General features: G+C 44.2%; 58 protein-coding genes and 3 tRNA genes (2 of these 61 only partly in view). 15 read left to right on the top strand and 46 right to left on the bottom strand.

The window, feature by feature from the left end; genetic code table 11:
• Positions 1-847: the 3' portion of a tetratricopeptide repeat protein gene (locus ACRQ5D_RS19180; RefSeq protein WP_432326273.1), read on the top strand. It extends 614 nt beyond the left edge of the window; the window shows 847 of its 1,461 coding nt (coding positions 615-1,461); its start codon lies beyond the left edge, outside the window; it ends in the stop codon at positions 845-847.
• 483 nt (positions 848-1,330) lie between these two features.
• A complete protein-coding gene (locus ACRQ5D_RS19175) occupies positions 1,331-2,464 on the top strand; it encodes a glycoside hydrolase family 76 protein (protein WP_091171264.1) in 1,134 nt (377 codons plus the stop codon).
• A gap of 208 nt (positions 2,465-2,672) precedes the next feature.
• Here ACRQ5D_RS19175 and ACRQ5D_RS19170 read toward each other — a convergent pair whose 3' ends face one another.
• Entirely contained in the window at positions 2,673-2,879 is a 207-nt protein-coding gene (locus tag ACRQ5D_RS19170) for a hypothetical protein (protein WP_432326272.1), read from the bottom strand.
• A gap of 162 nt (positions 2,880-3,041) precedes the next feature.
• On the opposite strand from ACRQ5D_RS19170, the gene ACRQ5D_RS19165 reads away from it, so the two are divergent.
• Together ACRQ5D_RS19165 and ACRQ5D_RS19160 are read left to right on the top strand one after the other, a co-directional pair.
• Positions 3,042-3,197 carry a lmo0937 family membrane protein gene (locus ACRQ5D_RS19165; protein WP_112652139.1) on the top strand — a complete coding sequence of 52 codons (156 nt, stop codon included), beginning with the start codon at positions 3,042-3,044 and terminating at the stop codon, positions 3,195-3,197.
• 134 nt (positions 3,198-3,331) lie between these two features.
• On the top strand, positions 3,332-3,652 hold the full coding sequence (locus tag ACRQ5D_RS19160) for a hypothetical protein (protein ID WP_091171258.1): 321 nt from the start codon (positions 3,332-3,334) through the stop codon (positions 3,650-3,652).
• Here ACRQ5D_RS19160 and ACRQ5D_RS19155 read toward each other — a convergent pair whose 3' ends face one another.
• Positions 3,653-4,339, bottom strand: a complete 687-nt coding sequence (locus tag ACRQ5D_RS19155; protein WP_091171254.1) for a DUF2461 domain-containing protein — start codon at positions 4,337-4,339, stop codon at positions 3,653-3,655.
• 192 nt (positions 4,340-4,531) lie between these two features.
• Between ACRQ5D_RS19155 and ACRQ5D_RS19150 the strand changes: the two genes are divergently transcribed.
• Positions 4,532-5,323, top strand: coding sequence for an NIPSNAP family protein (locus tag ACRQ5D_RS19150; protein WP_091171251.1), 792 nt, complete (start codon positions 4,532-4,534; stop codon positions 5,321-5,323).
• A 609-nt stretch (positions 5,324-5,932) separates the two neighbouring features.
• Here the strand turns inward: ACRQ5D_RS19150 and ACRQ5D_RS19145 are convergent.
• The 3 genes from ACRQ5D_RS19145 to ACRQ5D_RS19135 all read right to left on the bottom strand — a co-directional run bounded on the left by ACRQ5D_RS19145 (position 5,933) and on the right by ACRQ5D_RS19135 (position 6,172).
• A tRNA-Cys gene (locus ACRQ5D_RS19145) sits at positions 5,933-6,006 on the bottom strand.
• A gap of 6 nt (positions 6,007-6,012) precedes the next feature.
• Positions 6,013-6,084, bottom strand: a tRNA-Ile gene (locus ACRQ5D_RS19140).
• Between the two features lie 14 nt (positions 6,085-6,098).
• Positions 6,099-6,172: transfer RNA gene (locus tag ACRQ5D_RS19135), tRNA-Pro, on the bottom strand.
• Between the two features lie 420 nt (positions 6,173-6,592).
• Here ACRQ5D_RS19135 and ACRQ5D_RS19130 point away from each other — a divergent pair.
• Both ACRQ5D_RS19130 and ACRQ5D_RS19125 read left to right on the top strand, forming a co-directional pair.
• Positions 6,593-8,164 (top strand): TROVE domain-containing protein, encoded by a 1,572-nt coding sequence (locus ACRQ5D_RS19130; RefSeq protein ID WP_091171247.1) that lies wholly within the window; start codon positions 6,593-6,595, stop codon positions 8,162-8,164.
• Positions 8,165-9,067: 903 nt separating this feature from the next.
• On the top strand, positions 9,068-10,897 hold the full coding sequence (locus ACRQ5D_RS19125; RefSeq protein ID WP_432326269.1) for a DNA polymerase beta superfamily protein: 1,830 nt from the start codon (positions 9,068-9,070) through the stop codon (positions 10,895-10,897).
• A gap of 229 nt (positions 10,898-11,126) precedes the next feature.
• Here ACRQ5D_RS19125 and ACRQ5D_RS19120 read toward each other — a convergent pair whose 3' ends face one another.
• The 6 genes from ACRQ5D_RS19120 to ACRQ5D_RS19095 form a co-directional block, all read right to left on the bottom strand.
• A complete protein-coding gene (locus ACRQ5D_RS19120; RefSeq protein ID WP_091171236.1) occupies positions 11,127-13,415 on the bottom strand; it encodes a GH92 family glycosyl hydrolase in 2,289 nt (762 codons plus the stop codon).
• A 280-nt stretch (positions 13,416-13,695) separates the two neighbouring features.
• Positions 13,696-14,079, bottom strand: a complete 384-nt coding sequence (locus ACRQ5D_RS19115; RefSeq protein WP_432326268.1) for a basic secretory protein-like protein — start codon at positions 14,077-14,079, stop codon at positions 13,696-13,698.
• Positions 14,028-14,249 (bottom strand): hypothetical protein, encoded by a 222-nt coding sequence (locus ACRQ5D_RS19110; protein WP_432326267.1) that lies wholly within the window; start codon positions 14,247-14,249, stop codon positions 14,028-14,030. Before ACRQ5D_RS19110 ends, ACRQ5D_RS19115 begins: the two co-directional genes overlap by 52 nt.
• A 341-nt stretch (positions 14,250-14,590) precedes the next feature.
• Positions 14,591-15,145, bottom strand: coding sequence for a substrate-binding domain-containing protein (locus tag ACRQ5D_RS19105; RefSeq protein ID WP_432326265.1), 555 nt, complete (start codon positions 15,143-15,145; stop codon positions 14,591-14,593).
• The gene (locus tag ACRQ5D_RS19100) at positions 15,064-15,618 is read right to left on the bottom strand and encodes a LacI family DNA-binding transcriptional regulator (protein WP_432326264.1); all 555 of its coding nucleotides are present in this window, start codon (positions 15,616-15,618) and stop codon (positions 15,064-15,066) included. The genes ACRQ5D_RS19105 and ACRQ5D_RS19100 overlap by 82 nt, the downstream gene beginning before the upstream one ends.
• Positions 15,619-16,006: 388 nt before the next feature.
• Positions 16,007-16,261, bottom strand: coding sequence for a hypothetical protein (locus ACRQ5D_RS19095; RefSeq protein WP_432326263.1), 255 nt, complete (start codon positions 16,259-16,261; stop codon positions 16,007-16,009).
• On the opposite strand from ACRQ5D_RS19095, the gene ACRQ5D_RS19090 reads away from it, so the two are divergent.
• The 4 genes from ACRQ5D_RS19090 to ACRQ5D_RS19075 all read left to right on the top strand — a co-directional run bounded on the left by ACRQ5D_RS19090 (position 16,151) and on the right by ACRQ5D_RS19075 (position 18,501).
• Complete coding sequence (locus tag ACRQ5D_RS19090) at positions 16,151-17,065, top strand: APC family permease (protein WP_432329813.1); 915 nt, start codon at positions 16,151-16,153, stop codon at positions 17,063-17,065. The two genes, ACRQ5D_RS19095 and ACRQ5D_RS19090, sit on opposite strands and share 111 nt — an antisense overlap.
• Positions 17,066-17,073: 8 nt before the next feature.
• Positions 17,074-17,343, top strand: a complete 270-nt coding sequence (locus ACRQ5D_RS19085; protein WP_431200199.1) for a hypothetical protein — start codon at positions 17,074-17,076, stop codon at positions 17,341-17,343.
• A 127-nt stretch (positions 17,344-17,470) separates the two neighbouring features.
• Entirely contained in the window at positions 17,471-18,043 is a 573-nt protein-coding gene (locus tag ACRQ5D_RS19080; protein ID WP_432326261.1) for a PLP-dependent transferase, read from the top strand.
• Positions 18,040-18,501 carry a PLP-dependent transferase gene (locus ACRQ5D_RS19075; RefSeq protein ID WP_432326259.1) on the top strand — a complete coding sequence of 154 codons (462 nt, stop codon included), beginning with the start codon at positions 18,040-18,042 and terminating at the stop codon, positions 18,499-18,501. Before ACRQ5D_RS19080 ends, ACRQ5D_RS19075 begins: the two co-directional genes overlap by 4 nt.
• A 67-nt stretch (positions 18,502-18,568) precedes the next feature.
• On the opposite strand, the gene ACRQ5D_RS19070 is transcribed toward ACRQ5D_RS19075, so the two are convergent.
• The 27 genes from ACRQ5D_RS19070 to ACRQ5D_RS18940 form a co-directional block, all read right to left on the bottom strand.
• Positions 18,569-18,745, bottom strand: a complete 177-nt coding sequence (locus ACRQ5D_RS19070) for a helix-turn-helix domain-containing protein (protein WP_431200196.1) — start codon at positions 18,743-18,745, stop codon at positions 18,569-18,571.
• The gene (locus tag ACRQ5D_RS19065; protein ID WP_432326257.1) at positions 18,727-19,656 is read right to left on the bottom strand and encodes a sigma-54 interaction domain-containing protein; all 930 of its coding nucleotides are present in this window, start codon (positions 19,654-19,656) and stop codon (positions 18,727-18,729) included. The genes ACRQ5D_RS19070 and ACRQ5D_RS19065 overlap by 19 nt, the downstream gene beginning before the upstream one ends.
• Positions 19,657-19,666: 10 nt before the next feature.
• The gene (locus tag ACRQ5D_RS19060) at positions 19,667-20,518 is read right to left on the bottom strand and encodes a response regulator (protein ID WP_432326255.1); all 852 of its coding nucleotides are present in this window, start codon (positions 20,516-20,518) and stop codon (positions 19,667-19,669) included.
• Positions 20,519-20,521: 3 nt separating this feature from the next.
• Positions 20,522-22,642, bottom strand: a complete 2,121-nt coding sequence (locus ACRQ5D_RS19055; protein WP_432326253.1) for a histidine kinase dimerization/phosphoacceptor domain -containing protein — start codon at positions 22,640-22,642, stop codon at positions 20,522-20,524.
• 480 nt (positions 22,643-23,122) lie between these two features.
• Positions 23,123-24,451 (bottom strand): ATP-binding protein, encoded by a 1,329-nt coding sequence (locus ACRQ5D_RS19050; protein ID WP_091171216.1) that lies wholly within the window; start codon positions 24,449-24,451, stop codon positions 23,123-23,125.
• A gap of 1 nt (position 24,452) precedes the next feature.
• On the bottom strand, positions 24,453-24,725 hold the full coding sequence (locus tag ACRQ5D_RS19045; protein WP_167516186.1) for an eCIS core domain-containing protein: 273 nt from the start codon (positions 24,723-24,725) through the stop codon (positions 24,453-24,455).
• 46 nt (positions 24,726-24,771) lie between these two features.
• On the bottom strand, positions 24,772-25,404 hold the full coding sequence (locus ACRQ5D_RS19040) for a hypothetical protein (protein WP_432326250.1): 633 nt from the start codon (positions 25,402-25,404) through the stop codon (positions 24,772-24,774).
• Between the two features lie 7 nt (positions 25,405-25,411).
• The gene (locus ACRQ5D_RS19035) at positions 25,412-26,395 is read right to left on the bottom strand and encodes a tetratricopeptide repeat protein (protein ID WP_091171206.1); all 984 of its coding nucleotides are present in this window, start codon (positions 26,393-26,395) and stop codon (positions 25,412-25,414) included.
• A complete protein-coding gene (locus ACRQ5D_RS19030) occupies positions 26,392-27,888 on the bottom strand; it encodes a hypothetical protein (RefSeq protein WP_432326248.1) in 1,497 nt (498 codons plus the stop codon). Before ACRQ5D_RS19030 ends, ACRQ5D_RS19035 begins: the two co-directional genes overlap by 4 nt.
• On the bottom strand, positions 27,870-28,520 hold the full coding sequence (locus tag ACRQ5D_RS19025) for a hypothetical protein (RefSeq protein ID WP_432326247.1): 651 nt from the start codon (positions 28,518-28,520) through the stop codon (positions 27,870-27,872). The genes ACRQ5D_RS19030 and ACRQ5D_RS19025 overlap by 19 nt, the downstream gene beginning before the upstream one ends.
• Positions 28,521-28,632: 112 nt before the next feature.
• Positions 28,633-29,985: a DUF4157 domain-containing protein gene (locus tag ACRQ5D_RS19020; protein WP_431200191.1), complete on the bottom strand. Its 1,353-nt coding sequence runs from the start codon at positions 29,983-29,985 to the stop codon at positions 28,633-28,635.
• The gene (locus ACRQ5D_RS19015; RefSeq protein WP_432329810.1) at positions 29,957-30,427 is read right to left on the bottom strand and encodes a contractile injection system tape measure protein; all 471 of its coding nucleotides are present in this window, start codon (positions 30,425-30,427) and stop codon (positions 29,957-29,959) included. Before ACRQ5D_RS19015 ends, ACRQ5D_RS19020 begins: the two co-directional genes overlap by 29 nt.
• 14 nt (positions 30,428-30,441) lie before the next feature.
• Positions 30,442-30,789: a hypothetical protein gene (locus ACRQ5D_RS19010; protein WP_432326245.1), complete on the bottom strand. Its 348-nt coding sequence runs from the start codon at positions 30,787-30,789 to the stop codon at positions 30,442-30,444.
• A gap of 14 nt (positions 30,790-30,803) precedes the next feature.
• Positions 30,804-31,427, bottom strand: coding sequence for a contractile injection system tape measure protein (locus ACRQ5D_RS19005; RefSeq protein ID WP_432326243.1), 624 nt, complete (start codon positions 31,425-31,427; stop codon positions 30,804-30,806).
• Positions 31,428-31,436: 9 nt separating this feature from the next.
• Positions 31,437-35,627 (bottom strand): hypothetical protein, encoded by a 4,191-nt coding sequence (locus tag ACRQ5D_RS19000; protein WP_431200190.1) that lies wholly within the window; start codon positions 35,625-35,627, stop codon positions 31,437-31,439.
• 18 nt (positions 35,628-35,645) lie between these two features.
• Positions 35,646-38,357, bottom strand: a complete 2,712-nt coding sequence (locus ACRQ5D_RS18995; RefSeq protein ID WP_091171191.1) for a hypothetical protein — start codon at positions 38,355-38,357, stop codon at positions 35,646-35,648.
• Positions 38,354-41,392, bottom strand: a complete 3,039-nt coding sequence (locus tag ACRQ5D_RS18990) for a baseplate J/gp47 family protein (RefSeq protein ID WP_432326240.1) — start codon at positions 41,390-41,392, stop codon at positions 38,354-38,356. Before ACRQ5D_RS18990 ends, ACRQ5D_RS18995 begins: the two co-directional genes overlap by 4 nt.
• A gap of 17 nt (positions 41,393-41,409) precedes the next feature.
• A complete protein-coding gene (locus ACRQ5D_RS18985; protein ID WP_432326239.1) occupies positions 41,410-41,649 on the bottom strand; it encodes a hypothetical protein in 240 nt (79 codons plus the stop codon).
• Between the two features lie 9 nt (positions 41,650-41,658).
• A complete protein-coding gene (locus ACRQ5D_RS18980; RefSeq protein ID WP_091171184.1) occupies positions 41,659-42,081 on the bottom strand; it encodes a GPW/gp25 family protein in 423 nt (140 codons plus the stop codon).
• A gap of 38 nt (positions 42,082-42,119) precedes the next feature.
• Positions 42,120-42,374 (bottom strand): PAAR domain-containing protein, encoded by a 255-nt coding sequence (locus ACRQ5D_RS18975; RefSeq protein WP_431200189.1) that lies wholly within the window; start codon positions 42,372-42,374, stop codon positions 42,120-42,122.
• A gap of 9 nt (positions 42,375-42,383) precedes the next feature.
• A complete protein-coding gene (gene vgrG / locus ACRQ5D_RS18970) occupies positions 42,384-44,135 on the bottom strand; it encodes a type VI secretion system tip protein VgrG (RefSeq protein WP_091171176.1) in 1,752 nt (583 codons plus the stop codon).
• Between the two features lie 6 nt (positions 44,136-44,141).
• Positions 44,142-44,813: a CIS tube protein gene (locus ACRQ5D_RS18965; protein ID WP_091171174.1), complete on the bottom strand. Its 672-nt coding sequence runs from the start codon at positions 44,811-44,813 to the stop codon at positions 44,142-44,144.
• Positions 44,813-44,995 (bottom strand): DUF5908 family protein, encoded by a 183-nt coding sequence (locus tag ACRQ5D_RS18960; protein WP_091171172.1) that lies wholly within the window; start codon positions 44,993-44,995, stop codon positions 44,813-44,815. Before ACRQ5D_RS18960 ends, ACRQ5D_RS18965 begins: the two co-directional genes overlap by 1 nt.
• Before the next feature lie 4 nt (positions 44,996-44,999).
• A complete protein-coding gene (locus ACRQ5D_RS18955) occupies positions 45,000-45,458 on the bottom strand; it encodes a phage tail protein (RefSeq protein WP_091171169.1) in 459 nt (152 codons plus the stop codon).
• Between the two features lie 2 nt (positions 45,459-45,460).
• Positions 45,461-45,892 (bottom strand): phage tail protein, encoded by a 432-nt coding sequence (locus ACRQ5D_RS18950; protein ID WP_090524162.1) that lies wholly within the window; start codon positions 45,890-45,892, stop codon positions 45,461-45,463.
• 124 nt (positions 45,893-46,016) lie between these two features.
• Positions 46,017-48,008 carry a phage tail sheath C-terminal domain-containing protein gene (locus ACRQ5D_RS18945; protein WP_091171165.1) on the bottom strand — a complete coding sequence of 664 codons (1,992 nt, stop codon included), beginning with the start codon at positions 48,006-48,008 and terminating at the stop codon, positions 46,017-46,019.
• 11 nt (positions 48,009-48,019) lie between these two features.
• Entirely contained in the window at positions 48,020-48,502 is a 483-nt protein-coding gene (locus ACRQ5D_RS18940) for a phage tail sheath family protein (protein WP_432326236.1), read from the bottom strand.
• Between ACRQ5D_RS18940 and ACRQ5D_RS18935 the strand changes: the two genes are divergently transcribed.
• Positions 48,501-48,629 carry a hypothetical protein gene (locus ACRQ5D_RS18935; RefSeq protein WP_432326234.1) on the top strand — a complete coding sequence of 43 codons (129 nt, stop codon included), beginning with the start codon at positions 48,501-48,503 and terminating at the stop codon, positions 48,627-48,629. The two genes, ACRQ5D_RS18940 and ACRQ5D_RS18935, sit on opposite strands and share 2 nt — an antisense overlap.
• Positions 48,630-48,738: 109 nt before the next feature.
• Here the strand turns inward: ACRQ5D_RS18935 and ACRQ5D_RS18930 are convergent, their stop codons facing one another.
• Genes ACRQ5D_RS18930 through ACRQ5D_RS18915 form a run of 4 tightly spaced genes read right to left on the bottom strand, consistent with a single transcriptional unit; the run spans position 48,739 to position 51,299 of the window.
• Positions 48,739-49,473 (bottom strand): hypothetical protein, encoded by a 735-nt coding sequence (locus tag ACRQ5D_RS18930; RefSeq protein ID WP_432326232.1) that lies wholly within the window; start codon positions 49,471-49,473, stop codon positions 48,739-48,741.
• 18 nt (positions 49,474-49,491) lie between these two features.
• Positions 49,492-50,043 (bottom strand): hypothetical protein, encoded by a 552-nt coding sequence (locus ACRQ5D_RS18925; protein WP_432326230.1) that lies wholly within the window; start codon positions 50,041-50,043, stop codon positions 49,492-49,494.
• 50 nt (positions 50,044-50,093) lie between these two features.
• Positions 50,094-50,675, bottom strand: a complete 582-nt coding sequence (locus ACRQ5D_RS18920; protein ID WP_431200187.1) for a hypothetical protein — start codon at positions 50,673-50,675, stop codon at positions 50,094-50,096.
• Positions 50,676-50,714: 39 nt separating this feature from the next.
• Positions 50,715-51,299 carry a DUF4255 domain-containing protein gene (locus ACRQ5D_RS18915; protein ID WP_090524152.1) on the bottom strand — a complete coding sequence of 195 codons (585 nt, stop codon included), beginning with the start codon at positions 51,297-51,299 and terminating at the stop codon, positions 50,715-50,717.
• A gap of 419 nt (positions 51,300-51,718) precedes the next feature.
• Here ACRQ5D_RS18915 and ACRQ5D_RS18910 point away from each other — a divergent pair, with 419 nt between their 5' ends.
• Together ACRQ5D_RS18910 and ACRQ5D_RS18905 are read left to right on the top strand one after the other, a co-directional pair.
• A complete protein-coding gene (locus ACRQ5D_RS18910) occupies positions 51,719-51,967 on the top strand; it encodes an NAD(P)H-dependent oxidoreductase (RefSeq protein WP_432326227.1) in 249 nt (82 codons plus the stop codon).
• Positions 51,967-52,314 carry an FMN-dependent NADH-azoreductase gene (locus ACRQ5D_RS18905; RefSeq protein WP_432326225.1) on the top strand — a complete coding sequence of 116 codons (348 nt, stop codon included), beginning with the start codon at positions 51,967-51,969 and terminating at the stop codon, positions 52,312-52,314. Before ACRQ5D_RS18910 ends, ACRQ5D_RS18905 begins: the two co-directional genes overlap by 1 nt.
• 48 nt (positions 52,315-52,362) lie before the next feature.
• Here ACRQ5D_RS18905 and ACRQ5D_RS18900 read toward each other — a convergent pair whose 3' ends face one another.
• Positions 52,363-53,475: a metallophosphoesterase gene (locus ACRQ5D_RS18900; protein ID WP_091171582.1), complete on the bottom strand. Its 1,113-nt coding sequence runs from the start codon at positions 53,473-53,475 to the stop codon at positions 52,363-52,365.
• A gap of 143 nt (positions 53,476-53,618) precedes the next feature.
• On the opposite strand from ACRQ5D_RS18900, the gene ACRQ5D_RS18895 reads away from it, so the two are divergent.
• Entirely contained in the window at positions 53,619-54,140 is a 522-nt protein-coding gene (locus ACRQ5D_RS18895; protein WP_091171157.1) for a protease, read from the top strand.
• 183 nt (positions 54,141-54,323) lie between these two features.
• Here ACRQ5D_RS18895 and ACRQ5D_RS18890 read toward each other — a convergent pair whose 3' ends face one another.
• The 3 genes from ACRQ5D_RS18890 to ACRQ5D_RS18880 form a co-directional block, all read right to left on the bottom strand.
• Positions 54,324-55,259 carry a sugar phosphate isomerase/epimerase family protein gene (locus ACRQ5D_RS18890; RefSeq protein ID WP_091171155.1) on the bottom strand — a complete coding sequence of 312 codons (936 nt, stop codon included), beginning with the start codon at positions 55,257-55,259 and terminating at the stop codon, positions 54,324-54,326.
• A 3-nt stretch (positions 55,260-55,262) separates the two neighbouring features.
• Positions 55,263-56,120 (bottom strand): sugar phosphate isomerase/epimerase family protein, encoded by an 858-nt coding sequence (locus ACRQ5D_RS18885; protein WP_091171152.1) that lies wholly within the window; start codon positions 56,118-56,120, stop codon positions 55,263-55,265.
• Between the two features lie 125 nt (positions 56,121-56,245).
• A protein-coding gene (locus ACRQ5D_RS18880; protein WP_431200186.1) for a PQQ-dependent sugar dehydrogenase crosses the window boundary here: on the bottom strand, positions 56,246-57,671 show its 3' end. Its footprint extends 1,466 nt past the window's final position; 1,426 of the gene's 2,892 nt are visible here — the last part of the coding sequence; its start codon lies off the right edge, out of view; it ends in the stop codon at positions 56,246-56,248.

Genomic DNA, 57,671 nt, shown 5'->3' with positions numbered 1-57,671 from the left:
AACCCTGAAAGATACGGCTACCATGCCTAACACCTTATCCATTTTAGGCGACATTAACTATAAAATGGGACATACCGCCCTGGCGCTTGATTATTACCGGGTGAGTATAAGTTATGCTGCAAAAGTAAACGATCAAAACAGCCTTGCCGACAGCTATAACAGCGTAGCACAACTCTATAAGCAAAAAGGTATGGCCGATTCAAGCATCTATTATGCAACGCTGGCCCTTAATGCCGCAAAAGCCGCCCTATATCCCGAGGGGATTTTTCACGCCAGCAACCTGCTTACCGATGTGTACCGGGGCAAAAATGAGCACCTTGAACTGCTTTATTTAAAAACCGCACTCGCCGCCAAAGACAGTATGTTCAATGCCGAAAAAATTAAGCAGATCCAAACCTTAAGTTTTAACGAAGCAGCGCGGCAGGAAGAAATTGCCGAAGAAAAGCACCGCGAAGAAGAGGCGCGGATAATTAATCTGCAAATGGTAGGCATAGCTGTTTTTATCCCGACATTTTTTTTGGTAGTGTTACTGCTGAGCAAAAGCCGTACCCACCGCAAGGTGATTGAGTTTATGAGCGTGTTATGCCTGCTGCTGGCTTTTGAATTTCTAACCCTGTTTATTCATCCTTTTGTGCAGCGCCTCAGTAACCATTTACCCGTACTTGAATTGGTAATCCTGGTATGCCTGGCCTCCGTGCTGGTACCATTCCATCATAAGCTTACACACTTCATGCATGAGCGGCTGGTACACGGGCATAAACCTCAACAGCCCCCAGTTACCGCGGCGGTACCTTCGCCAGAGAAAAAGGAAACTAAACCACCTGCCGCAAAACGTAAACCTGCGTAAGGTTAAATACAGTTTTATTTTTTAGAGCTTTTATTTACTTTTTTAGCGCAAGTCTTGCGGGCTCGGATGTGTGCTGGCTGACTTGTGATACGCAAGCCCAAGTTACCCGACTCATCAATCCCGGCCCGCAAAACTTGGGCTAAGGATATTCTCGTCCCTTCAGGGTCTCTCGCAGAGGACCCTGAGGTATCCGCCGTGCAGATCACCCAGCTTTTAAACACAAAACACAGCAATTTCAATAAATGTTTGCCTTGCCGCCGGCTTAGCAAATGGGGTGTTGAAACAAGCATGACGAAGTTTATTATGTCTTACGTAAAAACGCCCCTCACCCGGTTAAAATCACGGTTAAGAATTGGGTTAATGATTTTTTGTGGGTTAAAACGTTGGTTAGCGGTTGTTTTTTAACCTATAATTGCCTTGCCTGCGAATAACTACCTTATTCCGCTACCAGACATAAGCCTATTACTAACCAACATTTATCATATGAAAAAACCAATCCGCTTTTTGATCCTGAGCTTGTTCATTACTATCGTAAGCTGTAGCAAGGGTAAGGATATTATACCCGTTACCGCTAAACCGGGCACGGATACTACCCAAACCGATAACAGTACCGGATTTAGCAGTGCCGATGCCGACCTTGCCTATACAGCATTCAATAACGCTTTTTACGATTCAAATAATAAACTTTACTTCAGCACCACTAAAAAAGATGGCGTTGCAGCTATATGGACGCAGGCTATTTACTGGGATATGGCCATGAATGTTTATGAGCGTACCAAAGCCCCTGCACAGCTTACCCGCATTAGCGATATATACCAGGGTAATTATAATCATTACGATGGCTACAACTGGAACAACACCACCGTTTGGTTTATTTATGACGATATGATGTGGTGGGTTATTGCCCTGGCGCGCGCCAACCAGCTTACCGGCAATGCCACTTATCTTGAAAAAGCAAAATCCGGGTTCGACAGGGTTTGGAACGGCTCTTATGACCCTATAGATGGCGGCATGTTCTGGGATTTTCAGCACAGCGGAAAAAACTCATGTATCAACTTCCCTACCGTTATAGCAGCAATGAAATTGTATAATATCACTAAGGATGTTTCTTATCTCAACAAGGCCAAATCTATCTATTCATGGTCGAAAACTAATTTGGTTGACGCATCGGGCAAAGTGAACGATAACAAAATAGGCAATAACCCTCCGGGTGGCCAGGATTATACTTATAACTCGGGTACTGCAATTGGCGCAGCCATGGCCTTATACAAACAAACCAACGATGCAGCTTACCTTAACGATGCCAAACTATATGCCGATTATGTAAAAAACGATATGTGCACCAACGGTATATTACCTGCCGAAGGAGATTTTAACGAACAGGGCGTTCTGAAAGCTATCTTCGCGCAATATATAGTGCAACTGATCAACGAGGGTGCCCAAAGCCAATACCTCAGCTGGCTTCAAACCAATGTTAAAACAGGCTGGAATAATCGCGATGGCCGGAACCTTACTTATCGTAATTACGCCGTACCTACCCCAACCGGCGATATTCAATCATATGAGGCCAGCAGCATTGTAACTTTCATGCAATTGATACCGCCAACTAAGAAATAAGCATTACGTTCTGCTATTTCCCACAAAACGCGAATGCGCCAAATATTTTTGCGCCTTCGCGTTTTTTGCGTGCTTATACACAATTTAAATAATCCACATTTGCGGCGTATTCCTGAAATGATTGATCTCCTCAATCACATCGAGTACTTCATCGGGCGATAGTTCATTTTCGCCGTCTGCAACATAACTAAACACTTTTCCCGGCTGCTCAAAAGCGATATAACCCAGGTAATCGGGGTTGTTTTTTTGCCTGTAAAAGCTTATCAGGCTGGTTAAGCTTGGCTACAGTTGATTTATCGCGGCGATAAATACTATAAGTATAGGTTAGCACCGGGTGACCGTCTGCATGGGCATCACTGTCCGGTACTATAAGAAGAGTTAAATTTTTAGCTATAGTAATAAAGAATGGTTTCATATGTAGCATTAAGTGTAGCATCAAGATATAGCAAGAGGGATGCCACAATCATTATTTCGATAAAATTAATTTACTTTCAGTATAAATAATATTTTTCAATAGAGATTGAATTATGGCACGATTTTTAAAGTGTTACATATAACAAACTAAATACATCAAACTATGAGATCATTATTGTATATCATCGCAGTTATCCTGATAATAGGATGGGCGATCAGTGTGTTTGCCTATTCGGCAACAGGTTTAATCCATGCATTATTGGTAATTGCCGTAATTTCATTTTTACTTGGCATTATCAGAAGCCCTTCAACAGTTTAAAAACTATTTTTCTATAAGAAAACAATAAACGCGGGCCGCAAGTCCGCGTTTATTTTATTGTTTTGAGATTTAAGCTAAAAATGTCACACAAACTTCCATAACGTTTGTTTAGTGTTACTATAAGCTTTACGACGATGACATTAAGCGACGAAGAATTCAGGGAAGAATATAAACCACTGCACATCCCTTCACATTTTGATCCACAGGATACCCAGCAAAATAAAGCCATATACGCGCTGGCACAAATTGGCGAAGGAACAGCAGACAGTGTACTGAAAGAGCTGGAAACCCTGCAGCCCGGCATTATGAACGAACAGGTTACCGCGCTGGTTAAAACCACTCTTGTCAGCCTTTACAATAAAGGTCTTATTAAGGGCGAAGAACATAACGGGCAGATGCATTACAACCTCAGCAAGATCACCGAGGCTAATGACGGCTCAACGAGGCACGAATAGTTAATCTTCCTCGCCATTTACATTTGCAGTGAGCACATCGCTCATATAATCAAAAAAGGGGCGCATATTTTTAAAAGTATCAGAAGCTTTTATGATGAAATCCGGGCGTAAAGCCTCCTCATCGGTAAAGCGTCGTCTTACTAAAAACTGTTTATAACGCAGCAGCTCAATAGCTTCATGATCTGCAGCATAACCTTTGGGTGCGGTTTTCAGCTGTTCGCCTTCTAAAACGCCAAAAGTTTTTGTAAACTCCTTACTGCCGATGATTTGCTTCAACGGCGAGGCATCAAAAGCGATATCATCGCGGATCCGCTTAAGATCGGGTGCATCCGGGGCCCAAAAGCCACCTGCTATAAATGTATTGCCAGGTTCCAGGTGAAAATAATAACCGCCGCGGCGGTGCTTTCCCGCCCGTTTAAAATTCCCGCTCCAGTTAGTTTTAAAAGGCGTTTTATCTTTTGAAAAACGGATATCGCGGTAGATGCGGTGCAGGGCCTTTTTTGCGCTGGGCGTTTCGATAACGTCATGCGTATTGAGCAGGTTCAATAACCCGGCCGTAAAAACCTCCACCAGTTCAAGCTGCTGTTGATATGCCTCTTTATATTGAGCAAACCAGTCGCGGTTATTGTTCTGTTTCAGTTGCCTCATAAAATCAAAGGTGGAGGCGGGTAGTATTAGCTGGCTCATAATTAAAAATAATCTGCAAAAAGCAGGAAAGCCAAATTAGAGAAATTTGCAGGCTGTCCAAAATTGATTCCGTCTGCACTGTTTAATAATACATTCGGATGATGCTTAAGCAACCGGATTTCCCCTCAAAACAAAAATGTGACACTTGTTTTTTGCCGAAAAACCTATCTTAGCCAAACAATCAAACCTGCTATGAAAAGGCGCTCCTTTGTTAAATCAACCCTGTTAACCGGTGTTACCGCAACTATTTTACCTGCCATGAGCAAAGCTACAGAAACTTCTCCCAAAGCTGCCGAATACTATGAGCTAAGGGTATACAACCTGAAAAATTCGGAACAGCAAAAACTGGTAGAGGATTTCCTGAAAGATACTGCTATACCGGCCTTCAACCGGTTAGGTGTAAAACATGTAGGGGTATTTACCGAAATGAAGCCCGAAGGCCAAACCAGGCTTTTTGTGCTGGTGCAGTTTAACAGTCTTGCCCATTTCGCAACAGTGACCGATAGTTTCGCCGGCGATGCAGAACTGCAGGCCAAAGGCGCTGCTTACCTTAATGCCCCGGCCGCTGCACCTGCTTATGAACGGATAGAAAGCTCTTTGTTAAAAGCATTTGTACACATGCCGCACCTGGAAGCACCTGAAAATAAAACCAGGATCTTTGAGTTGAGGCAGTATCAAAGCGCAACTGAAGCCGCAGGTAAAAAGAAGATTGAAATGTTTAATGATGAAGGCGAAATAGACGTATTTAAACGCCTCGGTTTCAAACCTGTTTTTTGGGGCGAAACCGTAATAGGTTCACAAAGGCCTAATCTTACCTATATGATCACCTTTGATGACCTTGATGCCAAGAATGCTCACTGGAAAGCTTTTGGTAGTGATCCGCAATGGAAAAAGATCAGCGCCGTACCGGAATATGCCGATGCCCTGCTGGTGAGCAAAATAACATCAACTATGCTGATGCCAACAACTTACTCACAGATTTAATTTTTTACAGACTTACGAAGTTTTGGAAACTTCGTAAGTCTTGCTTATCAACGGTCTTTTCGAATTTCATCATACAGCTTATTTTTCCTAAATTTGATTAGCCACGATATGGAGAAAAACAGGCAAACACTCAGCGAAGCTGAGATTGAACTTCTGAAAGAAGGCTTGAAACGAGGTTATAAAGAGCGTTTTCAAATGGCCACCCGTTTGTACAAGATATAACAAACCATGAGCAAGGCTTCGATAGTAAATAAACCATATATCAGCAAATAATCTGTGGATGTATTTGACGAGGAAATATTAAGCCTTTCCAAAACCCATATTCCCCCTTAATTCCCCTACTGCCTGTTTCAACATTTGTTTTAAATAAATACTGCCTTAGTTAGAGCCAAAAGACCCCTGGTTTTGAGAGGGGCCAAACGGAGCGCAATTTTTTCTGAGACTCATGACCTTTTATCAATCATTATAAAAAAAACAAAAATACTCGATAAAATATCATTAAAAATACTATTAAATAAATAAAAACAATAACTACCCATACCCGACTCTGCGCCGGGATTATGAAAGTTAAGGCCCGGCGTAATGCCATTACGCAGGCAAAAATAAAAGAGGCCGGTACAAGATTCGAACTTGCGAACATTCCTTTTGCAGAGGACTCCCTTGAACCACTCGGGCAACCGGCCATGTTGTGGAAATAAAAGGACTTGAACCTTTAACCGACACCGTATAAGGGTGCTGCTCTTACCATTGAGCTATATTTCTAGCTGTAAATCAGTAGGGTAACCCGGACTTGAACCGGGAGCCTCCACATCCCAAATGTGGTAATCTGACCAATTGATATACTACCCTGTAAAGCAAAAAATCCCCTTAGTTTTTATCTAAGAGGATTTTTCAATGTTGTTATATACTTACTATATATACACAGCTATCTCCTCTGATAAATCAGTATGGGTGATGGACACTGTATACATATTGTTGTTTTCATGATGCAATTATACAAACAATATTTAAATTAAAAAATAATTATGAAAAATATTTTTTTCAATTGAATTTGAACCTTGATTCGTAGGATTAAAGGAATACTTGAGTTAGAACTCCAAAGTAACATTTAAGCTTCCGAATTTCTATAAATCATTAAAGCATCAAGTCCATCTTTTAATCCTACGAATCAAAGTTCTGAAAAAAATAAAAATATTTTTCACTGCGCAAATACACTGCGCAGTAGCCTCCAACCTTTGTATCAACAAAACGAAATAAAGGAGGTTCAAAATGAAATTCAACCTGTTAAGCAGAGTAAAAACCAAAACGGTAAATCATGAAGGCGCAAAAGCTTTTATCATGAGCGCCGAAATGGAATTGTACACCACGGTAGTTACCTGGAGCTTAAACGACACCTTTTATGAAAAAGACCAGGCACGCGTGGAGCGCCTGCGTAATTTGATAGCTAAATGCAACCCGGTATTTGTTGGTAAACTGGCAGTTTATGCACGTACCAAAATGTATATGCGTTCGGTGCCGCTGGTGCTGGTTACCGAATTGGCTAAGCTGCACTCGGGCAACGATCTGGTTGCCCGGGTTACCGACGGGGTTATCGGCCGTGCCGATGAGATCACCGAGTTATTGGCTTGCTATGAAACGTTAAACCAGCGCAAGGGCACTAAAAAGCTCAACCGCTTATCAAAGCAAATGCAAAAAGGTTTATCGCAGGCGTTTAACCGCTTTGACGAATACCAGTTTGCTAAATATAACCGCGATGGCGCCATAAAAATGCGTGATGCTTTGTTCCTGGTACACCCACGTGCCAAAGATGATTTGCAGCAGCTGATCTTTAACAAGATAGCCACAAACGAACTGCAAACACCTTACACCTGGGAAACAGAACTCTCGGCCCTTGGGCAACTGAATTTTGATAGCGCCGAAGCCAAAGCAATAGCGTTCCGTGCCAAATGGGAAGAACTAATTGACAGCGGTAAAGTTGGTTATATGGCCTTGTTGCGTAACCTGCGCAACATACAGGATGCAGGCGTAAGCTATGCCCACTTTAAAAAAGTGTGCGCAACCATTGCCGACGGCGAACAGGTGGCTAAAGCCAAACAGTTTCCATTCCGCTACCTGGCTGCTTACCGTGAGCTGATAACGCCAACCTCGGCGGTGCAAAACATTGCAAGGGCAGCCAAAGCAGCCATAACCGGCAACAAAGGCTACACCGGAGAACTGATGGATGCATTGGAAAAAGCGGTACAAGCAAGCGCAGCCAATATCAGGGGTTTTGACGAAAATACCCGTGTATTGCTGGCCTGCGACGTATCCGGATCAATGCAGAAACCTATATCGGCAAAGTCAAAAGTGCTGTTGTATGATATTGGTTTAATGCTGGCCATGCTGCTGCAATCGCGCTGTAAAAATGTGGAGGTAGGTATGTTTGGCGACCGCTGGAAAACCATTACAGTACCACGCGGTAACATTTTGGGCAACGTGCAGGAGTTTTATCGCCGCGAAGGTGAAGTGGGTTACTCAACCAATGGCTACCTCGTTATTCATGACCTGAGTACCCGCCGTTTGCAAATGGATAAGGTAATGTTATTTACCGATTGCCAGTTATGGAACAGTAATGGCGGCAGCAATCACATACAGGAGCAGTGGGTTTATTACAAACAACACATTGCTCCAAAGGCAAAACTGTACCTGTTTGACCTGGCGGGCTATGGACAGGCACCTTTGCAGTTACTTCAAAACGACGTGTATTTAATTGCAGGTTGGAGCGATAAAGTTTTTGATGTGTTAGCAGCAATTGAAAACGGACGCTCGGCACTGAACATTATTAACAATATAGATTTATAAAAACGTGCAGGGAAGCTAACAGCCCTGCACTTAAAGAAATAAAGATGCCGTAGGCAAGAGTTACTTCGCAGCCAATAATGGGGAGGGCATTGTGGCGAAAGCCATGATGGAGGTTCGAGTCCTCGCTTGCAAGCCCCCAAGTCTCTTGCCGCCTTTGCTCTTTATAAAAGAAGGTGTCGTTTATAAGTGTTACTTCGATTTCCAAAACTGAGACGTCGGTTCGAGTCCGGCCCCGCAAGGGTAGTTGAGATGGTTAAAACGCAGAGTAAGCAAGCACTTATCGCCTATTACCCTTCTTTTAAAAAATTGAAAATAAAATAAGGTGCCGTAAACAAGTACTACTTCGATTTGGGACGTTAGGGTCGCCGGTTCGAACCCGGCCCGCTGGTAACCGCGGTAGCTCAGTTGGTTAGAGCATAATGCAGAAGATTTGTTGACCATTGCCCTTATTTTCAAAATGAACAATAGGTTAAAGTGCCGTAAACAAGTATTACTTCGCTTTTTTAACCCCAGGGTCGCCGGTAAAAATCCGGCCTTTAGCCCCGCAAGCTAAGGTAGCTCAGACAGTTTGGAGCATGGGACGACTGAACCACTTGTTAGCCATTGCCTTTGGCCTGTTGTTCATAAATTTCTTTTACCTAAACCCGCTGCAATCAGGAATAAAGATGCCGTTGGTAAGCGTTACTTCGCCTTTCAAGCCAAGCGCTACCATTCATCGCTCTTTATTCCCTGATTTTAAACAAAGAAACTTCACCCTTCGGGGGTAAGTAATGAAAGATGCCGTAAGTGGGTGCTACTTCGATGGTTGAAAACATGTAGCAATACATGAGTGCCGGTTCGAATCCGGAATACACCTGCTACCTGTAGCTCTTTCATTTTTTTCAACTTTTAATATTAAAAACAATGACTGATACTATACAACAAAAACTGCTTGAATTAGAGCAAACTGAAAACATAAAAATACTTTACGCCTGCGAATCGGGAAGCCGGGCCTGGGGCTTTGCCTCGCCCGATAGTGATTTTGATGTGCGTTTTATATACGCCCGTCCTGTAAATTATTACCTCGGCATAACAGATATGCCCGATTTTGTAGATCTGCCGATAAATGATGTATTGGATATACGAGGCTGGGATATACGCAAGGCGCTGAAGCTATTCCTGAAATCAAACATATCATTGTTTGAATGGATACAATCGCCCATAGTTTACCGGGAAGGCAGTGATTTTACCGCTGACATAAGAAGCATAATGCCGGAATATTTTTCGCCAAGGGCATCAGCTAATCACTATTCATCATTGGTTTTTAACACCGTACGAGATGATTTGCAGGGAAGCGAAGTTAAACTGAAACGCTATTTTTATGCACTAAGATCAACACTGGCCTGTCTTTGGATAGCGGACCGCAAAACAGTGCCGCCAATGGAGTTTAGTAAATTGAGACGTTTGATAAGCGACACGCATTTTCAGGATACCTTAGACGACCTACTTGTTCAAAAGCAAACGGCCGATGAAAAAACGTTGATACAACCGGTGCCGCTAATACAAACCTGGCTGCAGGATACGCTGACTTATTGCCAGCAGCAGATACCGCTGCATCCTTCAAAAAGGAAACAGCCGGACGAGATTGAACCAATTGTTCAGAAAATACATACTATTATGACTTTTGATCATCTGCAACAAAACCCGCAACTGCTCCTGCTTGATTGTATCAGCGGGAGCACTGCTTATAATCTTAACGTTAAGGGATCTGACACGGATAGGAAGGGCATCTTCATCATGCCTCAAAAACAGCTTTATGGCTTTACCCAAACCGATCAGGTTGCCAACAATACAAACGATGAGGTTTATTTTGAGATCGGTCGTTTTATGGAATTGCTTACCAAAAACAACCCCAACATACTGGAGTTGTTAAGCACGCCCAGCCAATTTGTATTGTACCGCCACCCGTTGATGGATTTAATAAAACCGGAAGATTTCTTGTCGAAACTTTGCCTGGATACCTTTGCCGGATATGCGCACTCGCAAATAAAAAAGGCCCGCGGTTTAAACAAAAAAATCAACAAGTCAATAGACGAAACCTGTAAGACAGTACTGGATTTTTGCTATGTGATCCATGATAATGGCAGTATTACACTAAAGGAATGGCTTCAGGTAAACAACTTTGAGCAGCAGCAATGCGGCCTGGTAAACCTGGACCATTTCAGGGATGTATACCTGCTTTATCACCAAAAACAATTGAAGGCAGGCTACTTCAGGGGAATAATATCTGGTGCCGACGCTGATGATGTACAACTGAGCCCGGTACCCGAAGGAGTAGAACATCTGGCGGTGATGAACTTTAATAAAGATGGCTATTCGGTATACTGTAAAGAGTATAAGGAGTACCGCGAATGGGAAGCAAAAAGAAATGAGGCGCGCTATCAAAGCACGTTATCGCACGGCAAAAGCTACGATGCCAAAAACATGATGCACACTTTTCGCCTGCTCAATATGGCCGGAGAAATAGCACAATACGGCCATGTAATCGTAAACCGGCCCGATAGGGATTTCCTGCTAAAAATCCGCAACGGCGAGTTTGAATTTGATAAACTGATGAATATGGTTAACGAAAAAATGGAGCAAATCAATGAACTATATCGAACCTCTGCCCTGCCCAACAAACCGGACCTGCAAAAGGCTGAAGTTATCTTATTGCAAATAAGAACCGAATTTTATGAAAACAGCCAACTATAGCCCACTGCCATATTATACTTAAAAGCTGTTTAAAACACGAAACAATCCGGTTTGCAAAGCCGCTTTGTGGAGTTTGGCATTGCTTCGTGCCCAGCAATAACGTTTCCTTGACATGTTGCAATCGTGAGCTATCCTCCAATAAAGTCAAACACAAAAGGGCCTTCCAATACGGAAAGCCCTTTTTTAACTCCGAAATCGAAAACCCGAAATCCGAAATCAAAACCAATCTCTATTTATGCTTCGAGCTCATATAAAAAGTTATCTCACCGCCATTCATGATCTCATCATGGCTGATGAACAACTTATCAAGCGGTTTGCCATTAAGTACCATCTTTTGCACATAAACATTTCTGGCGCTTTGATTTTTCACGTTGATAGTAAACTTTTTACCGTTATCCAAATTAATAACCGCATGATCAACAGCCGGACTGCCGGTTGAATATTGATCTGAACCCGGCGCTACCGGGTAAAAACCAAGCGAAGTAAATATGTACCATGCACTCATCTGGCCGGTATCGTCGTTGCCACCTAAACCATCAGGAGTTGGTTTGTACATCATTGGTAAAATCATGCGTACGCGTTCCTGCGTTTTCCATGGTTTATCTGTCCAATTGTACAGGTAGGCTACGTGGTGCGACGGCTCGTTGCCGTGCACGTAGTTACCGATAATGCCGTCGCGGGTAATATCTTCTGTTTCGGCAAAATATTTATCAGGCAGGTTCATGGTAAACAATGAATCCAGGTAACGTACAAAGCGCTTATCGCCCCCCATCAGTTTGATCAGGCTTTCGGGATCCTGCGGAGCGAACAGAGTATAGTTCCAGCTGTTACCTTCAATAAAACCTTCGTTAATGGTGCTCAACGGGTCAAACTTAGTCCTGAATGAACCATTGGCCAGTTTTGGGCGCATGAAACCTATTGAGGCGTCATAAACGTTTTTATAGTTTTCTGAGCGCTTGATAAACTCTTCGTAGATATCGTTTCTGTTTAGTTTTTTTGCGAGCTGAGCAATGGCCCAGTCGTCAAAAGCATACTCCAGGGTTGAAGAGACCGATACACCACTTTTTTCATCAGGGATAAAACCTTTATCCATGTACTCGCCAATGCCTTCATAATCGCGGTGACGGGCTGTGGCAACGCAGGCATCAAGTGCTTTATTAGCATCAAAATTCACATTACCTTTTATTACAGCATCGGCAATTACGGTAACACTGTGGTAACCACTCATACACCAGTTTTCGTTACCGGAATTTGACCAAACCGGCAGCATATGCTCCGGGCTTTGATCAAAATGAGCCAGCATCGATTGGATCATATCTGCGTTACGTTTCGGCTCAATAATGTTAAACAGCGGGTGTAGCGCCCTGTAGGTATCCCAAAGCGAAAATGTAGTATAGTTAGTAAAACCATCTGCCTTGTGTACATTTTGATCAAGCCCCTTATACTGTCCGTCAGCATCCATATACAAAGTTGGGTTGATCATGGTATGGTACATAGAAGTATAGAAGTTCAGTTTGGTTTCTTTACTTCCGGCTATCTCAATTTTATGCAGTTCCTGTTCCCAAAGTTGCTGACCATCGCTTTTCACCTTATCAAAGTCCCAGCCCGGTGCTTCGGTGCGCATGTTATTCAGCGCGCCGTCCATACTTACAGGAGATATGGCAAACTTAATTTTGATCTTCTCCCCTTCTTCTGTTTTAAAGTCAAAGTAGCTGCGGATCTGTCTGCCTGCAATTTCAGGGAAGTTTTTGGTTTGATTGAATTTACCCCAGAAACCACCGTACACCTCACGCTTGTCATATTTTTTATACCCATGCTGATAAAATGGTTTTGAAAATGCCATCGCGAAATATAAAGTACGTGTGCGGGCCCAGCCATTGGTTTGGCGGTAGCCTACAACTGTTGAATCGTTAACTACTTTAAGGTAAGTCCACACGTTTTTATCGGGATAGTTATAGATCCCCGCCATGAGGTCGAGTATAATGTGCGACTGATCCGACTTAGGGAAGGTGTACTGATGAAAACCAACCCTTGCAGTGGTGGTTAGCTCGGCTGTGATGTTATTATCATCCAATTTCACCTTGTAATAATTGGCACCGCTAACCTCATTCTGATGCGAAAATGCCGAACGGTAGCCGCTGCCTGGTTTATCGGCCACACCTGGATTGAGTTTTAAAGCCCCAACGGTTGGCATAATTAAAAAGTCGCCCAAATCTGAGTGACCGGTACCGCTGAAGTGGGTATGACTAAAGCCTACTATCGTTTTATCGTCATACTGATATCCTGCACAATATTTGTATACATCCGGATTGTAATGACCGTCCTTTTCATAGCTGGCAGTGTCTGTTTCGGGGCTTAGTTGCACCATACCAAAAGGTACCGTTGCTCCCGGATAGGTATGCCCCATACGTTGTGTGCCTATAATAGGGTTAACATAATCAACCAGCTTTTCTGTTTTGGTTTGAGCCTGGCTATAAACGGCCGTACCTATTAATAATGCTGTAAGTAATCTTCTCATTGTAATCTTTAAGTATATTCATTGTTTCCTCTCATATACGAGGAAACTCTGCGTCGTGACCGCTGGCCTTGTAATCTTTTTTTAACAAAGCAACTAATTTATGTAAAGCAGCCCGCTAAATATGGGAGTACGTGGTATTTGTTACAGATACCTGTAAAAACGGTTTAAACCGCGGGATTTAAAGCATAAGCGGCCCACAATTCATCCACTGTTTTTCCTGTTAGATTTTTCCAACTCTCGTTGGTGAAAGTATGCTCACGCAGTTGCTTATCAAGTATTTTTACCAGATCGGGCTTTGCGTTTTTTCTGCCCATACCAAAAAGCGTGCAGTTACGCGATATGCATTATCATAGTTTTGGGTTGATTTAAATGCTGGCAATGCCCATTTGGCCCCGGCGTTGTCTACTCCAAATTTAAACCTGGCATAATCAGCAATCCCTTCGGTTAACCATCCGGGGCCATCGCTGTTGCCATAAGCCTGTACAATGTGCATTACTTCGTGAGTAACCACGTCAATATCGCCGGGATGTTTGGTCATGTATTTCGCGCTGAATACTACGGTATCATTTCCGGTAGCAGCTACGCCGTCATAAGCAGTGTCGATAACAAACGTTACTTTTTTAGATGTTTTTTTGTTGTACTCCTTCGAAAGTTTTGGATACACTTCAAAAAGGTTTTGATCAGCCTGTCTTTCAAATCTGTGCTAAATGCAGCATCCTTACTGATAAAAGTTACCTGGTAGCCTTTTTGTTTAAAAACTTCCTGCGCATTGGCATTCAAACCCATGAACAAGCCCGAAATTAAGAATAGTGAGAAAATAAATATTTTTTTCATGAATAGTTTTGGTTTTTACGATTGATAATAATTAAACCATCCAAATATAGATAAAACGTTTTATCATTAAAACATATTACTCTGTAATATTATTAATAGTTCCCTTTCAATTTATTCAAAAACAAACGCCTGTTGCTCTTCAAACAACAGGCGTTTTATTAATTAAACAATATTATCGAAAAAGAACTATGAAGCAGTTGAACTATGGTGGAGTTAGCCCCCAACTACCTCAACCGGTTCTAACTAACCAGGTGAGCAGCATCAATGTTCAAAGCTAATTAAATAAAACGTTTTACCAAATGATTTCTAAGGAAATTAGTGGACCCAATACTAAACTATTGTCACGCTGTAGCCTTCGACAGGGTTGATCCCCGCTCAATCAGTTTCGACGGGATCTTCAGATCAATTTTTGAAGCATCAAGTTTGTGTGTGTTGATTTGCGCCATTAAAATATCAATTGCCGATTTTGCAATGTCGTAAGTAGGTTGTTGTATGGTAGTAATACCCGGCGGGTATAGACTAAACACTTCATTATCATCAAAACTTATCACGGCCAAATCATCCGGGATACTAAGCTTAAGATCTTTGATGGCCTGCAAACCCATGGTACCCAAATAATTGGTGGTAAAGAAAACAGCATCCATTTGTTTTTGCTTTACAATAAATGCTTTAACAGCCTCAACCCCTTCATTCTTGTCCATATCAAAGGGAACCTTTAAAAACATCTTACTGCTATCTTTCAGGTTATTATCTTTTAAAGCAGCTTTATAGCCCAGGCTCCGGTCGTTTAGCTGGATCAGCCCGAGGTCGGCAGTTACCATCCCGATATTTTTATATCCCGATCGTACAAAACAATCAACCGCGTTATAAGCGCTTGCATAATTATCAACCAGCACGTGAGGGATGCTTGTCCCGGGAAATATCCGTCAATGAGCACTACAGGCTTTTCATTATCAACCAGGTTCTGGATATCTTTTTCCAGCCCTTTCATCGGGGTAATAATATAACCATCAACCAGTTGCTGGCTCAGCATCCTGATCATGTCCTTGCCTTTTTGCAGGTTATTATTGGTGCTGCAATAAATAATACGATAGCCGTCTTTTTCAGCCTCCTCTTCAATTACCTTTGCCATCTCTCCAAAAAACGGCCCGCCAATGCTCTCCACTATCAGTCCGATAACTTTTGAAACACCCGTACGCAAACCAACCGCCATACGATTAGGTTCATAACCATTTTTTTGGGCCACATCCAATATCTTCTTACTGATCTCTTTGCTAATACGGCCCTTGCCATTTAAAACAAATGAAACAGTAGTTATTGATGTATCGGTAAGTTTGGCTATATCCTTAATGGATATTTTTTTCATCATCGTTTTTTAAATTCAGGTTTAAGGTTTAGTATGCCCGACATCTTAAAGTCTTATCAATTTTTATGTTAAACCGGCAATTCGTCAAACAGGTATCTCTGTCAAAATTCAACTTTTTGCTTTTTTCAATCAAACCCGGCAAGTTAATTTTGCTAATTGCCAATATTTTAACCTTATAATATAAACATTTAAAACCGGCCTGGTAAATATAGCGTATGGCTTCCATTTTCGACCTTTTCAACAACAATTTATTGCAATACAGTTATAAACTTTCATTAAGATCATTAAAAAATTAAAATAGAAGACCTGTGTATAAAAGCTTTCATCGTATCAATTGCTAACAAATTAATGCTAAATTTAGATTTTGTGTTTTCCCTGATTAATTGGTATTTTAAAACTTCATGAGTATAACCCCGAAACTCAACCGCTTTGATCTTTCAATGATTGTTGTGAGCCTGGTAATAGGCATGGGCATTTTTGCAGCACCGGCAGAAGTAGCAAAAAACTCAAGCACACCTCTTTTGTATTTCGGAGCCTGGCTGCTTGGGGAGCAGTAAGCCTGTGTGGGGCGCTCACCTTTGCCGAAATTGGCGCCCGCTACCCCACCACCGGTGGCTTTTACAAGGTTTTTTCGTACTGCTTTCACCCGGCTTTTGCCTTTATGATCAATTGGGTGCTGGTAATAAGCAACGCGGCCTCCGTTGCTGCCGTAGCGCTTATAGGGGCGGAATACATTAACCCCATTATTATGCCACAAAGCCTGCAAAACGATGCGGGCATCAAAATCATGACTATAACTTCCGTAGTTGTTTTATATATTATAAACTACCTGGGCATTAAAATGAGTGCACGCACACAAAATGTGCTTACCCTTTTTAAAATAGGCATGATCCTGATTTTGTGTGCGGCAGTATTTAAAGGTAACATCAATACTACCAAAGAAGTTATCGCATATCATAATAATAACAATATAAGCGCGTTCGGAATAAGTTTGGTAGCTGTATTTTTTACCTATGGCGGTTACCAGCAAACTATAAATTTTGGAGGCGATATTATAAACCCGAAGATCAATATCCCCAAGGCTATATTTTTTGGAATAGCTACAGTGATATCATTATACATGCTTATCAACTTTGCATATTACTCAGTTTTAGGCATTAGCGGCCTTCAGCATAAAACAACGCTTGCGGCAACACTTGCAGGGGTTTTATTTGGTGCAGCCGGCTATAAAATAGTATCGCTGCTTATGTTTGTTTCGGTACTGGCTTTCGTTAACGTTAATATTATGGCCAATCCGCGTGTTTATTATGCCATGGCCGAAGATGGTATATTACCTGCCCGCTTTAAACGTGTAAACAGCCAAACCCAGGTACAGGAGTTTGGATTGAGCTTTTTGTTGGTGCGGTGCTCATTATCCTGTTTTTTGCCAATTCGTTTCAAACCATATTAAATTATGTAATGTTTTTTGATACCATTGGCCTTTCAACTGCAGCTATAACCATCTTCATTTTGCGGCGTAAAACCAAACAGCTCAATAATACCGGCATCTATATCATGAAGTGGTACCCTGTTATACCTGTCATATTTATTACCACTTATTGGTTTGTTACTATCAGCATTTTTATTGAAAATCCGCAGGCTGCTTTAATATGCATCTGTGCTTTTATTGCCGGCCTTATTATTTACTATATCACAAAACGAAGCCAAAAACCTAACACTATACTTTAATTATGGATTTGTCATTTATTTTAAATGAGCTTGGGGAGGAAAGAGAGAACTACTTTAACGCCATTTCGCCGCCGATTATGCAATCAAGCAACTTCTCTTTTAAAGACGTTGAGGCACTTAGGGGGCAATGAATGATGAATTTGAAAGCAGCCTGTACTCAAGAGGGCAAAACCCCACACTCACTATACTCAGGAAAAAACTTGCCGCGTTAGATGGCGCGGAAGACGCCCTGCTGTTCAGCAGCGGTATCAGTGCTATAAGTGTCCCAATTTTATCGCTGTTAAAATCAGGTGATCATATTATAGCCGTGGATAACCTGTACAGTTGGACAATTAAATTATTTAAAGACTTTTTACCCAAATTTGGCATTACAACCACATTTATTGACGGAACAGTTTTTGAAAATTTTGGACAAGCCGCAACTCCGCAAACACGCCTAATTTACCTCGAAAGCCCTAACACATTTTGCTATGAGCTGCAGGACATCAGGAAAGTGACCGATTTTGCGAAATCAAGAGGTATCATAACCATGATTGATAACAGCTATTGCAGCCCCCTTTACCAGCAACCAATATCTATGGGGGTTGACCTTGTGGCGCAATCAGCTACCAAATATATTGGCGGCCATTCGGATGTTGTGGCAGGTGTGCTTACCGGCAGCAAAGCTGTGCTTAAAAAATCTTTGATCACGAGTTCATGAATACCGGCCCGGCGCTGTCGCCCCACTCGGCATGGCTGCTTTTGCGGGGATTAAGAACGCTCCCCCTGCGGCTGCAACGCAGTTTTGAAAGTACCAGGATCATTACAGAATGGCTTGCCTCTCATCCGGCTGTACAGGATGTGATCTGGCCTTTTAGTCCCAAATTCAATCAGGCCGATTTAGTTAGCCAACAAATGCAGGGCTGCGGAGGTTTATTTAGCCTCATATTAAAACACAGTTCATTTAGTAAAATTGAAAGGTTTTGCAACAGCCTGAAACATATTTTACTTGCAGTGTCGTGGGGAGGCCATGAAAGTCTTGTTGTGCCGGCCATTGCCTCTTTTAGCGAGGATGAATATTCGGCGGATAACGACCATCATCAATTAATCCGGATGTATATTGGTTTGGAAGATCCTCAATATTTGATAGCGGATATTAAACAGGCTTTAGAAAAGTAAGCAGTCCCGGCCCCGCGCCGGGATTTATTGTTTGGTTTGGAAATAAATACTGTTTAATTTCAAACATTCATTCCCATTTTTTTATGCCCAGCTTTTGCATTTTTGAATGCAGCGTTGATGGCGGCAAACCTAATTTCGAAGCTGCCCCATCCTTACCGCTTATTTTGCCATTGCAACGTTTCAGTACATCTAAAATATGGTCGCGGGCGTGTTCATCAATGGTTTTTAATCTATCAGTCGGCATTTCGGCATAAACAGGGCTTTCTTTTTTCCCTGCAGCTTGGGCAGGTAAGCGTCTTTTATTACCGGGCCATCCGTTAACAGGATACTACGTTCAATAAAATGTTCCAGCTCGCGCACGTTGCCCGGCCATTGGTATTCAAGCAGTTGGGCCATTACGTTTGCTGAGATCCCCGTTACCGCTTTACCGATCTTTTGCGCGTAACGTGCCAGAAAATGATTAGCCAATACCGGGATATCATCTTTACGTTCTCTTAAAGGTGGAATTATGATCGGGAACACAAACAGCCTGTAATATAAATCGAGCCGAAAGCGGCCTTCTTCAACTTCTTTTTCAAGGTTGCGGTTCGTAGCCGCAACTATGCGTACGTTGATCTTCACCGGGCCCCTGCCGCCAATGCGTTCAATCTCCTGCTCCTGTAAAACACGTAATAGCTTAACCTGCAATTCGGCCGGCATTTCACCTATCTCATCCAGGAAAATAGTACCGCCATCGGCCAGCTCAAACTTACCGGTACGCTTTTCAACAGCTCCGGTAAAAGCACCTTTTTCGTGTCCGAACAATTCGGACTCAATCAGGGTCGCCGGCATGGAGGCACAGTTTACCACTACCAAAGGCTTGTTTTTACGAGGCGACAGATAGTGGATACTCTTAGCTATCTGCTCCTTACCTGTACCGCTTTCGCCTAAAACTAATACCGATGTATCAAGCGGAGCTACTATGCCAATGTGGTCAAGTACGGTGAGCATTTGATGGCTTTTACCGATAATATCTTTAAAACCTGCAGCTTTGCTTTTCTCACTCAATTGATTTTGGCCTAATTTATCAACCCTCGTTAGTGACGGCTCAGGCACATCAAATGGGATGATCTCCTCCACCGTGCTCAGCAGTAATCTGTGCAGTCGATCTAACAAGATCAAATGATCATGGGTATAACAGTCGGTTTTGCGGCTGTAAAACGAAAAATGAATAACATCCCCTCCTGACAGAAAGCAAAGGCAATCCTAAAAACGATTGCATATTAAAAAACTGTGCAATAAGCTTTTTAACGGGAAACTGCGGCCAAATCTTAACAAAATTAGCAGCATTATAAAAATCAGCCTTGGTTATCCGCGGACTGTCTTCCTGCATCTGGCTCAATTGTGCCTTGTTTGTTTTTGTGATGTTTACCAATTCATCCTTGCCAATAACCTGGTATTCATCAAACCCTGTGCGTAAAAATGAGAGGGCGTTATCAGGAAAACCCGTATCATTTTTCATAGTAACGGTCAAATAATCAAACGGTACATGCGGCTGGATGCTCATTGCTATTTTCAACAGCTTCTGTTTCCAGTTTATCGGTTCGGCAACAATATTTTTAAACACCTGCTCCAGGGCCTGCTCCTGGCGCAATTTTGATTCGATACTGTTTTGATGTCGGTAAAAAGCAACATCCAGGGTTATAAGTAGTTCCTTTTCGCGGAATGGCTTTACCAAAAAACCATAGGGCTGCGTAGCCTTTGCCCGTTCCAGGATACTTTCCTGAAAATTAGCCGACAGGTATACAAATGCTATATTTTTTGAAGTGAGCACTTTGGCAAGGTCGATACCGTTCAGGCTACCCTTTAAAAATATATCAAGTAATACCATTTCCGGTTTTTGCTCCTCAATGATCTCCAAGGCTTCGGGTACAGAATCGGCAATGCCACAAACTTTATAACCGGCACGGGTTAATATTAATTTCAGATCATACGCCACCAGCGACTCATCCTCAACTATTAATATCTTTTTGTTCATATTTTAATTAGCTGCAAAAGTTTTTCGTTCAATATTATTTAACATCTCCTCGGCCCTGAATTCCACGGTGATTATAGCGCCGCCGTAATTTTCTATTTTAAAATAACCGCCCAGTTGTTTACTTAATGCTTTCATCATTTCCATCCCTAATGAGCTTGCTTTTTGGATGTCAAAATCAACAGGCAAGCCTATTCCATTATCGGCTATGGTGAGTATAATGGTTTCCTCGGCCAGTTGTAAGGCCACTTTAATTTCGCCCCGCTGCGCAGGGAAGGCATATTTTATGGCGTTTGTAATGGCCTCGTTTAGTATCAGGCCTACGGGTACGGCCTGGGCAACGTCAAGCTTAACGGACTGTATCATTTGCTCAAAACGAATTCCCCTGCCGCCAGGATCATAACAATCGGCCAGGTAATTAATCAGCTCATTAATATAAACCGACATATCGATATAAGCCACATCCGAATTACTATACAGCTTTTGATGAATAAGCGCTATAGCCTGTACCCGGTTTTGACTTTCCCGGATTGCGGCAAGTGCCGCGTTGTTCTTCAAAAATGCCGATTGCGTATTAAGCAGGCTCATTACAATTTGCAGGTTGTTTTTTACCCGGTGATGCACTTCTTTTAACAGCCAGTCCTTTTCATCTAACAGGCCATCCTTTTCGTTAAGCAGGATTTGTAACGATAGGTTCTGATTATTAATTTCCGTTTGTTTTAACTGTAATTGCTGATTGCTCCTTTGCTTGTGCCGGTAACCGTTAAATGCCAAACCTGCTATAATGATAAGCATGGCCACACCGCCAAAAGTAATGTTACGCTGCATGTTTACCTTTTGCAGTTCGGCTTTTTGATTCTTACTTTGTTCCTGTAAAAACCTTATCGACTGCTTGTTTTCATTAGTCCTATATCTGATATCAAGCTCCTCTATCTGCTTGTTTTTGATGGCATTAAACAACGAGTCATCAAGGCGTTTATGGATCTCGAAATGTTTTATTGCAGCTACATAGTTGCCCGATGCAGAATCGACCCGAAACTGCATGCGATGGATCTTGGTGAGTGTGATAGGCCTGATGGTATTAGATGGCAGCGACAAGATCTGTTTTGTATAAATGCCTGCCTTTTTATACTGTTGAATAAGCAGGTAAAAGCCGGCCATGGTTTCGTTGTAATGAATAAAATCAGTAACCATTTGCTCGTTGGTGGTATAAAAGTCTTTACTAAAGTTAGTAACCTTATATACTTCCATCATTTTCAGATAGTATTGCTCGGCTTCCGGGTAATCTTTCAGGGCAACGTAGATATTGCCAAATGCCTCATACATATCAACCTTTTGCGCCAAGATCTTTGGTGGTACATCTTTTACCGCCTGTTTCAAGTATGCCAGTGCTTCTTTAGGCCTTTTAGCTGTTATGAAATCATAAATAATGAGGCTCAGGTACCCATAAAAATCCTCGTATTGTTTTCTATGCTTTAATATCTCGGCCGATTTAAGGATGTAAATAAGGCTTTGGTCGTACTTATCCAGGTCGGCATACACCAATGCAAGTTTGGCGTAATAAAAATCGGCCAAAGCCGTATCAGCCGTGGCGTTTATACTTTTTATTACCTCGTGGCGATATAAAAGCTCGTTATGCAAATCAACCTTTTGTTTGCTTAGCTCGGCAAGGGAATGATAAGTATAGTGGAGCTTTTTATAGCCAATTGCTTTGTATTGGGCCAGTACCTGGCGCAGTTCGGTTTCGGCCAGATCAAGTTTCTTTTGGCTAAGATGGATGTCGGCTATGTTCTTGTTCATATCAGTCTCATCCAGTTTATGGCCCGTTTGCTGAAATAAGGCCCGGGCCTGCTCATAACTATTTATTTTATCAGGAATGGCAACTGTATTGTCTATCGATATATTATCGCCTAAGCGGGCCAGGGTTTTACCTTCCTGGTACTGATCATCTGTTTTATGGTAATAACCAACCACTTCCATAAAAACAGCTTTACCCTGCTTCAGGTTGTACTGCTTGAGATACGCTGCCCCTTTAAGCATCATAGCTTCGTTAAGCCACTTTGCCGAATGGATGGCAACACTCATTTGTATGGCTTTATTAAAAGCGTTGATGCCGCTATCCAGCACCTCTTTGTGGTCGCCTTGCTTGTTTAGATAATAGCTGCCTAATTGTATTTGTAGTTTAATTGTATTGGTGTCGGCTTTGTTTTTTGGTTATCGAGGTTTAGTTTAATGGTAGCAATGTCCATCTTTTTTTGCCCGGATACGCTTGGGGCAAAAATTAAAACAATAAAACATGTCGCTATATATTTAAACATACACTTAGTATTTTATTGCCCCAGAGATAATTACCGACAAAACCATAACGAAATCATCTCCTGTGAAAGTCACGGAATAGTGATAGGCGATGATTTGCTAAATTTATTCAATTTTATGCAAACGGCATCAATAAGCAGAAAGCTAAATTTTCTTTATTGCTGAAATAACCAGGATCCGGACCGGCATAAAAATCCCGAACGCTGCTGAACCGGTCAATGTACAGATCATGGATTCCATTGTACAGATTATAGATCGACGGAAAATTTCGGATTTATATCCCGGAGGTTCCTACCAAACCCGGTTCTCTTTAGTATACTCTCTTTCAATACCTTCCAATATTAGTTCAGAGGTTATGCGGCTTTCCTTGCGGGCCAGCATTTGCAGGCAGGCAAATTGTACTACATTCAAGATCCCGGAACCACTGAGCTCATATTTACGCGAGATCTGCTCAAGGTTAATGTGCCCGTTGAGGTTGGCTTTAGGCGGAAATGATTTTTGCCAGATAGTATAGCGTTCATCGGCATTAGGCAGCGGGAAGTTAATAACCGACTGAAACCGGCGCATAAAGGCCTCATCAATGTTATTTTTAAAATTGGTTGCAAGTATCACCAGGCCATTGTGCTGCTCCACACGCTGCAGCAGGTACGATGCTTCCTGGTTAGCATATTTATCGTGCGCATCTTTAACGTTAGTCCGTTTGCCAAAAAGCGCATCGGCTTCGTCAAAAAACAGGATCCAGTTTTTATTATCGGCCTTTTCAAATAGCTTGGAGAGATTCTTTTCTGTTTCGCCTATAAACTTGGATACGATCATTGACAGATCGATCCTGAAAACAGGTTTGCCGGTGTATTTACCAAGCAGAGATGCAGTGAGCGTTTTGCCGGTTCCCGGCGGGCCGTGAAATAATGCCCGATAGCCTGGTTTCAGTTTCCGCTCCATACCCCAATCGGTCATTAATACCTGCTGGTAGTTCACCCAGTTTTCCAGCTCAGCAATTTGCCTGCGGGTGTTATCATTGAGTACAAGGTCATCCCAGTTATAGGTAGTTTCCAGGTGTTGTGCCGGAAAGTTCATACTTAGTTTGGGAATAGATTCGGTACCACTGATCAAAAGTTCAACATATTCGGGTTGTAACAATAACCTGCCGGATAAGGCAGGCTCACCTTCGGGCACATCCTCCAGGTATAAAATGTGCTGCTTCGTCAAATTACTATGATGATGAAAAAGATCAGCTATCTCCAGCCGCTTTTCCAGATCATCGCCAGCCAAAACAAAAACCGCTGTTTGACCGGTTGGCAAAAAGCTGCGTCCGTTACGGCTCCTAACTCCACCAATCTGCTGAAAATCACCCGATTCACACATGTAAGGCTGAATAATTTCATCAAAAAACTCAACCTGTAAATGAGGTACCAGGGCCATCATTAGTATAATAACCTCATTGCTGTTCAAGCCATGATCATCAATTAATTTTTCGAGCACACTACCATTTCGCTCTAACTGGGGCAGCAGCGGAGGCAAATAAGTTGCGTCGTTACCAAATACAGTTTGCAACCTGGCTTCAACACAACCGGCTGTATACTGCATCAGCGCTTTTAATTGCTTAATATTAGTATCCATTTTATTTACGCGGACCGTTTTGCTGTACAACATGGGTTAACTCGTGCGCCAGCAGGTTCATACCGGCGGTGCTTTCAGGGTCAAACTTGGCTGCGTTAAAATAAATATCGTTACCATGCGTAAACGCCTGTGCTTTTGAAAGGTTGCAAAGCTCAACAGCCTGCTGCCCGGTGTGGATTTTCACCTGTTCAAAATTGGCGTTCATCTGATGCTCCAATTGCGTACGTACTTTGGCAGGTAAGGGACTGCCTCCACCTTTACTTTCGTTCAGCAACCTGTCAAACTTTGCTTCCGGGGTTCGGGCCTGCCTTCGGTTTTTTCTACACCGCCGCCTTTTTCTTCCTTTTTTTGTGCAGCAGCCTTATCGTCTTTTTCGTCGCCTTTTTCTTTTTTCTGAGGCTTGCCTTCGTCCTTTTTATCTTCTTCGCCTTTTTTTGCGGCTCCTTGTCTTTCTTATCTTCTTCCTTCTTTTGTGGTTCTTTATCCTTCTTCTCTTCCTCTTTTTTCTGAACGCCTTCCTTATCCTTTTTATCCTCTTCTTTCTTTTGGGGCTCTTTATCTTTTTTATCCTCCTCTTTCTTCTGAGTTGGTTTCTCTTCTTCTTTCTTTTCGTCTTTTTTCTGCGGCTTGCCTTCCTCCTTCTCGTCCTTTTGTTCTTTTTTCTGAGTCGATTTCGCATCCTTTTCCTCATCCGCTCCCTTTTTCTGAACGCTCATTTGTCCCATTCGCTGCGATGAATTAGCAGTTGCCTGCTGTGACATGGTTACCTTATGTGCTACTGCATCGGCCTCCTGCTCGAGGGCGCTATCCTGGTTGCCATCAATTTTCCTGGCCTGGAAAAAAGCATCTCCATCCTGCTTGCTTTTTTCGCGGCTGCCATTAAAAAAGGGCTTATCTGCTTTATCAGCCTGTTTCTGACTAAGCGGCTGGCGTGTATTATGGATGTATTTCATAGGAGGTTTAGTTTAAATTGTTTAACAGATCCAATTGCTTTTTGGCATGGGCGGCCCATTCGCCGGCATCATGCAGCAGGTCTTCAAAAACCCGTTTCGCTTTATCTTTCTCGTTTAAATTAGCCAGAGCTATCCCCCGGTAAAGCTGTCCTTTCTTATTTTCGGGGTATTGTTCAAGTAATAGGTCAAGGTGTGCCAGCGCATCATCAAAACGGTTGAGGCCGAGGCAAAGCACCCCTGTATTTAATCTTATTTCTTCGTTTTCAGGGTCATATTCCAAGATCCGCTCATATTCTGCCGCCCCTTCATTTAACTGGCCGCTTTGCAAATAAGCAACGGCCAGGTGGTTACGTACCGCAATATCGCCAGGAAACAACATCAGATACCTGATCAGGTAGCCGGTAGCCAAGGCATAGTTTTTTATCATTAATTGGGACAGACCCGCAGTTTGCAATGCCCTGCTGTTTTGCGGGTTCTCTGATAAAACATAGTCGGCCATTTCAAAACCTTCATCATACCTCCCGGTTGAAAGATAGACCTGCGCCAGTCCCATCAATAAATTTAAACTTGTGGGGTTAAGTTCCACCGCTTTAAGCCAGCATGTTTCGGCGCTTTCCATATCTGCCGATAACATATACAGTTTTGCCAAGCCCTCCCAGGCTTCAAACTGATCGGCCTTAAGCGTAATGGTTTGCCTGAAAGCGTTTAGAGCCTTATCATACTGACCCAGCAAAACTTCGGTATTAGCCAAATTAAGCCATGCCGAAGCATTTTGGCTGTCAATTTCTAAAGCACGTTCAAACAGCAGCTTCGCTTCGGCAAATTTATTTTGCTGGTAAAACAACATTCCCCGGTTATTGAGCAGAGTAACATTGGGCTCATTTAAATCGGCAGCTTTGGCATAATACGCCTCGGCAGCTTCAAAATTGCCGTTAAGCTGCTGTATAGCACCAAGGTTTATCAGTTCGGTTAGTTGGCTTCGGTTGCTCATAACATTTCTTCTTTTACTTTATCTGCTATACCACCTGCTATATCAGAAATGCTGATTTCAGGATAGGTAACTTTAATATCATCGGTTTTCACATCAAACGGTTCGCCATCCTTATAGTGGATTGGCAGCGAAACTTTAACCTGCAGATCCGGGCCATAACTAAATGACGCAAGGTTTTTAGTCCACTCTTTTGAAATATCTGTAACCAAAAGATCAAGTTCGGCTTTAATAAATGCGTTTACATCAAACGTGAACTTAGGGTGTACCTCGATCTCGCCCAAAGCGTTAAACTCAAACCCGGTTGTGGGCGACCAGGCCAGGTCGGCAGCCGCGCTTGCCTCACCCTCCAACCCTAATCCGCCGACTATCTGAATACCACCGGTAACGCTGGCCGGGCCAATACTTAAACCAATACCAAGCGCGGCTTTTAACTTTAAACCGGCATGCGCCGGGATCACAAATTTTGCCCCACCGCTGATCCGGGTATTTTCGGGATGTGAAGGGTTAAATTCTATCTGTCCAAAAACGTCTTTGAGTTGGCCGGGGCCAACCGCGGCGTCAAAATCGAGGCCGCCATCAATAGTAGCTACGATACCTATGCTTTTAGGACCAAGCGGGATGGCGAATATGGGGATCTGGATGGTTGGTACTTTAAAAAGCTCTTTATTAATGCTCTTCTTCGGAAAAACATCAACCGCCGAAGGCAGGTCCAAACGGCCTACGACTTCAATTTCGCCGGCCGGGGTCACCCTTACACTTGCCGATGCCTGCAGCCAATCGGTAACTTTAAGCGTTAACTTACCCGATCCATAGGCGGTAAACTTGTCACCTGCCGGGCCAGATGGCGTGCCATCAGCGGCAATAGCACGGTTGGTGGCCCCTACCATCACCTCACCTGATACCCTGTCGGCAGCGTAAGATGCCTTGCCTTCAATAGTCAGCGCGCCATCGTCATATGATATTGACAGCTCTGTATTGATTTTCGGTATTTTGGGAATGGCTTTACCGCTGGCTTTAACATGGTAAATTTCGTCCGGCCCGCGTGTAACTTCCACACTGCCGCTGCCGCTTTGAATGCCCGGCATATTCTCGTCAAGAACGAAGCTGCCTCCTATAACTAAGGTTTCATTAGCGTAACTAACGTGGATCTCGGCACTTTTTACCCCTTTAATATCCGGTTCGGCAGTACCAGTAGCTGTAAACTCATTGTTTGCATAAGCTATATTAATATGGGCCGATTTGATCCCCTTTATCTTATTAGGGCCGATTCCTATCTCGCCTGTAGCAGATAAACCTCCGCCACTGCCGCCATCACCCGGCTTAACATAGTCAACCGTAATACGGGCAGGATTAAAAGTTTTGGAGTCGAAATCAAATGAACCACCCAGCGCGAAAGCCCCTGAAGTACCTGCTTTTGCATGAACTTCGCCTTTCCCGAGTTTTTTGATCTCAAAGTTCATGTTACCATCAACCGTCAAACCCGAATCGCCCAAAGTAATACCGAGCGAAGTATCTGTAATTTTAAATGGAGGGGAAGCTTGATCTCGCCGCCATCAAAAACTTTCCGGATACTTAAGCCGCTGCTATTTATGATAATATCAATATCCGCATTGTCGATAAGTGGAATGGTTGTATGTACTTTTCCTTTTGCTTCAAGCTCGCCATCATCACTAAAGCCGGCTTCAGAGAGTTGAACAGGACTTAAGGCCTTGACCTGCGGACGTAATTTATCTAAAATGTCTTGTCTCGAAACGTATCCCCCGTACACCCCCGGAATAGGATTCAATGTAAAACTTTCAGTAATCTTGTCGGCAGTTTTACTGGTTTTAAACATGGTTACTGTTATGCTGCCGGCTCCACCCTGTTGCATAATATCTGTTTGGGGGTCATAGGTAACAGAATCGATATTGGCAGTATACTTTTTTGAGTTTTGAAGTTTAAAAGGCCCTTTTTTAGGCATTTTGATAGCTTTGCTCCGCCTCTCATTCAAAAACAGGTGTACAGTATTGGTATCTACAAGCTCTTTTAAAATCTTATCATCTTTGCCGGGCACTAAAAAGCGCATACCGTTGAGATGCTCTCCCTTCTGAATTTCAGAAAGCGAATATTTTTCCTGGTCGCCCACACTGTCCGGCGATCCGGCTTTATTTAACTTTGCAGTGGTGATACTGTAATTATCTACAATGCCCTGTACCGACAGACCTTTTACTTTTTCAGGGTCCTTGGCTTTCTCGGCTTTAATAGTTTCTGTCTACAGCACTTTTTATATTGGCCTGAATAGTGCCGCCTGATGAGCCGTTAATTTTTTGGGAAAGAAGCCATAAGTTGCCGATATCGTTATCGGCCCCTCCAATTTGCAACTCTACTTTATGGTCAACTTCAAACTCATGCATTTGCCCCGCCCGCCGCCAGTTAGGCCTTACCGACCGGGTCCTTATCTCATCGGGATTACCAAACAATATGCCCCCGGTAACATTGGTTTTTGATACCATGAAATAAGTATTATTTCCCGCGGGAGATGTCCCGCCATTTGGTAACTCAACCTTTTTCAGATCATCAAACTTTTTCCCAAAGCCGGCATCTGTAGCTGCATCTTTTTCCCAGGTAGCCAAATGTTTCCCGCTTCTTGTCGTTTTTTTAAACGAGTAATCGGTTTTAGATGGCATCATGTCATATTTAAAACCTGGAATATCTATTTTCTCAACCTTTATAGTTTTATTGGTTTGGTCAATTTTATCATCACCAGTGTGCGCCTTGGCTTTTCCACTTTCTGCAACGCCGGTTTCCGCCCGTTGAATAACCCCTTTCTTTTTAACACCATTTCCACCCTGTTGTACCGTATGCGTCACCTCATGCGCTAACAAGTGCTGCCCCGATTTACTTTGCGGATCATATTTACCAGCCCCGAAATAAATATCATTGCCGTGGGTAAACGCCTGCGCCTGTAAATCGTTACTTAATCCGGCGGCTTCACTGTTATTATGGATCCGTACCGCACTCAGATCTGCACCCATTGCACCTTCCATTTCCTCGCGGGTATTGGCAGGCAATGGCTCGCCGCCGCCTTTGCTGCATTCGATCTTTTGTTGCGTTTGTGGAGATACATCCGGAGCGGCCGACTGGCTGCTGCGTTTTAATGTATTCCCCTCGTTGGGATCGCCATCACTTTCAAAAACGGGACGACGCTGTAATTCTTTATCGGCTCCGTTCTGCTCTTTTTCCTGTTTATCTTCCTTCTTATCTTCTTTCTTTTGCACAGCGGAGGTAGCTGCATTAGCAGGACCCGTGGTAGTAGTAGAACCAGTTGCAGCGTTGGCTACGGTTTTAGGCTGATTAATATGCTGAACAACTTTATCAGCCACCTGGTCGGCCTGCCGTTCAAAATGATCGCCAGGTTCATTCACCGTCATTTTACGCTGAACCTTATTCCCTTCAAAAAAGGGCGCTTCCTGCACCTGTTCAACATCATGAGCGGCAGAGAAAAAGGATCTTTCCCTGCCCCCTGCTTGTTTGCGGGCTGGTTTTGTTTGGTGTTTGCAGGTGCTGCCTTTTGCGGTGTCTTCATTGCCATTCCACGTAAAAAGGTTCATTCATCCAGGGCAGTTTAACTACGCCAATGCCCCATGGCAATGATGAAAGCAGGATATCCAGGTCCATCCGCTCTACAATAAGGCGGGCAGGCTGTTCTGCTTCAATCAGTTTCCCCTTGCGAATTAAGAATGCCTCGCGCAAGCCGCCGGGCGATGTATTTTTTAATGCTTTCCAGTATTTTATCACGGTTCGGAGCATATTGTCGCCTTCATCAAGCATGCGTTGGGGTATTTCAACTTCACGTTCCAATGGCTCGTCAAGTGGCCACCGGCATAAAAATTTTTCAAAATAAAGGTCATATTCAAAAGCGTTCACATTACCGGTACCTAAATAGTGCAGCAGGTGAACGGCCAGTTGCCTTGCAGGCAGATCAACAAAATCGTTATCCTGCAGCAAGCCGAAATCTTTAAAGAAATACTCCAAAAAGGGGTGCAGGATCACCAAACCGGCCTGAGTTACATAAGTCCCGGCAATTTCTTCTTCTTTTTTGAGCTTGTTTCCGGAGTATTATCGGGCGTGGTTATAGGCTTATTACTTTGTAGTAGCGGTTTATTTTCTGTCGATTGGATAAACGCTTCTGCAACTTGAATAAAGTTCGTTGCTGACAATGAAGTCGTGTTAGCTGACTCTCCCAATATTAAAGTGGCTAACTTTTTCAGAATTGTGCTATCAACAGGTAATTCATCAAGGCCTATGCGGAGGGATATCCTCAGCAAAAGTTTTTCGATGATATACTCCTTGTTACCGGTAAGTTCTGCCAATGACAAACCTGTACGGCCATCTGTTGACTGGCTGCTTATCAAAGCCTTAATTTCGACTATAGCAGCGTCAAGTCTTTTTGGAGTTTATGTACATCTATATCCAGCAGAACCGCTGCAAGCTTTTTAATAAACGCTATACCAAACTGGCTAAAGAACCTGCGTACTGTAAGCTGTGAGCCTTTAAAAAGATTGATAAGTTTTGATTGATAAGTTCGATCTTTTGTCAACAATTCTGACAGTTCACTCAACCAAACATTTTCCTGCTGTAGCCATTCTGTTGCAGCCACTGCGTACCAAGGAAGCCTGCCCGTGTTAAGGAAATAAACAAATACATTAAAGGCCTGCTGCTCTTCAGTAAGCAATGAATAGCTTATCTCGTTATCTGGCACATCACCTACGGGTAATGCGGCAGGATTTAAAACCGGCTCAAGCACCTTAGCAAGGCTTGCCTGCAATTGTTCAAATACATCCTCCAGTTTACCCGAGCCCAAGTCAAGATCAATCTTATCTATCAAAACATGGGCAGGCAGATCCATATCATCCAGCAATTGCTCCAGTTTTTTGAGCAGCACCTGTTCAAAGTACCGCACGGCCTCGTCCTGCACCTTTTGGGCAGTGCTTCGATGCGATACTTCTATATCAAGTACCAGCTTATGGATGATATGTGTGCTTCCTGCCATAGCTCAACATTATTTAACAGTGCCCGGATCTGTAGTACCCGGATCTTTTTTGATAATCTTCGAAGCTATTTTGGGTGCCACAGGAGTTACAGCCGGATCTGTCTTCGGTGTAGCCGCCGGTGTTACAGTTGTACTCGTTTTAATCACAGATGGGTCTACCGTTGGTGTTGGTGTTACCGCAGGTGTATCCCTAACTGTAATCACCGGCGGTACAGTAGTACCCGTTGGCGGCGTAGTAACCACAGGCGGAACTTTAGTAACTACCGGTGTAGTGGTTTCCGGCGGCAAGTGGGTAAGTACCGGAGTGGTGGTTATAGGAGGCAAAGCAACAGGCGGCGTAGGCGTAAACACGGCACGACACTTCTCAAACTTACCATTCACTGCTGTAAGTGTAATAACTGTATTACGGCCACGCGGAAACTGGCGCATATCAAACACTTTTACTGTGTTTACCTCATTACTGGTAGTTCCATCGTCAAATGTCCATGTAAACTTGAAGCTGCCCGGATTAGGTGTTTTATTTGTTAAAGTAACCGTAGCAGCACCTTTTTCATTATCCATAGTTACCTTATAGTCAAACGAAGCCTGCGGATGCTCATGGATTATGAGCATACAAGCAGGAACCGGTTTGCCGTTCACCATAAAGTCGTTGATGCTGACATCATAAGGCCCTTTCGATGGATCAACAACCCACTGGCTGCCCAGCAATTTCACAGCATCTCCCGCTATTTTTGAGGTGATAATCCCTGTTGCGGGTTGTACGGCAGTGAAGTTTATATTACCCTCATCTGAACAAACTTCGCTGGCGGCTAACTGCAGGTCTACAGGTTCCTCAGGAATCTCTACTGTAATAGAAACCTGCTCAGAATCGGTACAATCATGGTTATTGGCAGATAAGGTGAACGTAAGCTTGCCATCAGGGAATTTGGCACGAAGATCAGCATATTGGAAGGTAATGTTATCATCCGGTGTGGTAAGGTTAGCATGTACCTGTCCATCGGGCATTGTCCATGTGTAGGCAAATGTATCACCTGCTGCCTGATTGGTTGTAGCTGTTAGCTGAATAAATACGGCAAACTGGGTTGTATCACTTATGCTGGCCGCAGGTTTAACAGCCGGGTGTTTAAACACGGTAATAGTGCAATCGGTTGGCTGATCATTTACCGTAAATTTAATCTGCTGACCAAATGCACCGTCTTTAACTTTAGTTGTATCAAAATAGGTTATTGCGTCTTTAGTTACTACTGTAGTTTCAAAACCAGCCGAGGCTTTGATAACGCCATCAGCCGGGCTAACTTTAAACTGCAGCAACCCTTCGTCAGAACATGCTACGGCTTTCGGTAAACTAAGTCCTACCTGTGGCTTAGGCATGATAAATGCTACCGGCGGACAATCGGAACAGCACATATACGGCAGGCAAAAATCGGCAAATACTATATCTTCGGGCACATCGGGGTTAGCGGCCACAGCCCGTGATTTACCAAGATCGATAGCTAAGGCCCGAGTTTTACTGATAACATCAGCTTCAATTGTTGGTGTAAATTTACGCGGCGACTGTACCTGATAAAATTTCACAGCGGCGGTAATATCTTCAAAGTTGCTATTCTGAGCTATGAACGTCATCGCGTCGGCATCACTTGCAAAACCTTTTACAAACTGAGGGTTAGTCTGAAGAGCCTTTAACCTGTCATCGAGCGAAAGTGTATTTGGAGGTATTGTTGGGCTCGGGGTAGTCATGGTAGTTGCGTACACCATTACAAATGTGCCACCCGCCGGCACACCGGCCAAGTGTTCTAAACCAGTATGATTTGCAGCATAGGCCGAAAAAGTAAGCTGAGCCAACAGCTTGGCTTTCCGGTCCTGAATTTCTTTTAAAATAACGGCAAGCGCCTGGCCTGCGCAGCAGTTTTCAGACAAGCGCCACAATTGCAGCTCGTAATCATCTTCATACCCCTTACGCACATAATCGGCTTTGGCAAAAATCTGGCGGCTTTTTACGCTTGCCGATTTTACCTCGTTGCACAGGTCATCTACCCGCGCCGAGAAGTTAGTAATAGTGTCATCGTCAATATCAACCAGCCTGTTGGGTAACCATTGGCTTATATTCCGGGTACCAGCAATCACACGCACCGGAATATCAACAGCGATAGCCTGCTCATAAGAGCCGGTTGCCGATGTGTCAATAGCTTTGCCGGCAGCATCTGCGTAATCAGAAATACTTACAGCCCCGCCCTGCCTGCGGATCTGATCCAAATAGGAGCCAACACTGTCCTTTGCTACATTGATATTATTATCAACAGCATTGATACCGCCATTAATCAGGATATTACTGATACTTTTATTGATTGCAAGGTCGCTGGTTACCTGCATCCGTGCTCCTGGTATTGCATCTGCCGTCTCAACAATTTTGGCCGCGGCCATCCTCACTTTGGTAGCACCGGCATCAGCTGTAACGGTATCAGTTGCCTGCGCCTCGTTGGCGAATGACAACTGCTGCTGAGCTGCCTGTGCTTTAATTTCGTCTGCAAGTACGTAGCCGGTTTTAGTATCAAAACTCGAAAAAAACTTACTTACATCGCTGTAAAGGCAGTTTTGCTCGGCCTGGAAAGCCCTTAATGTAGCTTCCAGATCATTAAATTGACAGGCATAATCATCAATATTAATATCACTAAGGGTAACGTCCCCCAGCCTGATGGCCACTACATCAAATGGCAGGTTACTGTCCTGCCTGATCTTATCAACCGCGGCAATAGCCTCGGTATATTTTTTACCGATATGCCCTTCAATCCTGAAAAAATTATTGGAGTCGATTGAATAGGCCAGCGGGTTTACCACCATATCATTTGCAGGCGAATAAGCTCCGGCATTATAACCAAGTATCAGCTTATCTGTACCCTGCAGCCACCGGCTATAACTCCATTTTTGAGCCAGGTCAATCGGTTTGCCGTAATAAAAAGGGATAGCCCTTGCCTCTAAAGGTTTACTGTTATCGGTAGATGGTGTTATTTTCACCACCGGGCTCGGAGGCAGCGTAAACCCGCTGCTCATAACGTTCAGCCTGTCGAGCAGGTTAATAGCAATGTTCAGCTTATCTTTATTGGCGCTGATAGCCGGTGAAGCATAAAACTTATGGCGATAAGGCGTTGGCTTGGCCGTTGGTGTAATATTTAAAGCACCCAGCATAATATGTTTGGGGAAAGCATAAATATTGGGGCAGCACTGGTAAATGATATCCGAAAGTATGGCCCTCAATTCATTATAGCCGGTTAACAGGTCCTTATAAAAATCATACAGGTACTGTGCCTGCATTGGGGCTGTAGCTTTGCTTAACGTAGTATTGATGTTGGCAACAATGCCTGTAATAGGATAAACAGATTGCGGATCGAGCGCAAATTTGAATGTGTTGTAGAGCGTTTGAACAGCACTTGATAAACCACCGGCGCCGTCATTTGCAATTTTTGAAAAGGCAGCGGTAAGCGCTGATGATGAAGCGGTTGTTTGCGTGTTAAAGAACACGCGTTTTGCAGCTAATACAGGAGCATCAAAATAGGCATTATAAGCGTTGAAATACTTTTTGTAAATATCATCATAAATAACCTCCGAACCGGTTTGCTCAATGATCTGGTTCATATCAGCCTGGGCAATGAGCAACACTTTGGGTTTGGCTACCTGCTTGCGGCCCTGGTTATCACAATCAATAGCGGTACAGGCATCGGGATCCTTAGAGTAATATTCCAGGTAAAGCAGGCCGTACATTTCAGTTAGTTCCTTACCGGCCTTTGATTTAAAATTGGTAAGGGCAAAACTATCAACCGGGAAAGCGCCTTTATCATCGGGCGTTACCAGCTCCCATAAAGCCATTTGCGCGGCATCGGTGCCCATGGGATAAAACGGCGGGTATTTGATCAGCGAATTATCATAGGCCCTGAAGTTTTTATAGGTTGTTTCGGGCATATAAAGCAAATCGCCGTCGGTAGTTACGCCGCAGCCCTTGCCTATGGTTATGCCGTTGGCGTCGCCTTTGAAACTTAAGCCGCATACCAGGCCAACACCAATTAAACAGGTACGGGTAAGGCGCTGCTGATCTTCAAAAAACTCTACAATATCATTCAGCTGTTTGGCTGTAAGCACCTGGCTGTCAACAAAGGAGTTATACTCTAAAGTTATATCGGTGAGCTTTATGTTGGTTACTGGTGGCATGGCTTTTTCATTTAGGTTTTAACTGTTATTATTTGTGCCGCCCTGCAAGGTGCCAAGGCTGGTTTTGTTCAATATTATCGGGTTGGTTTCCTGGGTGTCGTCATTGCAATCACTTAGCTGGCCCTGCTGATAAACAGTGTACAGTTTTTCAATCACGTCGATGAATTTGCTGTTCAATACCGGATCGATAGGCGTATCCGTACTTATCGCTATGTGTTTGGCTGCAAGCCAGTCTTTATAAACTGCTTCAAAACCAACCATCTGGTCATGTCCGATGAAACAGATCCGCGGCAAAATATGAGCGGGCGTTTCGGTGCGGATGAGCCGCTCGGCATAGGTGCGGAAAGCTGTGTTACGTAACCTTACGCTATATCCCGGCAGTATCACACAAACCCGGAACGAGTATGGATCAAGCGGCTCACAGTACACGCCATTAGGATCAAGGCATACCGGCATAAACTGGTGATGAGTGCTGTCATCGCCGGTATAATCAAATGGCGGGCGCAGCAGGATATTTTCTATCACGTACATGCCCTCCATCTTGAAATCGTTTTGCATAAATTTGATGATGAACGCAATCTCGGTTTCGATGGCGGCGGCGCTGAACTCCATATCATTATGGGTAAGCAAAGTACCTGCGGAGTTGGCTATATTATAAACATACTTACCCGCGGTAGCTCCTGGACTTAAGCGGTAATTTTCCCTGTCGCAGGCCAGCACGGATACCAGGCCAAGATCTTCATAAGCATCTATCTCCTTCAGGAAGTTGGCATTGCCTTTAAATTTAACTACGCCAAGCTGCGATATTGTCCAGTTGTAATGCAGGGCATCGGCCTTAAACAAAAGGTAATCCTCAACGCTTAGCTGTTGCATTTTATAGTTAGAGAAACCGAGCAGCATTGAGATCCGCTTTTCCATGCCCGATACATTCACCAGTTGCTGATCCGGTGTTTTGGTATTGTACAAATCCATCCCGCTGCCGCGGCAAATGCTCATCTGGTCATAGTCTTTCAAAAACTTAACCTTATGCCTGATGATGTTGCGCTGGTAATCTTCGCCGTAAATGCGGTACATTAAAAATACGTACTCGTTAAACTGCTCGGCAAAACGGGCCAGCAAATGGTCGAGGAATTTATTTTTCCGTTCGGGATAGTTATCCTGCCCGGTTTCTTTAATTACATCATCAACCGTTTTCTCCCATTGGGCATAACCATCCAACAGCTTTTCCGCATCGCGGATGCCATTTACCGTATTACTGAAATAGGTTTTGCGGATGCTGTCATCGGCAGTAAGCAAAATCCTGGCATTTGAAAGCTGGGCGAAGTAATTGGCCAGCACCTGGTCATAAAACAGCAGGTAGCCTTTAAGCTGTAAGGCCAGCGACCTTTGCTCAGTTGTAGCAGTATCGGGCAGGCCCAGCGGCGAGATACCGTAATTTTCAGGAAACTGATTTTGCAGGGTTTCATAGTGCCCTATATCCCTGTAATCGCCTTCGGGTACCGGCAAATCAACTATCTTTTTAGCCTCTACATTGTCCTGCCAGTCTTTCCGAAGCTGGTTTAGATCGGCCTGGGCTTCGGACTGTTTCAGTTCGATAGGCACCACATCCTTGTAAAAGGTAAATGATGAATTGGTTTCGCACAAAACAGACTTATGCCCCTCCTGCACACAAAGCAACCATTCATTCGATTTATAGATCTTATCGGCAACCTCGCTCTGCGGCGCGGTACAGCCACAAAAACCAAAGGAAATTCTTTTCACCAATCGTACACCGTCAATTTCCATGATAATGCGGTACAGATCAGATAGGCGCACCTCTGTACGCAATTGCGAGGCCGCAAGTTCGGCCGGGATGATAAACCCTTGTTTAGCAAATTTGGCATCAATACCCTGCAGGTTTTCAAAATCAAGTACCGGGCCCTCAAAGATCTCGTCGGTCTGCATGCCTTTATCCAGCAATTCTTTAAGCAGGTAAAATTTAATATCGGGTGTAAGGTATTGCTCTATATTAAACATGATCTGCGCCCAGATCATTTCAGGATCGGCCTGGGGCTGAAGCTCAATTTCGGCACATATCACGATCTCCTGATTTTCAACGGCCTTTACCTGGTCAAGATCCTCACACAATTCGCGGAAGTAATGGTATACCGATTTTATTTGTTTGATGATGTCATCCTGTTTGGCTTTGATCTTGGCTGCATCGCCCCCCAATTCAGGAAAATCCTCAAAATCTATCAGGATATCGTTGATGCCTTTTAAATCGAATTTAACCTCTTTACCGGTCAAGGCATTTTCGCCGGGTTTGGCGTAACGAAGCAGCGGTTTACCATCAGGTTGTTTATAGTTGGCTATAATACTATGGGGCGATTTTTTGATCCAGGCATTCCGTACACCATCTATCCGCACAAATAATTGACGGTAGTCGTCGGGTGTAACCGGGTAAGTGGGCAATATTTTTATGGCAGATAAGAACTGCTCATGCATACTGGTGGTATTGTCATGATCAACCGCTAAAATATTTTCAACGGGCAGGGTAATGCGGTAGTTCAAATCAGTGAGTGCATAGCAAAGCATCTCCAGCGTGGTAATACCTGGGTCATGCACATTATAATCCGACCAAATGGCACTGGCCAGGTCGCGGATATGCTGCATACCTTCGGTGCGCAAAGTATTATACTCGGGCCCAAGGCTGGTATCAATTTGTTTCGGTATGGTTAACTGATCAATCATGGGCATGTAGGTATGGTTTTGGTATCAATTAAATGTTGCTTTGCCGATACAAGGATTGCCTTTGAATTGCCTGCCTCCAAAACATCGGGGTTTGCGGGCCCCGATGCTGTGAAGTACATCTTAAAATCAGCTATATAATCAACATAGGATAGTTCTTCAATAAAGCGGATCACCACACTTTTGTACAGGATGCCGCCAAAATCAATATCGGCATTACGGTTAAAAGCCCAAGGCGACAGGTAATTAATCACATCGGTGTTCAACCTGGCTGCATATAGGTTTTCATCCAACCCGAAGTAAAATTTCACCTTAAAATCAAGGATCACTTCTTCGTAATCAGGATTAATAGCCAGCAGGTCAACATGCATAGAGTTTAATCCCGACAGGTATTTGGTAATCTCGCTCAGGGTATTTTTGCTTACGCGAGGTTTAAATGGATCAAAACTGATCTGGTTACGGATATCAGGTATGGCTACTACCCTTACGCTCCCCGGGGCAACTTCAATATTATCGTTGGTATGGTTAAGGCATTTAACCCTAAACACCTGCGGAAACTGCGCCATTACCAGGTGCTCATAATCCCAGATGGTGATAGCCCGGTGTTTATGCCTCAGCCGTTCACTTACCCTCAGGCGGAAAGCGCCATCATCCTCCGGCAGCAAACCGCCAAACGAAGCATATGGCTGAGTAACCGATTTGATTTGCGGCAGCCTGTCGACCAGTTTGCTGATTGTACCTGCGGGCAACCCGGTTTCCAGGTGCGAAAGTTCATTATCATTATCGGCAAATTCGGTTTCGGCAGCCTGGATATGTACGTTGATGAATTTACAAACCGAATCTATCGTTACTGCAGTTGGCAGTTCAACCCCAAGCCAGGTGAGGCTTTGGTTTAGGAATGTATTGTTGGTTGTAGCGCCTTCGGGGATTAAAAACTTGATGATCCCCGAGCGCAAAAAATCATTGGTATCGTCGCTGATGATATTGCTTTTATCCAAAGCAAGCCATTCATTGCCTGATAAATAATACCATTTAGGTTGAATAGTATCCGAGAACGACGGCGCAAGCGCGTCTTCACTGCCCTCGGCTACCTGGAAAAGAATACTGGCTACAGACCCCGTTTCAATACCTGCAATACCTATGTAAAAAGCTGCAAGATCAGGAGCTTGCGGTATGGCTGTAATATTCCCGTCGATAAGCCCGTGATATTGTTTTTTGAGGAAAGCATGCTGTTCGGCCTGGCCAAATGGTGTTTCGTGAAAAAATTGGACGTTATGGTTCACGTAATCAGCCAGCAGACCAGGGTTATCATTACTGCCGGTCAAATCATCAATCTTATTTTTAGCCGATGCCTTGTAATCGAGCTTTAGCGATGCTATTTCGGGAGTATAGGGTTCTTTAGGAATAAGCGCGGCCCTTGTTGTATCTGTCATGGCAGCGGCAAACAATTGCGGATATATACTATGCATAAAATCCTTTACAAGGCTTATAAGGATATAATTATCCTTAACTCCTGCTGAGAAATTTTCGGTTTGTGTTTGAAGTGTGGTAGCAGTTTGCTGAAAACCAACAAAACCCAGCACCGGGAAAAACATCTGCATTGGTTGCACATACTGTTGCACCAATGCCTTTTCGGCCTGTGGCCAGCTACCCTGCTTAAAAGAGCCCGATACATTAAAATACAGGTATTTATTAATAAAATAAGGTGCGGGATTTACCGCTTGCTGAACGCCATCCGGCTTAAGTGTAAAGGTATTATCGAGCACATTGATCTCGCTGCCTTCGCTTGGGAACAATGCACCGTTTTTGATGTAGGCTACTTTTGCTTTAAAATCACTTTTGGCAGTTACCTCCCTCGAAGTCCCCGTAGTATCTGAAGCCTCATTACTGGCGTTAATGTTATATGCACCGGGGCTTAACGTTGACTTGAGATAATCTGTACGATAAGCCGTATAATAACTTTTCAGATCATCAGGTACGCCTTTCCAATCTATATGAGGCGTAATTTCTGTCCACTCTTTTTGAAAAATCTCAGTACTGCCGATGTATAGGGTTGAGCCAACTTTTGGCAGTGCGCCAAAGGCAAAAAAGGGCTTTGATGGGTCAACTTTACCGTTATCATTTTCAACGGCCAGGTTTTTCATGCCTTTCACAGTCACATCTATCTGCACATTATTGAGCTTAGCTTTACTCAGCGCGATATAAACAGGATAGGCATTATCCTGAACACTCATCAGCAGCCGGATTACCGGGAAATCGGTTTTATAATTTTCTTTATGAATAGCCTGATCATAGGGCACAACAGCCTTAGCCTTTGCCGGTATATTAACAGTAATAATAATTTGCTGCTGATTAACCTTAAAGGCATCTGTAGTTGGAAAATCGGCCTGCAGCCACTCTTTTTCGGATGTTAAAAAAACCTTAAACAGTTGGGCAAGCAGTGCAGGATCAATAGTACCGAGCCCCGAAAAGTTGAGTGTTAAAGTTATGGTACGGTCACCCTCGCTCATGAGCAATACTTTTGATGCAAAAGCAAAGCCCATTGATGCCGTTGGCCAGCTCTTGCTGCCAAAAGGGTTCCACTTAGGTACATCATCTTTAAAAGGCGTACCCAAACCATCGGCCGAAAAAGTAACATCGGCATAGGCTACCTTCTTATCCGCAGGCGATTGGTACCAGCTTTTCATAGCCGCTATAGTGGCGCTGTTTACAGCCAGCTCTGCGTTTGTTTTAAAAACAACCGGTTTGGGTTTGGGGCTTTTATCTTTACCGGCATCAAGTGATGTGCCTTCCGGCAACAGGAAACCGGTGAGGTTGCGGGCAAGCTCAAATATTGCATGTACCTTATCGGGTACTTCGGGGCGGTTGCGCAGCTGCAATACCCGTTTAAAATAAAAATCAAGGTGCCGGCCGGTAAACTGATTCAATGCATCTTCCGAATGCTGTAAAAGCATAATGAAACACATAAACAGGGCCAGATGCGGTTCAACATCGCTTTTGATACTTGAGTCGGGAAAACCCAGGCCGGCATTCTGCATTTTAACCTCAACCTGCTTCAAAAATCCTGCAGCGCTTTTTTATCCTGGATGAAAAACGGTTTCCAATCGCCCTGGGGGTAATTGCTGTCTTTCAAGGTATAATAGTTTATTTTATCGGCATAAGCAGCAGCGAACGTCAGCCAGTCTTCCATGCCCAATTCCTCAATTGGGGCACTTGCTGGGTCAAGCGCTTTCAGGAAGCGCTGTGACTGGCTTGAGCCATCACGTTGAAGCGGATTTTTATCGTTACAGGCCATGGTTAGTTCTTATTGGTTGGTAGTTATGCTGGTAATGTCATTTTTATAATAAGGGAACACATAGTTGTACCTTGAATTGGTGGTACGTACCGTGTAATTGAGCTTAATAAGCAATATCCCTTCGTTATCCATACTGGTGTCAACCTCGGTGCTGTTGAGCGTTATCCTGGGTTCAAAATACAGTACGGCGGTTTCAATCAAATCTTTGATATAGGTTTTGAGGGTGAGGTTTACAGCCTCAAAAACTATCTTTTGTAAATCGCACCCGAAAGTTGGCTGCATAATGCGCTCGCCCAGCCGGGTGCTGAACAGTATGCCCAAACTGCTTTCAATATCGGCCTCGTCGGTAAGCATTTCAACTTTACCGGCAGCCTTGTCAAAGCTTGGCGGGAAACTCCATCCCCTGCCTATAAAAGGTATTTTTGGTTCCATTGATCAGCCTCCGATTATTACTGTTGGGCAGCCTAACACTATTGATCCGCCATGGGCTGTGCTATCGCCCATGCGGGCAGCGGGTTTCCCCCTATCAGCACCGTTGCCGAACCCATGATTATCGAGTCGGGCGGACCGGCGCAGGTACACATATCGCCCACGCATACGGCCGGCATACCACCAATGAGCACCGTTGGTACCCCCGGCCCTATTACCGGCCCGCCTACGTGAGGCGAAGGCCCGTTGAACATAGGGCATACGTGCATATCGCCTATCCTTGCTGCTGCTGCCATTTTTTGTTATTAGTTTATTTGTACAATTGAGCCTTTCAGTGCCGCCGTACCGCTTGATTTTACTTCTACACTCGCTGATCCCTCTGCCGAAAGGGCGGTATTGGCTTTCAGGCCCAGGTTCATCCCTTCGGCGTTAAAATCCTGCTGGGCTTTAAGCACCAGTTTGCCCTGGGTTTCGATGGTGATGCCATCGCTGTTCATTTTTATCGAGTTATTGTTCTCATCCTTTAACTCAATCGCCCCGGCGTCTTCATCCATAGTTATCTTTTTCCCGGCCGGCGTTTCAATGGTTACTGATTTTTTATCGTCATCAAAAATTAGCTTCATTTTGCTGCGGGTTACAAAACCCTTTTGGTTGTTAGCATCGGCCGCGGTTAAAGGAGCAGTTTTGTTGCTGCTGTTAAGCATACCCAGTACCACCGGCTTACGAGGATCGCTGTTTAAAAAACCAACAATTACCTCATCCCCAACTTCGGGCAAAAAGAAACTTCCGCGTTCCTTTCCGGCATCTAAAGTTGCTACCCGCGCCCAAATCCCCTGATCATCAGCGCTGATCACCGGCATACGTACCAGGATGCGGCATTCGCCATCGGGATCACTTTCCAATTGGGTTACAACGCCAATCTGCAAACCGGGCACTGCCTGGATCAAAGCCGAAGCGGGCTTTATACTGGTTTCAAACTTTTCGGTAAACCACTGCGGATCCAAACCAAACTGTACTTCCAGTTGCCAGTCGCCGGCCGAGATATGATGCTGAATGTGGCTTACAAAGGTGTTGCCGTTAAACCTATCGCTCAGATTACTGAGCTTAATGATCATTCCCGGTTTCACCGTATGAATGCCTTTAAACTTTACCCTGCCCCGCACTTTTGAAAGCACCTGTTTTTGCTTGAGCGATGTTGCCCAGGCCTGCAACTCGGGCTGTGAAAGCTTGCCGCCATGGTTAAGCTGATATTTACTTTCATTAAATACGCCAGCCAGATCATCACTTGTCAGATTGCCGTTCAGTTCGCCCGATGGCGGATTAGCATCAACCTTTTCAATTTCCTGTGATGCCGGGTTCCAGGTGCGGCCTGTTATGGAGGGGAACTGGATCCGTGAATCAATCTCGGCATCCAACTCCAGCATGGTTGCGCCAAATGATAATTCCACAACCGCGGCGCCGCTTATTTCCGGCTTTTTGATGGAGAGGGTATTATCATCGGTATAAACCAACATCCCGTTCAGCTCGGCTCGACCGGTTATAAAATCCCAGTCGGTGGCTTCGTATTGCACCAGGTCGCTGGTGGTGATGTTCATATCGGCAACATCGATGCTTAAACCGCTGTAAGTGCCAGCTATAGTAGTTATAGCATCGCTGTCCTTCACGTTTTCGCCAAAGTACTTGCTGTGGCGGGCAAGTGTCATGGCAATGGCCTTATCGCGGCATTCGATAACCAGTTGCGAGCCGCTGTTGCGCAGCTTGATACTGTGTTTAATAACCACACCTTTAAACAGCGTATAATTATCCGATTCGTAACCACACAAAATCTCGATGTTTTTACCCGGCACAAACAAGTCGCCATTGCTGGCATCAAACTTTTGGGCCGAAGTGTCACCATCAATGATCACCAGTTTAGCGGCGGCTATCCGGTTAATGCCTTTATCAATCACCATAGCCTCCACCTGCATGGTGCGGGGTATCTCGGTGCCCTCAATTTTTACAATCGGGGTAACAACGGTACTTGACCGGGTGGTTTCTATGGTGCGGCTATCTGCCATGATCTGTTATTGATTTAATGGTGGAAATTTGAGCTTTGTGCCTGTTTTAAGGTACCTGAAATCGTTGAGGCTGTTTGCCTGGGCGACTTCTATGTAATACTTTGAATCGCCGTATATCTGGTAGCAGAGCAGCGGCAATGTGTCCCCTTCGTTAATTACCCTCACTTTTGTTAAATCGGGCGACTGGGCATTTTCTTTAGCTACCCGCTTTTTATCCTCAACCGAACCAATGAACGAAGCTTTTACAATGGCCCTGAGCGGGCGGCCCTGGCTGTCAAACAGTTTATAACTGATATCCATTGTTTCCAGCGCACCGTCAAACTGAAGCGTTCCCCAATAGATACTTACAAACCTTGGCCGGTGCTTATCGCCCTGGTATTCGATGATGAGCTTTTGCAGGTTATCGATATCCTCGTCAACCCCTAACTCACCGGCGGTGGCACCATTGATTACCCCGGTACGATCAAACATCAGCTCGAAATCCATCTTCTGCGGCTCAATCTTGGAAAACTTGGGCAGCTTGCCCGAGGTTCCCTGCGCCTGCTTGTCAGAATACTTGATCTCGATCTTCTGGCTATAGCTTTCGGGGTTAACCTGCACCGTCATAGAGCCTTCTTCATTTTTGCTCTTCGGATCGGACCAGGCCACGATCTTCATTTTGGTTACGTTATCGGCCATCAGCGTTCGTTTTTATTTTTCAAAATCTCCAGTATCTGTTCTACGCACTCGGCAATGATCTCATCTTTATCACCGCCTCCGCCGCCACTACCGCCACCGCCACCTGAGGGCTTTGAATCCTGTTCGGCAGGGCTTTGGTTTACGCTCACGCGGATGTTCAGTTCTCTGATCTCAATTGGCATAACATCAGGTTTGAAGGGTGTAATACTGGTATTGCAGCTCAAAGCTTTCAATAGCGATACTGTTTTGCTCGGCATTCAAATCGCTCAGGCTCCATTTTTTGGGCCAGGCCTGCACTACGTTCCAGGTTAAAAGCGGATCATGTTCTTCGTTAAGCAGGCTTACGGTCAGGTCTTTGGGTTCGATAATAAAATTATTGAACACGTTATTGCACCAATCCATCAACAGTTTTGATTCGGTAATGAGCCCTCGCTTCAGCACCAGTGCCGGAAACTTGGCCCTTACCGGCAGCGCGTGTTCAAAACGATTTTCGCCGCCCTCCTTCTTGGATTCTGTTTCCATCTCCATGGATAGGCCCGATACGTTTTGGAACCGGCTGTCGATTTCTTCATCGCCAATGCCCGTAAACACCACCTTAAAGTGAAAACCTAAAGGCGGATAACCCGATTTAGCGTCGAAGGCCATGATTAGCCGTTTTTGATGGTTAAACCTTCGTGCGCAACCTCAAGCGTTTCAATTGCAGCCTCGTTGGCATCTGCTTTCAAATCGGCCGACTGGATCTTAACCGGGAAGGCATTTTTAACCGACCAGGTAACTACCGGCTGATGCTCTTCGTTAAGCAAATTAATGGTAAGGTCGCGGCGATCTATCTGGTTTAGTTTTACGGTGTTCATCCAGTCATAAAACTCGTTATCATTAGCAAATGTGCCGCGTTTCAGGGTGATGTTACCGTATTTGCGCATGCCGGGCATTTTTACCTTATTGTATTCCTTACTGCTGCCTTCGCGGTATTCAACCACTTCGGTTTCAATTTGTAAGCCGGTTACTTCGGTAAAACCGATGCGTGTGCCACCCCAGTCAACCTGGAAATGGAATTTGGGTAGAGGATAATTTGCCATTTTATTTGTTTTAAATGAAATTCATTGATTTATATTGAACCTATTAATTAGCTTCACATCAAGTAGTTAATAATGAATCTGGTAGATCTAAGCTTTATGCATTCCGCTTTAAGCTTTTATATAATTAACTCTCCTGCATTTTGTGTGAGAAGCGGAGGATGATGAACTCGGCAGGCCTTACTACAGCCATACCAATTTCAACTATCATGCGGCCCTCCAAAATGTCGAGTGCGGTCATGGTTTCGTTAAGGCCAACGTGTACAAAAAATGCGTCTTCGGGTTTAGCGCCCTGTAAGGCCCCGGCACGCCATTGCAGCGTTAAAAAGTTCTGGATCATTACCCGCACCTTTGTCCAGGTGTTAGCATCATTGTTCTCGAATACAAAAGGATAAGTAGCCTTTTTAACTGATTCTTCAACCATGATAAAGAAACGCCTGACAGGGATATAGCGCCATTCATTATCATTACCTGCTAAGGTACGCGCGCCCCAAACCAAAGTGCCCCGGCCCGCAAAAGCCCTGATAGCATTGATTGATTTACCCGTAGCCGTAACGTTCATATCGTCCTGGTCGCTGTTATCAATTTTCACAGCGGGGCCTATGACATTGTTAAGGCTTACATTGGCAGGTGCTTTCCAAACACCCCGGGTACCGTCAACATTGGCATACACCCCTGCTATTGCCCCAGATGGCGGAATAGTGCTCATTTTAAGCGTTATTGCCGAGTTAGCAGCGCTGAAAAATACGTTGCCCGAGAATAAAGCCTGCTCAGCAAGGTTTTCATAAAACAGGGCACCGTTTATTAATGCGCCGAAACCAGTTAAAATAGTGGCAACAGTATCCTGTAATGCCTGTACAATGGAAAGTGCACCGGCTGCATCTTTGGTAAAATTATCTGCATTGGCAGCTATTGCCGCATAGGTTGAATTGGTTATCCATGCTGTATTATCTAATACCGAATAAACAGGTGTTGGATTACGACCGGCGGTTGTATTAGCAGCCACCTTGGCATTTTTTTCGTAGGCAATGAGGTTGGTGATGGCAGCGGCAAGTTTTGCATCTTTGCTCAATGCATCAATATCTTTGCCATACAACGCACCAACAGCGGGTGCATCTTTTGCCTTTTTACCCGCGGTAACAATGGCGGCCAACAAATCAAGGTAACTGGTTAACTGTACATCGGGAGTTACATTTTGAGCAATATTATTTGCCAATGCGGTTAACTTTGACTTAACTGCATCAACCCCGCCTACCCTCAACGCAGTAGCGTCGGCGGCGTTACTAAATACAGATCCGATTACTTTATCAGTATCTTTGATAGCATTTTGCAGGTTGGTTACCAGCGCCTTTTCATCAGTGCTTTTTGAAAAACCATCATAATTGGTGATCTTGGCCGGTACCCCTGCATTGTTCCAAAACTCCATCTGCCTGAAATCAACATTGACATCATAAGTGGTTATGATCCAGGGATAATAAGCCGCGCCGTAATTGAGGTTATTGATCCCTATCGAGCTGCGGAAGTTGTCAATAGGCTTATTGCTAACATCCTGGCGTTTATCGCCCTGCAGCACATCAAGTATCGAGAACCTGTCTTGCATAGAAGCGCACAAGCCCAACGCTTTGGTTTGCAAACCGCTAAAAGCAACAAGGTCGGGGTTACCGCCGCTTACCAGCTCAACCGCATCAGGAAACAGGATCAGTGTAGGCTCATCCTCGGCCGATAGGGTATCGATACCTCCTGATATGGGTGGCGCTGTTACTGCAGATGAAAAATCTCCTACCGAAACGATATAACACGGTCCGCCGCCGTTATCAAAGTACTGCCTGAGCGATACATACAGGTGAAACCGCTTATCGGGTACCACATTCAGGATCTGGTTTGTAGCCGGGTTAACAGTAACCTTAATGGTTGCCGGTACATAGCCGCCGCCAAATAAGCTTTCAAACTCCAGCAACGATTTTATGCGGGTTGGTACATTTACCAATGATTTGCCTTCAGGAGTTAATGCAAAAGCTGTAAAACCTATAAAGGCGGGTATAGCGGTTTCAACCTGGGCAACTGATGGCGGAAACAGTGCAATCTCCTGCACGTAAACTCCGGGTGTTTTATAAGCCATGACTAATTGATTTAAGATTGAACCATTTTATGACTGAAACGAAGAATGATAAACTCGGCCGGACGGACCACAGCCATGCCTACTTCAACAATGAGCCTGCCTTCCAAGATATCCAACGAGGTCATGGTTTCGCCAAGGCCAACGTGTACAAAGAAGGCATCCTCAGGCTTGGCGCCCTGTAAAGCTCCCGCACGCCATTGCAGTATTAAAAAGTTGGCTATCATACCGCGTACCTTTGCCCATGTATTACCATCATTAGGCTCAAATACAAAGGGTTGGGTTGAGTTTTTAACCGATTCTTCAACCATGTTAAAGAAACGCCTTACGGATATGTAACGCCATTCGTTGTCATTACCTGCCAGCGTACGTGCTCCCCAAACCAATACACCCTTGCCCGAAAATGCCCTGATGGCATTTACCGATTTACCGGTGCTGGTAACATTCATATCTTCCTGGTCGGCATCATCAATTTTTACCATTGGGGCTGCTACCATGTTAAGGCTCACATTTGCCGGCGCTTTCCAAACACCCCGCGTATTATCAACAGAAGCGTATACACCTGCTATTGCCGCTGCGGGAGGTAAAATAACCGAGAACAGGCTGGTTTGCTGTTTGATATAATTATACAGATCACTGTTTAAGTGATAGATAGAATTGGCTGTGTTGGCATCATCGCGCAGAACGGCAGTGGCCGGAAAATCCGTTGGTGTAACGCCTGTTCCGGAAACGATCAGTTGTTTGCTTTCATTGCTGAAATAGTTGATGCTGGTTTGCAGCCATGGATAATAGGCAGCACCATAACTAAGGTTATTAACCCCAATAGCCGTACGGAACGCAGTTGCGATATCGCCAAACGCTTTTTCCCTTTATCGGCTACCGCCACATAGGGGTCAATAAGTACTACCCTATCCTGCAGAAATGCAGCCTGGGCCAATGCTGCGGTAAACAAGCCATAATAGTCTGCAGGTGCGGTAAGGGTTACGGCATCGGTAAACAGCAAGATTGTGGGCTCATCTTCCTTTTGAACCGCGGCAAGCGCGTTTCCAAGCAAAGCTTTGTCAACATTAACAGCTGCACCAGTTTGGCCTGCTGAAACAATGTAACAAGGGCCGCCGCCATTGGCAAAGTAAAGCTGCAGGCAATAGTACATCCTGAATTTCAAGGCTGCGTAAGGATCGTCAACCGCGGCATCAAATGAAAATACACCGGCCGCCTTTTTGATCTTGATACCGGTTGCTGTTCCGGTTGTGGTGAACAGGGTATCCTCGGCAAAACCAAAGATCTGCTCATACTCTTTAAGCGATTTGATCCTGACAGGGTTGTACTGCAGCGATGCCCCGTTATAGCTAATATTTTGTGTATAGCCTATAAAGGCCGGGATAGCCGTTTCAACCTCGGCTACCGATGGAGGTAGGAGTGGAATTTCTTCCACGTAAACACCCGGAGTTTTGTATGTTGTTGCCATATTACTGTTTTTTACTTCCTAAAAAAATATGTCTGAAAAAATCTGATTGGTTTCTGGTTTAATAAGGGATGCCGTTGCATTGGGCAGGTCGATAGTGGTGGGATGATTATTTTTATCCTTTACTTTCACAGCTATAAAACCCTGCCGGGTAAGGGGCAGCGCATTATCAGTTACTGATGCCGCGCCAAAGGTTTTACCTATGTAGCGCCAGTAGGTCGCCCGGTTTTTAAACCGTAAGCTAAACACCGGCGATTTAAGCGTAGTATCCGTCTGTAACAGGTTATAGGTTGCACCGCTTGTTTTAACACAGATATCAATAAAAGCCCAGGCCGATGAGTCCATACTGTAATAAAACGGAAAGTCGTCAGTATAACCTGCAGTTGCCAGGTGGGCAGTATATAAGCCTTCAGGCAAATTGCCCATATCAGCTTTGATGATATTCAAAGGCCCGGTTTCCACACTGCCGGACACGTTTACCACATTGCCAAAGCGATCTTTTATAGTGAGTGCCGGGGTTTTATTTGCCACCGTTACCTGGTAGGTAAATATGCGCCCAAACTGGCGGATCAAATCATTATTACTTGCGTAGGCCAGCGGTTTTCCGCCTACCAGCGGATCGGTTACCCAGTTGCCCGCCGGGGTAGCGCCCGCTGCCGGATCAAGGTTATTTTTTTCTGGGCGATGAACAATTTAGTTGGCGCAGCCTGGTTATCTACCAGCATATCGCCCGGGTAATAATCGGTAGCAGCCTTGTAAACATTCGGTGTCGCTGTTAAAAACGGCGCCACACGCGGCGAATACGAAGGATCGTTGGTAAAAAAGTATACCATACCATCCGGCGCCTTTAAAGGCAGTGAGCTGTAGTTGGCAAAAAGCCCATCGTTAATAGCCAAACTGAAGCTAAAAACGGTGTTATCCGGCGGTACTATCTGCGGCTGCTCCTTGCCCCCGTTCAAGGTGTATGGGATGCCGGTAATAATGCCGGTTTCGGTTTGTTTATAAACCATGTGCAAGCCTGCGAACTTCGCCCTTGTAGCTTTAGTAGGCGTTACGCTCATGAAACTGCCTATGTCATAACGCTCCAGCATGGCCAGGCGCGCATCGGCGCTCAGCGTGTCAAAGAGTGTGATCCCGTCATCCAGGTGATAATGATGACGGATGTCAACCTCAAAAAGCGTTTCGTAGTTCAGGTCCAGTACCATCGGGTTTATAATTTACAGGTTAATCGCCGGCACTAATCGTTAGCTCAGTTTATCGCTCAGTTCTATCTTTTTAATGATGCCACGTGTTTCGGTCACATTATCGCGCAGTATTTCAATCAGCCTGACGCGGTACAATACATATGGAAATTGTTTACCACCCAACGTGCTCCACAGATAATTGGCCTGCTCAAATGTGGGCGAGTAGATATCAAGTATAAGGCGAAAATCGCCGAGGCCAACTTTCGTGGTCGGGCTGTTTTGTTTGGTAAAAGTGCTCTTGCCCTGAAAAAATTCGACGATATGCGACAGGAAGATCAGTGATTTTTCATAAGAAGAATGCAAACAGGCCGAAAACAAAACATACAGGTTAAGGTACATCGGCGCGTTACGATAGTTAATATCATCGCCGTTGCGTACGTAATTGGGTATATTTTTCATGGTAAACTCCTCGGATATATTTACCAGCGTTACCAGGATATTCTCAAGCCCTTTGATCTCATCATCGCTCAGGTGGGCTACGTTTTTAAGCTGGGTGAAGCTTGAGCTGAGCCCGCTGTTCCCGTCGGTTGTTTTGAGATAGTTATTCAACTGCTCGGCTAAAAAACTTACGGTTTGGTAAATCATGATAATTAGATGTTTATAGGTGTTTGCAGGTTAGCTGCTGATGTTAATCCAAAATTGGGCATCAGGCTTTAGTAACCTGCAAGTGTATGCACGCTAATTACCACGTATTTATACGCAATTAAGGCACGTATAAATACGTGGTAATGAACAGGTTAAAACAACACAAAACCTGAAAATTTCATCAAAAACGAACTTTTTAAAATGGATAACCAGTTGTCACGGCGCACTCTTCTTCAAATTCCATAATTTAAGCGCGGCGTAACATCGACAAAACCGGAGAACCTCGTATCTAATTGATGTTCAAACAAATATCTCAAAATCAGGATACTACTATCCTAAAGGATACCGGTATCCTTTAGGATAGTAGTATCTTTTTGATAGTTATGAGAGGTAATTTTGCTGCTACAAAACATACAGCAATGAAAATATTACATCTAATCAGCAGCCCGAGGGGCGAAGCATCATTCAGCGTAAAATTAGGCAGGGCCATCGTAAGTGAATTACAATCGGCCCATCCCGATCATACATTAACTACTCATGATTTAACCACTACTCCATTCCCGCACCTGGAAGAAGCACACATAACATCTTTTTTCACTCCTGAAGAAAAAGGACACCAGCGCTTGTTGAAGCCGTTAAACATTCGGACGAGGCAATTGCCGAACTAATGAATGCCGATGCTGTAGTTATTGATGCACCAATGTACAACTTCGGCATTCCGTCAACCTTAAAAACATGGATAGACCATATTGCCCGTGCGGGCAAAACTTTCAAATACGATGGAAAAACACCTGAGGGATTAGTTAAAAATAAAAAAGTATACCTTGCCATTTCATCTGGCGGAGTATATTCTGAAGGATTCATGAAAGCTTATGATTTCACCGAGTCCTATTTAAGGGCTGTACTGGGCTTTATGGGGATGACGGATATTAAAGCATTTAGAGTTGAAGGCGTAAAGGTACCGGGCATGCAGGAAATTGCTTTAGATAAAGCGATACAGGCAATTGAGCTTTAATATTAAAACATCCGGAGGAAGTAGTTGCTTTCTTCGGGTGTTTTTGTTTTAAATTTTAATAACAAAGCTATCCGTTAAAACAGCTGTATTTTCGTCCTCATCAGCTACGGTGTAATATTCACCGGTTAAGGTGAGCCCATTGTTAATCTTTTCAACAGCGATCTTTAAAAAACCATGACGGGTATCGCAACTGTATTCAAGGCTAACCCCATCAAACCTGGAATCTTCGGCAGTAAAACCCGTATTGTCGGTCAAAGCAATTGGATGCAACTCATCAAAACCACCGGTACCGGCTACAATATAAGGCATCATGGTTAAGTCATCATATTGCTTACTGAAACGCTGATAATTGTGTACGTGCCCGCTAAAAACTATATCAGGCCTGACGCCGGTTTCTTCAAAAACACCTTCCAGGAAATCAATCATCGGCAAACTGGCTCCATGATTAATATCTGCCGAATAAGGGGCATGGTGCATACAAAGGATAATTGCCTTATCTGGCCGCTGCATATCGGCAGATCGCAGTTCCTCCATAAACCATTCACGCTGCTCGCGGGTAACAACGCCGTACTTAGGTACATTGGTATGTAAACCGATGATGGTTGCCAGCGGGGTGTCCATTGTCCAGTAAATATTGGGCTGCGGCATGCTTTTGCGGTCTATCCTTCGGCTCAGCATTACCTGGCGCGAAACAGTATCACAAAACACAGTTGTAAAAGCATCAAGGCTTTGATACGGCATCGCAGCGGAAGGATTTACATCACTATCATGGTTACCGGCTATCGCGAATATCGGCCCCGGATAAAGGCTATAGGGTTCAAAAAACTGTTCATAATAGTTTTGAGCCTCTCCGTAGTTGTAAACAACATCACCTAAATGGTACAAAAACTTTGGTTTACCGGCGCCGGAAAGCACTTTATACTGTGCAGCCATTAAAGCTGCTATGCGCCTTTGCGAACCCGGATTACGGATGCTGCCGGTATCCCCTACCATATGAAAAACCATTTTGTCATCAGCAATGCCGGGCACTACATCATGTATGGATAGATGATAGGGATAATTGCCGGAGGGTTCGGGCAGGGGCTGAAATTTATAGCTGTCATCCGGCTGATCTTTTTTGATGACCGGGCCTGTGTGTTTTAACGAGGAAATTAAAGCCATCTGCTCCATGATGTCAACAAAATTACGCAACCTAATATTAAGGCAGGGTTAAATTGGGGTTTAGGGTTTAACAGGGCCAGCCTGAGATCACGGGTTCAAAATTCTATCAGGCCAATGGTAATTGAAGTGCTTACCTTTGCGGCATGAAAAACTACAAAACAATCTTATCTGCAACCCTGCTTACTTTATCGGCATGTAGTGTTAATCATGTTAAAAACACATCTGCCGGTTCTGATTCTGCTAAAAATCAAAGTTCTGCCCCTGCTATAAGCGCCAGCCTGTTTGCCAAAATGCAAATAAAGCCAACAATTAAAATTGGAGCCGCCGTTGAGCTAAAATTCACCGTTTACAACGATGCCGACACTGCCCGTCAATTTTGCAAATGGCATACCCCATTTGAGCCGTTGATGAGCAAATACCTCGACGTAAAAGATGCAAGTGGTCAGGAAATACTATACAAAGGCGCTATGGCCAAAAGAATCATGCCGCCCCCGCCCAGCAGCTATATTAAAGTTAATCCAAAGGATAGCTTAATGGCTACTATTGACCTGCTAAAGGCTTATGATATCAGTAAACCATCAAAATATACTGTTATTTACGTAGGGCAAAATATGAGCGGGCTTACCGTGAAAGACAGTGTAGCTTTTGTTTATGAAGGGAAGTAAACCCCCATCTTCGCGCACAGTCAACTCACCCGGTCTGCGCTTCGCTGGACCACCCTCTCTCCGGCTTCGCCGCAAAGAGGGAAACGAAAATAAAAATGCCCACCTCTTTACGCTCGCGTAGAGAGGGGTGACGAGCGCAGCGATGTCGGGGTAAGTCTATACGGTGCTTAATCCCTCCGAAAATCAAGAGGCTACCTCCTTCATTTTCTTCAATGCTGTTTTAGCCACCGTTAAAGCATCCTGTGCATAATAACTTTTATTAAAAACCTCGAACGAGATCACCAGCGGCCGTTCGGGGTTTTTAACTATTTGCAGGATCTGTTTAATCGGGGCGATACCATCTCCGCAATAGATCCTGTCGGGTTCGGAGATCAGCTCAGGACTGATACCTGCCGGATAGTCATTTACATGAAAAATATCCAGTGCGCGATGACCAACATAATTCAGGCTCTCTACAGCCGATTGACCCTTAAAAATGTGGAACACATCGAGCAAAATGCGGGCATTCGCTTTACCGCATTGCGTAGCTACATAAAGTACCTGGCTTATGTGTTTCAGATTTTGTGAGCCGCCCCACATTTCCAGTTGAGGCATAACACCGGTTTGTTCACCCATTTTCAGGATGGTAAGATATCGTTCGGTTACCACATCCAGATCAAGTACAGGGCCTTTGGTCACGCCCGCCGGAGGGGCTGCAATACGATAACAGCCTATCTGTGCCAGCATTTCCATTTCCCGTTGAAGCTGCTCCAGCGCTTTTTTACGGATAGTTTCATCATCAGCCAGCCATGGGGCAAAACCGATAGCATCTTCAACTTTAAGGCCTAATCCCTTGATGATCTTTTTGGCTTCGGTTAATGACCCGCCGCTTTGCAGATAAGTTTGCAGGGTATCTATCCAGATCTCTACTGAGGTAAAACCGGCTTTGGCAGCTACTTCAAGCTCTTTAACAAAACCAAGATTATGCCCGCGGATGGTGCTCATATTTAATGAGTAAACAAAGCCGCTGCCAGCTTTTGGAGCTATGGGCGCTGCTACCGCTCCAGTTTCGCTCAATACGGCAGCCCCCGCTGTTAAACCTATAGCCTTTAACACTTGTCGGCGGTTTAAATTACTCATATATTAATCTTTTAAACCTTTTATATAAGCAATGGTAATGGGTAGCTGCTGGCTGTATGAGGGACTTTCATCCTCGATGAAATAATGTTTGATCCCTGCCTTTTTTGCAGCTTTCAACACTCCGGGGATATCAATTTGCCCGGTGCCTAAGGCAACATCATTTTTGGTATCGGTGCCACCTGTAAGGTCGTTAGCTACGCCTTTGCGGATATCTTTCAGATGCATCAGTTTCATCCTCGACGGATACTTATTGATCAATGCAGCCGGGTCCTGCCCACCATGGAACGACCACAGGATATCTATCTCGAACGAGACATATTTCGGATCGGTATTTTGGGCGATATAATCAAACAATGTACCATCGTTATAAGTTCCAAACTCGTAACCGTGATTATGGTAACAGAAGGTTAAACCCGCTTCACTCAGGATCTTACCCACCCGATTAAAATCGGCAGCGGCTTTCTTGGCATCATCCAAAGTAAACTCTTTACCATGTGGGATCCAGGCAACCATCACATATTTGGCGCCCAGTATTTTAGCCAGCTTGATCACACTACCCGGATCATTAACAATTGCGTCATACCCTGCCCCGGTTGATGGGATGCTGATACCGCGGTCATCGCACATTTTCCTGAACTCTTCGGGTGGCATCCCTTTCGGCCCTTCGCCTTCAATTTCAGTGATGCCCAATGATTTTATAGTATCCAGCACGGCAGCGGTAGCTTTTGGCATACTACTGCGAAATGTGTAAGCCTGCACTCCTATCGGGCCGGTAAATAATGGTTTGCCTTGTGCTGAAGCTTTGTTTTGTCCCCAAGCCATGACGGCTACGAGGGCTATAAAAATGGTTGATTTTTTCATGGTTAAAATTGGTTAACGATTAATAATTGCAGCTAAAGACTTACGAAGTTTTAAAAACTTCGTAAGTCTTTAGCTGCTTTGTCATTTCACTTTCAGAGGTTGCATGTTTTTGCGCTTCGAAATCGTTACTCAACAAACTGAATATCCTTTAAATTTAAAATACCATCACTCGGTTTAGAATGTTTTATGGCGAAGAAATATACATCATGTTTTCCCCTTACTGGCTTACCCAACACCCCGGTTACTTCACCGGTTTTATCCCAGGAACCCGTGGTTGAATAAGCCACAGAGCTGATCACCGGCCCGGCCTGCGAATCGAGCCTCACCTCTATCTCCCCGTCATAATCCTTCGAAGCATATTTATAAGCAAACTTGCTAATGTTGGTCAGGTCAATATTCCTAAACAGTACATATGATTTATGGTTACCCGCCGACAGGTCATCTTTAAATCTATTAAAGCCTTTCAACTCATCGGCATAAACAGCCTTCTCTGCAGCATTCCGCAACACCACCATATCCGTAGCTTTCAGCGGACCAACAACTTTACCGCCCTTATCGGTATAAGATGCCAGCAGTGTGTATTCTCCGCGCGGTTCGGCATCATTAAATTTCAGATTGAGTGTTCCGGTTAAGAGCAAAGGCAATACCGGGCTCTTTTTATCCGTAAGCGAAAAAATGTATTTCACTATTTCTCGCGTATCGGCATTTGATAGTTGCGGATGCGCGCTCATTACATGCTCGGTACCCCAGCTACCCGCGCCGCCCGCAATTATCTTTTTGGAGAGCTGATCAATAGCTCCCTTTTGTGTTTTGTACCGTTTTGCAATAGCTAAAAAGCTTGGCCCAACGGCAGTTTTATTAACAGTATGGCACGATTTGCAATCACTATTAGCCATCAGCCCCTTACCCGGATAGCTTACCTCGGTAGTTGACAAAGCCGTTAAGTTTTGTGTGGTACTATTGGCCGAGGGCTGCGGGTTGTAGATATAAAATAATTTTACCCTTTTGGGATCTATTTTACCGTCCTCCTTATCACTAACCACTACATGGTAGCGGAAAGGCTTGCCTTTCCAGATGAATGATTTATTATCAGCACTGGCTATGGTCACTTCGGGTTTGGTATTGCCAACCCTTACAATTACCGTATCCCGACCGGACAAGCCGCCCTTATCCGTTACTTTCAATATGGTTTTATAAACACCCGGCTTAGTAAAAGTATAACTTGCCGATGGAGTGGCAGCCCCAACAGTTTTACCATCAAACAACCACTGATAAGTGATCTTATCGTCGTCATCTAAATCTTTACTGTTCTGGCTGCTGAAAGTTACTTTAAGCGGGGCCTGGCCGGCTATTTCCTTTTTAGCAGGAAACTCTTTTAACTCCGCGGTTAAAAACCTGGTTTTGGCGAATTTATTAAATGCCGCTGTATCCGAAATACTTGCTTTAGCAATCGGCGCACGGTTACCGGTATTGTATTCAATTTTAACCAAACGGGCGTCTTCATTTTGGGCACCATAAACCGAGCCATACTCCAGCATATACAGGGCGCCA

Source organism: Mucilaginibacter sp. P25, assembly GCF_050859465.1.
GTDB lineage: Bacteria > Bacteroidota > Bacteroidia > Sphingobacteriales > Sphingobacteriaceae > Mucilaginibacter > Mucilaginibacter gossypii.
The sequence above is the reverse complement of the archived record's forward strand: the minus strand, read 5'-3'. Positions and strand labels throughout refer to the sequence as shown.

Coding starts and splice junctions, on each gene's coding strand:
- ACRQ5D_RS19000 (WP_431200190.1), bottom strand. CDS start 35,627: ATGCCACCAGTAACCAACATAAAGCTCACCGATATAACTTTAGAGTAT.
- ACRQ5D_RS19050 (WP_091171216.1), bottom strand. CDS start 24,451: ATGGATACTAATATTAAGCAATTAAAAGCGCTGATGCAGTATACAGCC.
- ACRQ5D_RS18885 (WP_091171152.1), bottom strand. CDS start 56,120: ATGAAAAAATCAACCATTTTTATAGCCCTCGTAGCCGTCATGGCTTGG.
- ACRQ5D_RS18910 (WP_432326227.1), top strand. CDS start 51,719: ATGAAAATATTACATCTAATCAGCAGCCCGAGGGGCGAAGCATCATTC.
- ACRQ5D_RS18930 (WP_432326232.1), bottom strand. CDS start 49,473: ATGGCAACAACATACAAAACTCCGGGTGTTTACGTGGAAGAAATTCCA.
- ACRQ5D_RS18995 (WP_091171191.1), bottom strand. CDS start 38,357: ATGATTGATCAGTTAACCATACCGAAACAAATTGATACCAGCCTTGGG.
- ACRQ5D_RS19130 (WP_091171247.1), top strand. CDS start 6,593: ATGAAATTCAACCTGTTAAGCAGAGTAAAAACCAAAACGGTAAATCAT.
- ACRQ5D_RS19075 (WP_432326259.1), top strand. CDS start 18,040: ATGAATACCGGCCCGGCGCTGTCGCCCCACTCGGCATGGCTGCTTTTG.
- ACRQ5D_RS18900 (WP_091171582.1), bottom strand. CDS start 53,475: ATGGCTTTAATTTCCTCGTTAAAACACACAGGCCCGGTCATCAAAAAA.
- ACRQ5D_RS19020 (WP_431200191.1), bottom strand. CDS start 29,985: ATGAACCTTTTTACGTGGAATGGCAATGAAGACACCGCAAAAGGCAGC.
- ACRQ5D_RS18895 (WP_091171157.1), top strand. CDS start 53,619: ATGAAAAACTACAAAACAATCTTATCTGCAACCCTGCTTACTTTATCG.
- ACRQ5D_RS18890 (WP_091171155.1), bottom strand. CDS start 55,259: ATGAGTAATTTAAACCGCCGACAAGTGTTAAAGGCTATAGGTTTAACA.
- ACRQ5D_RS18920 (WP_431200187.1), bottom strand. CDS start 50,675: ATGGTACTGGACCTGAACTACGAAACGCTTTTTGAGGTTGACATCCGT.
- ACRQ5D_RS19100 (WP_432326264.1), bottom strand. CDS start 15,618: ATGATGAAAAAAATATCCATTAAGGATATAGCCAAACTTACCGATACA.
- ACRQ5D_RS19070 (WP_431200196.1), bottom strand. CDS start 18,745: ATGCCGACTGATAGATTAAAAACCATTGATGAACACGCCCGCGACCAT.
- ACRQ5D_RS19035 (WP_091171206.1), bottom strand. CDS start 26,395: ATGAGCAACCGAAGCCAACTAACCGAACTGATAAACCTTGGTGCTATA.
- ACRQ5D_RS18965 (WP_091171174.1), bottom strand. CDS start 44,813: ATGGCCGATAACGTAACCAAAATGAAGATCGTGGCCTGGTCCGATCCG.
- ACRQ5D_RS18985 (WP_432326239.1), bottom strand. CDS start 41,649: ATGGCCTGTAACGATAAAAATCCGCTTCAACGTGATGGCTCAAGCCAG.
- ACRQ5D_RS19060 (WP_432326255.1), bottom strand. CDS start 20,518: ATGAACAAAAAGATATTAATAGTTGAGGATGAGTCGCTGGTGGCGTAT.
- ACRQ5D_RS18915 (WP_090524152.1), bottom strand. CDS start 51,299: ATGATTTACCAAACCGTAAGTTTTTTAGCCGAGCAGTTGAATAACTAT.
- ACRQ5D_RS19165 (WP_112652139.1), top strand. CDS start 3,042: ATGAGATCATTATTGTATATCATCGCAGTTATCCTGATAATAGGATGG.
- ACRQ5D_RS18980 (WP_091171184.1), bottom strand. CDS start 42,081: ATGGAACCAAAAATACCTTTTATAGGCAGGGGATGGAGTTTCCCGCCA.
- ACRQ5D_RS19120 (WP_091171236.1), bottom strand. CDS start 13,415: ATGAGAAGATTACTTACAGCATTATTAATAGGTACGGCCGTTTATAGC.
- ACRQ5D_RS19005 (WP_432326243.1), bottom strand. CDS start 31,427: ATGGCAGGAAGCACACATATCATCCATAAGCTGGTACTTGATATAGAA.
- ACRQ5D_RS19085 (WP_431200199.1), top strand. CDS start 17,074: ATGTTTTTTGATACCATTGGCCTTTCAACTGCAGCTATAACCATCTTC.
- ACRQ5D_RS19040 (WP_432326250.1), bottom strand. CDS start 25,404: ATGAAATACATCCATAATACACGCCAGCCGCTTAGTCAGAAACAGGCT.
- ACRQ5D_RS18990 (WP_432326240.1), bottom strand. CDS start 41,392: ATGCAGAATGCCGGCCTGGGTTTTCCCGACTCAAGTATCAAAAGCGAT.
- ACRQ5D_RS19160 (WP_091171258.1), top strand. CDS start 3,332: ATGACATTAAGCGACGAAGAATTCAGGGAAGAATATAAACCACTGCAC.
- ACRQ5D_RS19170 (WP_432326272.1), bottom strand. CDS start 2,879: ATGAAACCATTCTTTATTACTATAGCTAAAAATTTAACTCTTCTTATA.
- ACRQ5D_RS19110 (WP_432326267.1), bottom strand. CDS start 14,249: ATGAAAAAAATATTTATTTTCTCACTATTCTTAATTTCGGGCTTGTTC.
- ACRQ5D_RS18960 (WP_091171172.1), bottom strand. CDS start 44,995: ATGCCAATTGAGATCAGAGAACTGAACATCCGCGTGAGCGTAAACCAA.
- ACRQ5D_RS18945 (WP_091171165.1), bottom strand. CDS start 48,008: ATGGCTTATAAAACACCCGGAGTTTACGTGCAGGAGATTGCACTGTTT.
- ACRQ5D_RS19155 (WP_091171254.1), bottom strand. CDS start 4,339: ATGAGCCAGCTAATACTACCCGCCTCCACCTTTGATTTTATGAGGCAA.
- ACRQ5D_RS18955 (WP_091171169.1), bottom strand. CDS start 45,458: ATGGCCTTCGACGCTAAATCGGGTTATCCGCCTTTAGGTTTTCACTTT.
- ACRQ5D_RS18975 (WP_431200189.1), bottom strand. CDS start 42,374: ATGGCAGCAGCAGCAAGGATAGGCGATATGCACGTATGCCCTATGTTC.
- ACRQ5D_RS19150 (WP_091171251.1), top strand. CDS start 4,532: ATGAAAAGGCGCTCCTTTGTTAAATCAACCCTGTTAACCGGTGTTACC.
- ACRQ5D_RS19080 (WP_432326261.1), top strand. CDS start 17,471: ATGAATGATGAATTTGAAAGCAGCCTGTACTCAAGAGGGCAAAACCCC.
- vgrG (WP_091171176.1), bottom strand. CDS start 44,135: ATGGCAGATAGCCGCACCATAGAAACCACCCGGTCAAGTACCGTTGTT.
- ACRQ5D_RS18940 (WP_432326236.1), bottom strand. CDS start 48,502: ATGGTAGCAGCCCCAATGGTAAAAATTGATGATGCCGACCAGGAAGAT.
- ACRQ5D_RS18905 (WP_432326225.1), top strand. CDS start 51,967: ATGAATGCCGATGCTGTAGTTATTGATGCACCAATGTACAACTTCGGC.
- ACRQ5D_RS19125 (WP_432326269.1), top strand. CDS start 9,068: ATGACTGATACTATACAACAAAAACTGCTTGAATTAGAGCAAACTGAA.
- ACRQ5D_RS18935 (WP_432326234.1), top strand. CDS start 48,501: ATGTTAAGGCTCACATTTGCCGGCGCTTTCCAAACACCCCGCGTATTA.
- ACRQ5D_RS19175 (WP_091171264.1), top strand. CDS start 1,331: ATGAAAAAACCAATCCGCTTTTTGATCCTGAGCTTGTTCATTACTATC.
- ACRQ5D_RS18950 (WP_090524162.1), bottom strand. CDS start 45,892: ATGGCAAATTATCCTCTACCCAAATTCCATTTCCAGGTTGACTGGGGT.